The organism is Marinomonas sp. BSi20584 (genome assembly GCF_002792415.1).
In the GTDB taxonomy this organism is placed as follows: Bacteria; Pseudomonadota; Gammaproteobacteria; order Pseudomonadales; family Marinomonadaceae; genus Marinomonas; species Marinomonas polaris.
This window is the reverse complement of sequence record NZ_KZ454879.1, coordinates 115343-173013: the sequence shown is the minus strand read 5'-3', so window position 1 is coordinate 173013 and position 57671 is coordinate 115343. Positions and strand designations below refer to the sequence as shown.

51 protein-coding genes (1 of these 51 cut by a window edge) are annotated in these 57671 nt (G+C 43.5%); 34 read left to right on the top strand and 17 right to left on the bottom strand.

From position 1 onward, the window contains the following. The 3 genes from TY87_RS12275 to TY87_RS12265 all read right to left on the bottom strand — a co-directional run. Positions 1 to 463: the 5' end (the start) of a type II toxin-antitoxin system HipA family toxin gene (locus tag TY87_RS12275; protein WP_100187290.1), read on the bottom strand. The gene continues 827 nt to the left of window position 1, outside the view; only the first 463 of its 1290 coding nucleotides appear in the window; the start codon lies at positions 461 to 463; its stop codon lies off the left edge, out of view. Further along, positions 453 to 749 (bottom strand): helix-turn-helix domain-containing protein, encoded by a 297-nt coding sequence (locus TY87_RS12270; RefSeq protein WP_100187289.1) that lies wholly within the window; start codon positions 747 to 749, stop codon positions 453 to 455. Before TY87_RS12270 ends, TY87_RS12275 begins: the two co-directional genes overlap by 11 nt. 93 nt (positions 750 to 842) lie before the next feature. Then, a complete protein-coding gene (locus TY87_RS12265) occupies positions 843 to 1652 on the bottom strand; it encodes an AraC family transcriptional regulator (RefSeq protein ID WP_232617126.1) in 810 nt (269 codons plus the stop codon). Positions 1653 to 1749: 97 nt separating this feature from the next. Here TY87_RS12265 and TY87_RS12260 point away from each other — a divergent pair, with 97 nt between their 5' ends. Further along, positions 1750 to 2952: an MFS transporter gene (locus TY87_RS12260; protein ID WP_232617125.1), complete on the top strand. Its 1203-nt coding sequence runs from the start codon at positions 1750 to 1752 to the stop codon at positions 2950 to 2952. Positions 2953 to 2956: 4 nt separating this feature from the next. On the opposite strand, the gene TY87_RS12255 is transcribed toward TY87_RS12260, so the two are convergent. The 4 genes from TY87_RS12255 to TY87_RS12240 all read right to left on the bottom strand — a co-directional run bounded on the left by TY87_RS12255 (position 2957) and on the right by TY87_RS12240 (position 8557). Continuing rightward, a complete protein-coding gene (locus tag TY87_RS12255) occupies positions 2957 to 3463 on the bottom strand; it encodes a DUF6622 family protein (RefSeq protein WP_100187286.1) in 507 nt (168 codons plus the stop codon). Between the two features lie 22 nt (positions 3464 to 3485). Continuing rightward, positions 3486 to 4346 carry an AraC family transcriptional regulator gene (locus TY87_RS12250; protein ID WP_198432083.1) on the bottom strand — a complete coding sequence of 287 codons (861 nt, stop codon included), beginning with the start codon at positions 4344 to 4346 and terminating at the stop codon, positions 3486 to 3488. Between the two features lie 88 nt (positions 4347 to 4434). Continuing rightward, on the bottom strand, positions 4435 to 6333 hold the full coding sequence (locus TY87_RS12245) for a sensor histidine kinase (RefSeq protein ID WP_232617124.1): 1899 nt from the start codon (positions 6331 to 6333) through the stop codon (positions 4435 to 4437). A 22-nt stretch (positions 6334 to 6355) separates the two neighbouring features. Beyond that, positions 6356 to 8557 carry a bifunctional diguanylate cyclase/phosphodiesterase gene (locus tag TY87_RS12240; RefSeq protein WP_100187283.1) on the bottom strand — a complete coding sequence of 734 codons (2202 nt, stop codon included), beginning with the start codon at positions 8555 to 8557 and terminating at the stop codon, positions 6356 to 6358. Positions 8558 to 8849: 292 nt separating this feature from the next. Here TY87_RS12240 and gmk point away from each other — a divergent pair, with 292 nt between their 5' ends. From gmk to TY87_RS12220, 4 genes are all read left to right on the top strand, one after another. Next, positions 8850 to 9473 carry a guanylate kinase gene (gene gmk, locus TY87_RS12235; protein ID WP_072839393.1) on the top strand — a complete coding sequence of 208 codons (624 nt, stop codon included), beginning with the start codon at positions 8850 to 8852 and terminating at the stop codon, positions 9471 to 9473. Positions 9474 to 9530: 57 nt separating this feature from the next. After that, complete coding sequence (rpoZ, locus tag TY87_RS12230) at positions 9531 to 9755, top strand: DNA-directed RNA polymerase subunit omega (RefSeq protein ID WP_012072045.1); 225 nt, start codon at positions 9531 to 9533, stop codon at positions 9753 to 9755. A gap of 62 nt (positions 9756 to 9817) precedes the next feature. Then, on the top strand, positions 9818 to 11935 hold the full coding sequence (locus TY87_RS12225; protein WP_072839392.1) for a RelA/SpoT family protein: 2118 nt from the start codon (positions 9818 to 9820) through the stop codon (positions 11933 to 11935). A 54-nt stretch (positions 11936 to 11989) separates the two neighbouring features. After that, complete coding sequence (locus TY87_RS12220; RefSeq protein ID WP_100187282.1) at positions 11990 to 12376, top strand: RidA family protein; 387 nt, start codon at positions 11990 to 11992, stop codon at positions 12374 to 12376. Positions 12377 to 12468: 92 nt separating this feature from the next. Here TY87_RS12220 and TY87_RS12215 read toward each other — a convergent pair whose 3' ends face one another. After that, complete coding sequence (locus tag TY87_RS12215; protein ID WP_100187281.1) at positions 12469 to 13311, bottom strand: NAD-dependent epimerase/dehydratase family protein; 843 nt, start codon at positions 13309 to 13311, stop codon at positions 12469 to 12471. Between the two features lie 115 nt (positions 13312 to 13426). Here TY87_RS12215 and TY87_RS12210 point away from each other — a divergent pair, with 115 nt between their 5' ends. The 3 genes from TY87_RS12210 to TY87_RS12200 all read left to right on the top strand — a co-directional run bounded on the left by TY87_RS12210 (position 13427) and on the right by TY87_RS12200 (position 17222). Continuing rightward, positions 13427 to 14332 (top strand): hydrogen peroxide-inducible genes activator, encoded by a 906-nt coding sequence (locus TY87_RS12210; RefSeq protein WP_072839389.1) that lies wholly within the window; start codon positions 13427 to 13429, stop codon positions 14330 to 14332. A gap of 8 nt (positions 14333 to 14340) precedes the next feature. Then, positions 14341 to 16422 carry an ATP-dependent DNA helicase RecG gene (gene recG, locus TY87_RS12205; RefSeq protein ID WP_100187280.1) on the top strand — a complete coding sequence of 694 codons (2082 nt, stop codon included), beginning with the start codon at positions 14341 to 14343 and terminating at the stop codon, positions 16420 to 16422. A gap of 110 nt (positions 16423 to 16532) precedes the next feature. Then, positions 16533 to 17222 (top strand): ComEA family DNA-binding protein, encoded by a 690-nt coding sequence (locus TY87_RS12200; RefSeq protein WP_100187279.1) that lies wholly within the window; start codon positions 16533 to 16535, stop codon positions 17220 to 17222. A gap of 45 nt (positions 17223 to 17267) precedes the next feature. Here TY87_RS12200 and lrp read toward each other — a convergent pair whose 3' ends face one another. Continuing rightward, entirely contained in the window at positions 17268 to 17744 is a 477-nt protein-coding gene (gene lrp, locus TY87_RS12195) for a leucine-responsive transcriptional regulator Lrp (protein WP_012072052.1), read from the bottom strand. A gap of 554 nt (positions 17745 to 18298) precedes the next feature. Between lrp and TY87_RS12190 the strand changes: the two genes are divergently transcribed. The 9 genes from TY87_RS12190 to phoR all read left to right on the top strand — a co-directional run bounded on the left by TY87_RS12190 (position 18299) and on the right by phoR (position 27423). After that, complete coding sequence (locus TY87_RS12190; RefSeq protein WP_072839386.1) at positions 18299 to 19324, top strand: amino acid ABC transporter substrate-binding protein; 1026 nt, start codon at positions 18299 to 18301, stop codon at positions 19322 to 19324. Between the two features lie 108 nt (positions 19325 to 19432). Continuing rightward, positions 19433 to 20608: an amino acid ABC transporter permease gene (locus TY87_RS12185; protein ID WP_100187278.1), complete on the top strand. Its 1176-nt coding sequence runs from the start codon at positions 19433 to 19435 to the stop codon at positions 20606 to 20608. Between the two features lie 10 nt (positions 20609 to 20618). Then, positions 20619 to 21719, top strand: coding sequence for an amino acid ABC transporter permease (locus TY87_RS12180; protein WP_072839384.1), 1101 nt, complete (start codon positions 20619 to 20621; stop codon positions 21717 to 21719). 22 nt (positions 21720 to 21741) lie between these two features. Further along, on the top strand, positions 21742 to 22521 hold the full coding sequence (locus TY87_RS12175; protein ID WP_012072056.1) for an amino acid ABC transporter ATP-binding protein: 780 nt from the start codon (positions 21742 to 21744) through the stop codon (positions 22519 to 22521). A gap of 95 nt (positions 22522 to 22616) precedes the next feature. Next, on the top strand, positions 22617 to 23885 hold the full coding sequence (locus TY87_RS12170) for an HDOD domain-containing protein (RefSeq protein WP_072839383.1): 1269 nt from the start codon (positions 22617 to 22619) through the stop codon (positions 23883 to 23885). A 6-nt stretch (positions 23886 to 23891) separates the two neighbouring features. After that, positions 23892 to 24452 (top strand): chorismate--pyruvate lyase family protein, encoded by a 561-nt coding sequence (locus tag TY87_RS12165; RefSeq protein ID WP_072839382.1) that lies wholly within the window; start codon positions 23892 to 23894, stop codon positions 24450 to 24452. Beyond that, a complete protein-coding gene (gene ubiA / locus TY87_RS12160) occupies positions 24449 to 25303 on the top strand; it encodes a 4-hydroxybenzoate octaprenyltransferase (protein ID WP_100187277.1) in 855 nt (284 codons plus the stop codon). The genes TY87_RS12165 and ubiA overlap by 4 nt, the downstream gene beginning before the upstream one ends. Positions 25304 to 25387: 84 nt before the next feature. After that, positions 25388 to 26083, top strand: coding sequence for a phosphate regulon transcriptional regulator PhoB (phoB, locus tag TY87_RS12155; protein ID WP_048814168.1), 696 nt, complete (start codon positions 25388 to 25390; stop codon positions 26081 to 26083). Beyond that, entirely contained in the window at positions 26080 to 27423 is a 1344-nt protein-coding gene (gene phoR, locus TY87_RS12150) for a phosphate regulon sensor histidine kinase PhoR (RefSeq protein ID WP_072839380.1), read from the top strand. The genes phoB and phoR overlap by 4 nt, the downstream gene beginning before the upstream one ends. A gap of 65 nt (positions 27424 to 27488) precedes the next feature. Here phoR and TY87_RS12145 read toward each other — a convergent pair whose 3' ends face one another. Continuing rightward, the gene (locus tag TY87_RS12145; RefSeq protein ID WP_012072062.1) at positions 27489 to 28331 is read right to left on the bottom strand and encodes a response regulator; all 843 of its coding nucleotides are present in this window, start codon (positions 28329 to 28331) and stop codon (positions 27489 to 27491) included. Continuing rightward, positions 28331 to 29110: a sulfate transporter CysZ gene (gene cysZ / locus TY87_RS12140; RefSeq protein WP_100187276.1), complete on the bottom strand. Its 780-nt coding sequence runs from the start codon at positions 29108 to 29110 to the stop codon at positions 28331 to 28333. Before cysZ ends, TY87_RS12145 begins: the two co-directional genes overlap by 1 nt. Before the next feature lie 342 nt (positions 29111 to 29452). On the opposite strand from cysZ, the gene TY87_RS12135 reads away from it, so the two are divergent. The 8 genes from TY87_RS12135 to TY87_RS12100 all read left to right on the top strand — a co-directional run bounded on the left by TY87_RS12135 (position 29453) and on the right by TY87_RS12100 (position 37970). Continuing rightward, the gene (locus TY87_RS12135) at positions 29453 to 31063 is read left to right on the top strand and encodes a peptide ABC transporter substrate-binding protein (RefSeq protein WP_100187275.1); all 1611 of its coding nucleotides are present in this window, start codon (positions 29453 to 29455) and stop codon (positions 31061 to 31063) included. 148 nt (positions 31064 to 31211) lie between these two features. Further along, positions 31212 to 32132, top strand: coding sequence for an oligopeptide ABC transporter permease OppB (gene oppB / locus TY87_RS12130; protein WP_100187274.1), 921 nt, complete (start codon positions 31212 to 31214; stop codon positions 32130 to 32132). A gap of 11 nt (positions 32133 to 32143) precedes the next feature. Beyond that, on the top strand, positions 32144 to 33070 hold the full coding sequence (oppC, locus tag TY87_RS12125; RefSeq protein WP_072839377.1) for an oligopeptide ABC transporter permease OppC: 927 nt from the start codon (positions 32144 to 32146) through the stop codon (positions 33068 to 33070). 9 nt (positions 33071 to 33079) lie between these two features. Continuing rightward, the gene (locus TY87_RS12120; RefSeq protein ID WP_072839376.1) at positions 33080 to 34069 is read left to right on the top strand and encodes an ABC transporter ATP-binding protein; all 990 of its coding nucleotides are present in this window, start codon (positions 33080 to 33082) and stop codon (positions 34067 to 34069) included. Next, positions 34069 to 35070: a murein tripeptide/oligopeptide ABC transporter ATP binding protein OppF gene (oppF, locus tag TY87_RS12115; RefSeq protein WP_100187273.1), complete on the top strand. Its 1002-nt coding sequence runs from the start codon at positions 34069 to 34071 to the stop codon at positions 35068 to 35070. The genes TY87_RS12120 and oppF overlap by 1 nt, the downstream gene beginning before the upstream one ends. A 203-nt stretch (positions 35071 to 35273) precedes the next feature. Further along, the gene (locus TY87_RS12110) at positions 35274 to 35801 is read left to right on the top strand and encodes a putative pterin-binding protein (protein ID WP_100187272.1); all 528 of its coding nucleotides are present in this window, start codon (positions 35274 to 35276) and stop codon (positions 35799 to 35801) included. 2 nt (positions 35802 to 35803) lie between these two features. Next, positions 35804 to 37645: a sensor histidine kinase gene (locus TY87_RS12105; protein WP_100187271.1), complete on the top strand. Its 1842-nt coding sequence runs from the start codon at positions 35804 to 35806 to the stop codon at positions 37643 to 37645. Further along, entirely contained in the window at positions 37638 to 37970 is a 333-nt protein-coding gene (locus tag TY87_RS12100) for an Hpt domain-containing protein (RefSeq protein WP_100187270.1), read from the top strand. The genes TY87_RS12105 and TY87_RS12100 overlap by 8 nt, the downstream gene beginning before the upstream one ends. 16 nt (positions 37971 to 37986) lie before the next feature. Here the strand turns inward: TY87_RS12100 and TY87_RS12095 are convergent, their stop codons facing one another. The 6 genes from TY87_RS12095 to TY87_RS12070 form a co-directional block, all read right to left on the bottom strand. After that, positions 37987 to 38487, bottom strand: a complete 501-nt coding sequence (locus tag TY87_RS12095) for a GAF domain-containing protein (protein WP_100187269.1) — start codon at positions 38485 to 38487, stop codon at positions 37987 to 37989. Positions 38488 to 38634: 147 nt separating this feature from the next. Next, positions 38635 to 39348 carry a phosphate signaling complex protein PhoU gene (gene phoU / locus TY87_RS12090; protein WP_100187268.1) on the bottom strand — a complete coding sequence of 238 codons (714 nt, stop codon included), beginning with the start codon at positions 39346 to 39348 and terminating at the stop codon, positions 38635 to 38637. A 14-nt stretch (positions 39349 to 39362) separates the two neighbouring features. Next, the gene (pstB, locus tag TY87_RS12085) at positions 39363 to 40193 is read right to left on the bottom strand and encodes a phosphate ABC transporter ATP-binding protein PstB (protein ID WP_100187267.1); all 831 of its coding nucleotides are present in this window, start codon (positions 40191 to 40193) and stop codon (positions 39363 to 39365) included. A 20-nt stretch (positions 40194 to 40213) separates the two neighbouring features. Further along, the gene (gene pstA, locus TY87_RS12080; protein WP_100187266.1) at positions 40214 to 41914 is read right to left on the bottom strand and encodes a phosphate ABC transporter permease PstA; all 1701 of its coding nucleotides are present in this window, start codon (positions 41912 to 41914) and stop codon (positions 40214 to 40216) included. Between the two features lie 11 nt (positions 41915 to 41925). Continuing rightward, positions 41926 to 44187, bottom strand: a complete 2262-nt coding sequence (locus TY87_RS12075) for an ABC transporter permease subunit (protein ID WP_198432082.1) — start codon at positions 44185 to 44187, stop codon at positions 41926 to 41928. A gap of 132 nt (positions 44188 to 44319) precedes the next feature. Then, positions 44320 to 45288, bottom strand: coding sequence for a PstS family phosphate ABC transporter substrate-binding protein (locus tag TY87_RS12070; RefSeq protein ID WP_100187264.1), 969 nt, complete (start codon positions 45286 to 45288; stop codon positions 44320 to 44322). A 244-nt stretch (positions 45289 to 45532) separates the two neighbouring features. Here TY87_RS12070 and TY87_RS12065 point away from each other — a divergent pair, with 244 nt between their 5' ends. From TY87_RS12065 to TY87_RS12025, 9 genes are all read left to right on the top strand, one after another. Continuing rightward, complete coding sequence (locus tag TY87_RS12065) at positions 45533 to 47227, top strand: sensor histidine kinase (protein WP_100187263.1); 1695 nt, start codon at positions 45533 to 45535, stop codon at positions 47225 to 47227. Further along, positions 47220 to 48566 (top strand): sigma-54-dependent transcriptional regulator, encoded by a 1347-nt coding sequence (locus tag TY87_RS12060; RefSeq protein WP_100187262.1) that lies wholly within the window; start codon positions 47220 to 47222, stop codon positions 48564 to 48566. The genes TY87_RS12065 and TY87_RS12060 overlap by 8 nt, the downstream gene beginning before the upstream one ends. Positions 48567 to 48597: 31 nt before the next feature. Beyond that, entirely contained in the window at positions 48598 to 49833 is a 1236-nt protein-coding gene (locus TY87_RS12055; RefSeq protein ID WP_100187261.1) for an ABC transporter substrate-binding protein, read from the top strand. Between the two features lie 363 nt (positions 49834 to 50196). Then, positions 50197 to 51636 carry an NAD-dependent succinate-semialdehyde dehydrogenase gene (locus TY87_RS12050; protein ID WP_198432081.1) on the top strand — a complete coding sequence of 480 codons (1440 nt, stop codon included), beginning with the start codon at positions 50197 to 50199 and terminating at the stop codon, positions 51634 to 51636. A 52-nt stretch (positions 51637 to 51688) separates the two neighbouring features. Beyond that, positions 51689 to 52843: an iron-containing alcohol dehydrogenase gene (locus tag TY87_RS12045; RefSeq protein ID WP_442919211.1), complete on the top strand. Its 1155-nt coding sequence runs from the start codon at positions 51689 to 51691 to the stop codon at positions 52841 to 52843. Between the two features lie 62 nt (positions 52844 to 52905). After that, on the top strand, positions 52906 to 54273 hold the full coding sequence (locus TY87_RS12040; protein ID WP_072839361.1) for a hypothetical protein: 1368 nt from the start codon (positions 52906 to 52908) through the stop codon (positions 54271 to 54273). Between the two features lie 303 nt (positions 54274 to 54576). Continuing rightward, on the top strand, positions 54577 to 55113 hold the full coding sequence (locus tag TY87_RS12035; RefSeq protein WP_072839482.1) for a TRAP transporter small permease subunit: 537 nt from the start codon (positions 54577 to 54579) through the stop codon (positions 55111 to 55113). Then, entirely contained in the window at positions 55113 to 56501 is a 1389-nt protein-coding gene (locus tag TY87_RS12030; RefSeq protein ID WP_100187260.1) for a TRAP transporter large permease, read from the top strand. Before TY87_RS12035 ends, TY87_RS12030 begins: the two co-directional genes overlap by 1 nt. Before the next feature lie 10 nt (positions 56502 to 56511). Further along, entirely contained in the window at positions 56512 to 57471 is a 960-nt protein-coding gene (locus TY87_RS12025; protein ID WP_100187259.1) for an NADPH:quinone reductase, read from the top strand. Positions 57472 to 57671 lie beyond the last annotated feature (200 nt).

Genomic DNA, 57671 nt, shown 5'->3' with positions numbered 1-57671 from the left:
ACACATCTTCTGCTTGTCCATCAAACACACTCTGTGCTTCCAAGCCTAGCGTATGAATATCTATATCAGCGTCGTCATACTGTTTGAAATTCGATTCAGGGCTAAACGAGAGCGCACCCATTGCAGAGTCGCCGACAAACGCTAGCCGATCCATTGCGGTAATTTGCGCAGGTAAAATATCATTCTGACGGAATATTCTGTCTTGTAACAGCAACCCCCAACCATCGGGTAAGCTATCGCCAAATACTCCATGAATTCCGTGATGAGGTACTTTTGGTGCCCGTTGTAAGTCCGTATTAGGCTTAAGAGTAATCGGAGATAAGTTACCAAATTTCTGAAGATAATCCGCGTTGTACTGAAAAAAAACGCCTTGTTGATTTTGCGCTAACATACCAACATCCATACTTTCTCCAATTGAGAGTGTGCGCTGAACAAGCAGTTTTTGGATCGGTTTAAAAGCCATTTTTCAACACCTCTTCAATAGACGTTGGCATGCTAGATTTGTTGTTTGTTGTATGTTGGGTCAACGCAAAGAGCCGCGATAGATCATCGAGACTTTGCCAGAGCAGTAATAGCTGACGAAAGGAAATCTGCCCTGTCAGTTCGAACTTTTTGATGGTTGGAGCGGGGACACCACTGCGAGTGGCTAACGCATCGCGAGACAGTTTTTCTTGCTCTCGCAAGCGACGTAGATGAGCGGCAAAAGCTTGCTGTACATCGCTATCATCAAGCAATAGGAAATGACTCATAGAAACACCTCTTCGCATAAAAAAAGATACCATAGTATCCAATTTAGACTAAAATAGAAATTTTTGGATATTATTATATCTCTTTTATAAACATCACTCCCTCCCCCATCTCTCTATTCGATATTGTCTTGGAGATTTGCCCAGTGCTTTTTTAAAGAAGGTGATGAAGGCGCTGACAGAGTCGTAGCCGAGTTCTTCTGAGATGGTTTGGATCGGCAGGTTGATGGCGAGCTTTTGCAGGGCGAGGACGATGTGAAGTTGGCTGCGCCATTGGCCGAAGGTGAGCTGCACATGGCGTTTGATCATACGCGCTAAGGTGCGTTCGCTCATGGCGAAGTCGCTGGCCCATTGGCCTAATGTACGTTTTTCGTTGGGTCTGGAAATGAGCTCAAGAGCAAGGCGATTGAGTGTTGGTTCATCAGGAATGGGGAAATCGAATTCTTCACGCTCTAGTTGGATAAGCTGATCGAGCAAGACATCGACCAGTCGATCGGTTGCCTGATCGGTTTTTTCGTAATCTTGTTGCGTATGCAGGTGGAGTATTAGCTCGCGTACAAAGGGTGTGATCGTCAAGGTACAAGCGATCTCTGGCAAAGCTAAATCGGTGCTGTCGACAAAGAGCATACAGACATCGGCATGAGGCGAGATCTGGTTACGATGCATGACATTGCTGGGAATCCAAACCGCGCAACGCGGCGGCACGAGCCACATTTTGTCATCGATAAAACTGGTCACTACGCCAGTTAAAGGCAAGACAAGCTGGCCTTTTTGATGATGATGCCAAGGCGTTTCTTCACTGTGCGGTACCGATTGGGAACGCAATACCAAAACTCGATGCGGATAGTGATCAGCAAAGCAAAGGTCGGTCAGGGATTCAAAAATGGTTTTGTCTGTATTTCGCAATTTATTGTCCAAGTCTCTAAATTCAGCAAGCAGAGTAACTCATATAATAGCGAATCGACAATCTCTCCCGACATTACTCTTTTTCTGAATGGACACCATGAAACGATTACATAAACTAGCGCAACACGACGCAGCATTTTTACTTCTGTTTATTTTTTTGGTGGCATTGAGCTTACGCGGTCCAGTCACGGGCTTGCCGCCTTTATTGGATCGAATCAGTACCGATCTGAATTTAAGCAGCTCACAATCCGGTTTGCTCACCAGCTTGCCCTTGTTAGCATTTGGTTTTTTTGCGCCTGTGGCGTCTTGGCTGACTCGTCATTTTCGCATTGAGCGTATTTTGGCTTCGGGCGTAGGCTTGATCGCCATTGGGATGATCATCCGTACTTTTGGTTCGATCAGTACCTTGTATATCGGTGCAGTATTTATTGGCGCTGGAATTGCCATCGGTAATGTATTATTACCGAGTTTGCTGAAACGCGAGTTTCCTAATTACGTTGTTCAGCTAACGGCGATTTATGTACTAATGATGAGCATCGGCGGCTTTTTAATGTCGAGCCTTGCGGTGCCATTGAGCCTGTATGCGGAACAGCCCTCTTTTAACTTGCCGATGAGTGGTTGGTCGTTTGCTCTGGCTTGCCAAAGTGTGTTGATTTTGTTGCCTTTAGTAGTCTGGTTTAGCTGCAAAATAACTCAGCATCAACCGCCGCAAACCGGCAATGTCGAGATATCTACATCCGTTTGGCGTTCCATCACTGCATGGCAAGTAGCAGGATTTCTAGCAGTCAACTCGTTGATTAATTACATTGTGGTTGCTTGGGTGCCGGCCATTTTAATGAGCAATGGCTATACCGATTCAACAGCTGGTTTATACCAAGGATATTTGCAATTAGCTGGTGCGATGCCTTCATTGATTTTAGCGCCATTTATCAACCGTTTAGGAAGCCACAGACGATTATGTTTGTTTGCTACCGGACTAACTTCCTTGAGTTTAGCTGGCTTTTTGTTCATTCCAAGCTGGTCTGGGGTTTGGTCGGTGTCTTTTGGATTTGGTACGAGTATGGGGTTTATTTTAGGCTTGTCTTTCGTCAGCTTACGAACCCACAGTCCAAAGCAAGCAGCGGCACTATCTGGTATGGCTCAGTTAATCGGTTATACCCTTGCTGCTATTGGCCCTGTGTTGATTGGTGCCCTTTACGATTGGCAGCAATCATGGACGGCATCGCTCTACGTCATGTTAAGCATTGGCTTAATTTGGATGGGATTGGGCTGGATGGCGAGCCCAAAGCCAGACCGGTAACTGCTCAAGGTGAAGAGTAAGCTTGAGTCGGACGGCTCAAGCGCCATAGCCTAACACTACGAGCAGCAAACACTCCGCTGAATAAGCCATAAAGTAATGACAATCCATCAACAACGGATGACATAGTAAGAAAAGAGCTTTGCATTCCTTCCATCACGCCAACGGTGTATTTAATAGTAAAAATTCCCAAAATAAGAAACAGTGGTCGCCAGCTACCGTTTATAAAATAACATTGTATCGACTCATCAAAACGTGTCTGTTGCGATGGAAAAATTAATACGCCAATCAATAACGTCGCAATAAAGCTGACACTCCAAAACAGTAACGAATCAAAAGCGCCACCAAAGCTTGATATCACTCCATGCAATGAAAATACGATCATCACGATAGGCAGAATAAAGGCTTTGTTTTTCGATACTTGACGGTCTCGGCTTTGTGTCACACCCAAATATATAAGCAAGATTAACAACAACCAAACCCACACTGGAGTATGAGTAAAAATAGCTAACATCTTAGACTCCTATAGAAAAACCTTATTTAAGAGGTAAATAAACATCGGTAATCAATTTATACTCAGCCACTTCTGGGAAATGGTTGTGATATTGAAAAAAACATGGCGCATCCCTCGGCTCTTCTCCACTCTCTGGTAACCATTCCCCATAAAGGAAGTACAAACAGCGACTGATACTGTCATAAGGACCAAAGTGGCGAACTACGGCGTAGCGACCACCAGCTAAGGTACTGTTAATGACGCCGTACTCATTGTCATCCACTTCCTTCATCACTTCCGCTGCTAGGTCACAACGAAAGTCTTCTGCGACCACCACAGCTGGGTCTTCATAGATAATATTGAAGGTTCGACTTTTCGTTATGGGTGATAAGCCCGATGATTTGCGCCACTCTCTAAATCTTGAGACCGATTCCATAATCCGACTAGGCGAACCTCGATGCTTTAGCAGGGCTATCTTTGTCGTATCGAAGTGAACGATGTCTACCGTCATATAGGGTTCTAATTGCCTCTCAAGTTTATGAAAGTGCAGACCTAATTTTTCTAAATCTGGATGACGACGAAACTCGCTTGGGGATTGCAAATAGGCTTTTTTGAAAGCCCTTGAGAAAGATTCTGGGTGATCGAATTTCGCGCTCATTGCAATATCAATGATGCGTTTTTCTTTAGTAAACACCAATTCATAAGAAGCCCGTTTCAAGCGTAAGATCTGCACAAATTTAAATACGCCAACACCCATGAAATGTGTGAACTGCCGATGAAAATGGTATTTAGAAAAACAGGCAACATCACATAAAGCTTCGACTGTTAAGTCTTCATCCAAATGCTTATAAATGTAATCACATACTGCTAGCATGCGTTTTTCGTAGTACTTTATCGATGCCACGCTCTTTGCTCGTTCCGTCAATTCATTAAGTATCGACAGAATAACCTGTTTACAACAAACGATGCATGACAGAAGTTGCTAAAATTCGTCAGCTCGCTGACTCATCATCTTCATGTTGTTTTAGGGGAATCGTTAGGGTAAATGTCGTTCCAACGCCTAGCTCGGACACAACATCTATCCGTCCATTCATTAATTTATTAATCCACTGACTAACTAGGTGTAACCCTAATCCCGTATGTTGCTTAGTTCTACCTGTAGTAAAAAAGGGTTCAAAAATATGCGCTTTAATTTCTGGAGAGAGACCTCTGCCATTGTCACTAATAACAAGTATGAGGTTCTCTTGTTCTTTTTTAGCCGTAAGGGTAATAACGCCTTTATCCAATCGCTGGAAAGCATGATCTAGTGCATTATCGATAAGGTTCTGAATGATCTGAGACATGGCTCCAGGGTAGCCCAGCATATCAATGTCTTCTGGGCATTCAACGTCAATACAAATACTAGGACGTTTTTTTAATATAGGTTTATAGGTAAATAAGATGTCATTGACGACATTATGAAAGAAAAAGGCCTGAACCTCCTGAGCGGTCCTATCAGACACAATACGCTTAAAACTAGAAACTACATCTAAAGCACGAACCAAATTTTTTTCCGCTATTAACAAGGAGTTCTGCATTTTTTCAAGCCCTTCGGAAGGCTGTTGCTTGGCTTCTTTATCTAACAAAACCTTACATGAAGATAAAGCCATTCTGACGCCACCAAGCGGCGTATGCATTTCATGAGCTAAACCAGCCACCATAAGTCCTAGTGAAGATAATTTACTGGTTTCTACTAACTCATCCTGAAGATCCACTAATCGCTTATTCGTTAGATTCAGTTTACGGTTAACCTGCTCTGCTTGTGCTTTTTCTTGCTGAACCAGTTGCAGTAATCGATAGGTCTCAAATTGAGCTGTAATTTGCCGCCAAACTAGCCACGCAATCACAAAAAAACTAATAACAGCGATACTAGCAATGGACAAGATCAAATTGGTCCGCCATGCCATAAAAGCATCAGAATTTGAGCGCGCAACAAAATACAGAGATGGTGTTTGTGAATTCTGGATATCCGTTTCTTCATCTATATACAGCTTCAAGAGGCTCCATAAACGACTACCATCAAAGACTCGTTCTAATCCATCCGCAGCATCCATTTGTCGCCAAATAGCAGGGAAATGCGTTTTGATATTAAAATTCAAGTCATCAGAATGTAGAATCCCGCCCCATTCAAGACTTCTATCCGCAGCCAACAACCAACTCCCATTAGTATCTAATATTTCTAAATATACGCCGTCACTACTAAAAGTACGTACTAGTTCAAACAACTTGCTCAAATCGTAATTCACCACCAAAAACCCAGGCATCTCACCATCAACTCTGACGACACCACGCACTGTTGGCTGAAAAGGACGGACAATTTCTTTATTTTCTATGTTCAAATCTAAAGAGGAGATATATATATCATCGCTGTTAGTAGGTGCATTTTGTACATAAGGCCTATCCGATTTGTTTTGCAGTTGTTCCTCTGGTACACGAGTAATGACACCAGCCTGAGAATTGATTCGAATGTGCTCTTGGCCATCTGGCATAATCCAGCGAACTTGGGAAATAAGGCTAGATGTTCGAGCAAATTGATTGAATTCATCCACCACCTGAGCTTCCCAATCAGCGGGAATGTTTTTTCCGTTCTGAGGCGAAGCAGAGTGTTGAAAAGCGGTATTTTGGGAAGATAGGCGAGCGTTAATGCTGTTGCGTAGCAGCAAAGTTACTCGCTTAATATGTCCCATTTCACGACTAAAAACGCTGGCGCTACGAGACAATACTTCTGATTCATTCCATGCTAACTGACTAATTTTATTGTCTAAAAAGAATCGATAACTGCCCCAACTAAGCAAAGCTATAAAAATCAAAATACCCGACAAATAAATGCAAAATAATGATTTTTGTGACATCCGTTTACCAACAGCCATATTATTACAAACCTGCTTTAACCCAGCTGATCGTATCGTCTAATGACATAGGTTTGGCGAATAAATAACCTTGACCATCCTCACAGCCCAAAGCCAGCAAATGCGTTTTTTGTTGCTCAGTCTCAATACCTTCAGCAATAACACTTAACCCCAAGAAATTTCCTAGTTCGATGATCATCTTCAATATTTCCCAATCTTTCTCGGATTCTTCCATGCGCCACACAAAGCTGTGATCAATTTTAATGGTTGAAACCGATAAAGTAGATAAATACGCTAAGGAAGAATAGCCCGTCCCAAAATCATCAATATTGACTCGTATACCTAATGTTTTGAGGTTCGATAAATGCTTGTTAATATTAGTTTTTTCCTCAATGATTTGGGACTCAGTAATTTCTAACTCAATCATTTCATTCGAAACTCCTTCTTCTGCGAGCAGTCGTTTAAAGTTTTCGAAGTAGTTAGGGCGAATGATTTCATTGCCTGCAACGTTCACAGAAATAGGCACGTTAATACCTAAATTTTTAAGTGTATTAATCGCTTTACAAGACTGCCGCAACATCTGCTGATCCAATTTATCAATCAGACCACTGCTCTCAGCTAGCGCAATAAATTGATCTGGCGGAATAAACTGCCCATTTTTATGCACCCATCGCGCCAAGGCTTCAAATCCAATCAGCGTGTTATCTTTTAAGCTAAATTTAGGCTGGAAATAAGCGTGAATCTGATTATCCGAAATGGCCTCTCGTAGATCTTTTAATAACTCATAACGCCCAAACATCTCCGACGCAAGGGTTTCAGAAAAAGCCAAGTATGAAACACTTTCGTATTTTGCTCTTTCTAAAGTACTTTTTCCGACACTGACTAATTGCTCTGGTTCATAATTAGGAAAGTCTGAAAATTTCACCAAACTTACAGTCAAATCAAGAGAATGTAAGGAGTTTTCCACTTCAATGCTGGTGTGAATAATGTTCTCGAGTGATGCTTCGTTGTAATCCTGATCGTCATATACAATCAACACCAGAGTATCTCTCTCAAGCAAGGCTATATCGACCGTTTTGTCAAAAAAGTGGTTCAAATAATCGTACAGAGAAAGCGTTAGTTGATCGCAATACTTAGAACCTAAAACAGACTCGGTATAAGCCAAATCTTCCACGTAAAGCATCAACAAGGTAGCTTTTTCACGCTCCCACGAAAACATATTGCGTATTTCACGAACCAGCCAGTTTTTATTATGTATCCCTAAAGTAGGCTCAACATAAGCCAGTTCGGTTAGCTTATTATGTAAGGCGACATTGCGGAAACCGGCACTAATATTTTCACAAAATACCTGGAGTAAATTAATTTCATTGGCGGCAAGGTTTCGATCAAGCTTTACCACTACCATGTATTCTCGATCTTCCAACTCTTTATTCGAAAAATACAACACCGAAAAGCCATCCTGGAACACATGACTTTTCTGCGTATTAGCCAACTCTACAGCTTCTCTTAAAATACCGTCTTGAATTGCCGATAAAAAATATTGATGGATATGAGACGAGAACTCGCCACAAGCTGCCACAATTAAAGCTTTTTCTAGATGTTCTTCTTCTGGGTGAAAAAAGCACACAATTCCGCCACTGCTCATTTTTAGCAGCAACCCAATTTCTTCTAAAATAGAGTGTGTATAGTCAGTAATGTCGCTCTTTGAGGCGATTCGTTGACTTGAAGCCAACAACAGTTGCATACCATGACGGGCTTCTTTCATATCAGAAAGATGCTCCCAAGTACGCAAGTTACTTAGAACTATGGTTTGTAGGTGTGCCTGAGTAAGATCAGATTTACACCAATAGTCGTCGATATCGTATTGGCCAATAAGGTCATCCACTGGTGCCATACCCGGTTGACCAGTTAACAAGACAATACGCACCAAATCATTACCAATAACGTCACGAATAGTACGAATTAAGCGCAACCCTGCAACATCGGTTTCCATGACAACATCAAGAAAAATAACCGATATATCAGGATTGGCGGCGATAACTGTCGCCGCTTCACTAGCGGATGATGCAGTCAGAAACTCCACCTGTTTACCATCATAATTGAGCGCACTAAGGCCGTTCATTAGCGCTTCTTGGTAATCAGGGTCATCTTCAACGGATAAGACTTTGCAGTAGTTTCTTTTTTTGGAGATTGCTTTCAGTGATTTCTTTTCGTAGGGTAAATCCATTGCATTTCCCTTCCTTGTCTTCCATCATTTATCTGTTGAATGCTTATAATTAAAGCTTAGTCTTGTTTAAAAAAAATGCATCTAGAACAAAGAAAAACTTTGTAACGAATTATTACTATTCATCAAATCAATAGAATATTGTCAGTTAAATTCAAAACTCGGCTTGAACATTCAATAACATACCTGTCAAAAAACACTAATATCGACAATAATATCCAACTAATTAACAGGCATTTTGTTTGTGATATAGTAAAACGCAACAAAGTCAAAAAAGGCGGATTAAAAGAACCCCATGGACAAACATAAAGGCAATTTATTCATCTTATCAGCCCCTTCTGGTGCTGGTAAATCAACCTTATATAAGGCACTTCTAAGCCAAGACAATAACGTGCGGATTTCTATTTCTCATACCACACGTACGCCACGAACTGGCGAAGAACATGGCCGAGAATACTATTTTATCGATGATGAATCCTTCTTGGACATGATTGCTGAAGACGCTTTTTTCGAGCACGCTCAAGTTTTTGATAATTATTACGGCACATCAAAAGAGTCCATTTTTGGTATGCTAGAACAAGGCTTAGATGTGATTTTAGAAATAGACTGGCAAGGCGCTCGCCAAATACGTCAACTCTACCCTGAAGCTATCGGAATATTCATTTTACCGCCGTCATTACAAGCGCTAGAAGAACGTTTAAGAAAACGCGCCACAGACTCAGATGAAGTCATTCAGCGTCGTATGGCAAAGGCGGTTAATGAGATGTCGCATTATCACGAATATGATTTTGTTATTGTAAATGACGATTTTGATGAAGCACTTTCACAAATCTCGTCGGTTTTTACCGCAATGCGCTCCAAAACACCTGTTATGCAGGAAAAATATGGCAATCTTATAAATGATCTCTTGTCATTGTGAGAAGCCGTTAAGTAGAATTACCCTTGGAAAAATAGATAACCGAATACAGAGGTCAAAATGGCTCGAGTTACCGTAGAAGATTGTTTAGAAAACGTTGATAACCGCTTTGAATTAGTTATGGTCGCTTCAAAACGCGCCCGTCAACTTGCTACTGGTGGTGAAGACGCAAAAGTGCCTTTAGAAGGCGACAAAGTTACTGTAGTTGCACTACGTGAAATCGCGGAAAATTTGATCAACGCAAAAAATGTTGATCAGCAAAAACGCCCATTGCACGAGTTTTAATCTTTATGGTGTCGCTCATAGCACAGCTGTCGCGCTTCCTTTTTGCCTTAGTGAGGTGAGCGATGTATACCATTGAAGATTTAGCCCTGACCTTGAGTCAGTATTTACCTTATGAGCAAATTGCTAAGGTAAAACGCGCTTACTATTACGCCGAGCAAGCCCACGATGGGCAGCGACGTAAAAGTGGCGAGCCCTATGTCACCCATCCTCTCGCTGTCGCCGAAATTCTGTCGGAACTTCGAATGGATTGTGATGGATTGACAGCGGCACTTCTGCACGACGTTATTGAAGACACAGGCATTAGCCGTGAAGCGCTTACCGAACAATTTGGTGAAGGCGTTGCGGGACTTGTGGATGGTGTGAGTAAATTAACGCACCTTGAATTCAATAGCCAAATAGAAAAACAAGCCCATAATTTCCAAAAAATGGCCATGGCCATGGCCGATGATATTCGTGTCATCTTGGTTAAGTTAGCGGACAGATTGCATAACATGCGCACATTAGATGCCATGCCTGCCCACAAGAAACGCCGTATTGCCCGTGAAACATTAGACATTTATGCACCTATCGCAAACCGTCTAGGTATGTACAAGGTTCGGGTAGATTTAGAATCCCTCGCTTTTCAAGCTTATTACCCAATGCGCGCGCGTATGTTGCAACGAGCCATCCATAAAAAATATGGCCAGCAGCGCATTAAAGACACTCAAAAGCTTGAAGATACGATTCGATCGGAACTGGCCGCAGATTACATTGAAGCCAGCATCAGCGTTCGAGAAAAACACATTTACAGCATTTATCAAAAGATGGACAAAAAGCGCCGTTCTTTAGATGAAATCATGGACGTAATGGGCGTACGTATTGTTACTGATCGCCATGACAGCTGTTATCGAATTCTCGGCGTTATTCATGCTCTGTTCAAACCTATCGAAGGTCGTTTCAAAGATTACATCGCGGTTCCTAAATCCAATGGCTACCAATCTCTTCATACAACGGTATTAGGCACCAACGGTATTCCGATGGAAGTTCAAATACGTACTGAAGAAATGGATTTGGTTGCCAACAATGGCATTGCGGCTCATTGGGCTTACAAGGTCAGCGGCACTTCTAATATGCCAAGCAACCATGACCGCGCGACAAAATGGGTAAAAAGCTTATTAGAAATTCAACAAAAAGCACGCAACCCCGTGGAATTTGTTGATAACGTGAAAAGTGATTTGTTCCCTGATGAGGTGTATGTCTTTACGCCAAATGGCCAAATCATTGAATTGCCTTCTGGTGCGACGCCAGTCGATTTTGCTTATGGTGTTCACACAGAAATCGGCAACACCTGTATCTCTTGTCGAATTAACCGTCGTCTTGCACCACTAAGCACACAGCTAGAAAGCGGACAAACGGTTGAAATCATTACTGCGAAAAATGCACAACCAAATGTTGCTTGGTTAAGTTTTGCGATTACAGGTAAAGCACGTACCAACATTCGCCATTATTTAAAAGACAAACAACGCGAAAATGCGATATCTATCGGCCATCGTCTGTTAACTCGTTCATTAAATGCATTTAAAACCAACGTCGAAGAGCTGACTGCAGAGCAAATCGCACAAGTATTAGCAAACCACCAGCTCGAATCCATGGATGATTTATTAGAATCCATCGGCAAAGGCCGTCATGTTGGTTATCTGGTTGCTCGCGAGCTTTTCCCGAACATTGATGAAGATACCTTGGTTACGCCAAAATCCTTTAAGGTGAATGGCTCAGAAGGCATGCTTATTTCTTATGCTAAATGTTGTGCTCCAATTCCTGGCGACCCAATTGTTGGTTATGTTCAGGTTGATAAAGGAATCATCATTCATCACCTCAACTGCCCTAACGTTCAAGATCATTTATCAAACCCTGAACGCTTTATCCATATGGCATGGGGCAAAGAGATCGAAGAAGAGCTAAATATTAGCCTTATCGTCACCTACATCAACGAGCGTGGCGCTGTGGCGAAAATTGCCAGTTCTATCAGTGATACCGATTTCCAAGTGTCGAACCTCGATATCATTGAGCGAGGCCGAGTCAGTCGTTTACGGTTAAGCATTACTATTTCTAGTCGTATAGGGTTGGCTGATGTTATGCGCCGCATTAAAGCGGTTCGTTGTGTGGAAAAAGTCTCACGCGAAACCATTGTTGGGCGCTAATCAATTTTCACTTACCTATTTAACTTACTACTTCCAAGATAAAGGATACTTATTATGTCAAAGCAAGTGATTCACACTGAAAACGCACCAGCAGCGATTGGTCCATACTCACAAGCAGTACGCGCTGGCAACACTGTGTATTTGTCTGGTCAAATTCCTTTGGTTCCTGAAACCATGGAAGTTATCAGCGAAGACATCGTTGAACAAACAACACAAGTATTCAAAAACCTACAAGCAGTTTGCGAAGCGGCTGGCGGTTCTCTAGAGCACGTCGTTAAATTCAACATCTTCATGACTGACTTGGGCAACTTTGCCACAGTCAACGAAGTGATGATGCAATTCGTTAAACAGCCTTACCCAGCTCGTGCAGCAATGGGCGTTCGAGCATTGCCAAAAGGCGTTCAAGTAGAAATCGAAGGTATCATGGTACTAGAAGACTAATCTCTTCACTGTCATCTATACCCCATGAAAAAAGAGGCTGCGGCCTCTTTTTTCATGTCTATTTTTTATTTAGCGTTTATCGCTCAGCTGATTTATCGCAAAGCCTTAAACTCACGCAACAGCTCATGATAACCCGGCACATAACTTGGATACTGCAAACGCCAACCTTGTGACAACAAGTATTGTCCTTGAATGCGTTTCCCAGAAGTGGGAACAAAGCCTTCACCGCCACTCACAGCGACTTTGGCTTCAAGGCAAGTTGCCAGCCAAAGCTTTACTTCCCACATGGAAACAGGCGTTTGATCCGTCACGATCACATGTGCTGGTATGGCTTTCTTACTTAAAGCGCAGTTTGCCAGTAATACCAAAGCAGAAACAACGTCGTCTCGATGAATGCGATTAGTCCAGCTATTAGCTTCCCAATCTTTGCCACTTAAAACCGTTTCCAATAATCTATAACGCCCAGAGCCATAGATACCCGAGCAACGCACTGCCACACTGGAAAATGCAGCCGCTAATGATTGTTCTGTTTCCAGTAAAATATTGGCGGTGGCTGAGGTCGGTTGTGCTGGTGTGTTTTCATCAATCCACTCGCCTTGGCTTTGACCATAAACACTGGTGCTTGATACAAAAAATACTTTTGGCTGCTTAGCTATGTCTTTGTATCGACGAATTAACACCTGCGCCGTATCAAAGTATGCCGCGCGATACGCTTCTTCATTGCGGCCATTCGGCGTCATGATTAAAAACACCACATCTGCATCAGGCAAGGTGTCGTCGCTAATTTCAACAAGATCACCTGTTATGCCCATTACGCCATTCGGGAAATCATTTTTTGTGCGACGAATACCTGTGACCATATGGCCTTGCGCGACTAACTCGGTTGCCAAACCAGAACCCAAGTCACCACAACCAGCGATTAGAATCTTTGCCATTTATCCTCCCCAAATAACCTAAGACATTCTCAGTAACTAAAGAACGAGTATACTTTATCAAATTATGTATTATCATAGTTATTAACAATGAATCAGCCTAAGTAAAAGGTGTGCTATGACATTAACGGAATTGAAATACATTGTAATGCTAGCCGAAGAGAAACATTTTGGCCGAGCAGCAGATCGCTGCTATGTATCGCAACCAACGCTCAGTGTTGCTGTGAAGAAGCTGGAAGAAGAGCTTGGCACGGCCATTTTTGAGCGCAGCAAAAGCTCTGTTTATATCACACCACTAGGCGAGCAAATCATCACTCAGGCCAAGCGGGTGCTGGATCAAGCCAACATGATTAAAGAGCTGGCGACCTCTGGTAAAAATCAATTAAAAGGCCCTCTAAAGGTCGGTGCGATCTATACCATCGCCCCGTATTTGTTCCCTTTTATGATTCCTGCCTTGCATAGTGCAACATCTGGCATGCCATTGATCATTGAAGAAGATCTAACTGAAAACTTACGCCCTAAACTGCGTAACGGCGAGCTAGACGCCATCATTGTAGCGCTTCCGTTCCGTGAACCAGATGTGGTGACACAGCCGATTTACGAAGAAGAATTTGTGGTTCTTATGCCAAAGAATCATCCATGGACGAAGCTAACGCACATAGAAACCGACCAGCTTTCTACTGATAATCTGTTGTTACTTGGCAAAGGCCATTGCTTCAGTGAGCAAGTATTAGAAGCCTGCCCTCTGGTAACAGAAGGCGAATTTGGTGATGGTCGTACTATAGTCAATGGCAGTTCGTTAGAAACCATCCGTTATATGGTGGCATCTGGTTTAGGTGTGACAGTATTACCGAAATCCGCCGTGACCAATATTAATCACGATATGTTGGAAGTGCGCCCTTTCACCGAACCTGCACCCAAACGCACAGTGGCTTTAGCATGGCGAGCAAGCTTCCCGCGCCCAAAAGCCATTGAAGCCGTGAGCCAATCTATCCGTGATGCTTGCAAGCATCTGAATTTATAGAGAACAGTATGATCGACGGATTAGACACTCAGGATATTCGTGAGCTAAAAGGTGTTGGTGATGCGATGGCCGAAAAGCTGGCCAAGCTCCATTTAAATACAGTACAAGATTTGCTGTTTCATTTGCCGATTCGCTATCAAGACAGAACGCGCGTTGTTCCAATCGGAATGCTGCGCTTTGGTGACGAAGCCGTTATCGAAGGCCAAGTCACGGGTGCTGAAATCAAAATGGGCAAACGTCGTAGTTTACTGTGTCGTATCAAAGATCACACCGGCACCTTGTGTTTACGCTTCTTTCATTTTTCAGCTGCGCAAAAGAAGCAGCTGGAATCAGGTAAGCGCGTTCGCTGTTTTGGTGAAATCCGTCGTGGCAGTACTGGGTTTGAAATATATCACCCAGAATACAAAGTTATTGGTGAAGACGAAACACAAGAAGAAACAGCGCAACTTACGCCCATTTATCCGCTGACTGATGGATTAACGCAAACCAAGATTCGACAACTGTGCGAACAAGCATTAGAGCGTTTAACACCCTACAATCTGCAAGAGTGGCTACCGGATGAAATCCGCACCCAATTCAGTTTGCCACCGCTGAGCGATGCCATTCATTTTCTGCATCACCCATCGCGAGAGGCCAATCTCGAATTACTAAGATCAGGTACTCACCCGGCGCAATATCGTTTATCTTTTGAAGAGCTTATGGCGCATCAGCTTTCGCTAATTGGTAAACGCATGAAGGCCAAGCAGGATGCCGCGATCAAAGTTCAAGCCGCCGGCGAATTAAGCCAACGACTCTTACAACAATTACCATTTTCACCAACCAATGCGCAAAGTCGAGTGTTTCAGGAAATCCTTAACGATCTCGGCACAGGTCACCCTATGCTACGTTTAGTGCAAGGTGACGTAGGATCAGGAAAAACCTTGGTTGCGGCGTTATCTGCGGCGTCTGTCGTACAGGCTGGCTATCAAGTTGCCATCATGGCACCGACCGAAATCCTCGCCGAGCAGCATTATATTAACTTCACCCAATGGTTTGAGCCGCTTGGCTTAAAAGTCGCATGGATGATCGGCAAACTTAAAGGTAAAACCCGCGAGAAAGAGCTTGCTGATATAGCTTCTGGCGCCGCGAATATTGTCGTCGGCACCCATGCATTATTTCAGGACACTGTTGAGTTTGATCGTTTAGCGCTCGCCATTATCGACGAGCAACATCGCTTTGGTGTGCATCAGCGTATGGCGTTGCGTGAAAAAGGCATGAAGCACGGTTTCCAGCCCCATCAGCTCATTATGACTGCTACACCAATTCCCCGAACCTTAGCCATGTCTGCCTATGCAGATTTGGATTGCTCCGTCATTGACGAGCTACCACCAGGTCGAACGCCAGTTAATACTATTGTGGTATCGGATCAGCGCCGACAAGAAGTGATTGATCGAGTGAAAAGCGCCTGTGAAGAAGGCAAACAAGCCTACTGGGTCTGTACCTTGATTGAAGAGTCTGAGGCTTTACAGTGCCAAGCCGCAGAAGACACGGCAATATTACTACAAGAGCAATTGGGTAATTTATCCATTGGTTTAGTGCATGGTCGACTTAAAGCTCAAGAAAAAGCCGACATTATGGCCAGATTTAAAGCCGGTGAGATTCAGCTCTTGGTGGCCACAACCGTCATCGAAGTCGGTGTAGATGTGCCAAACTCCAGTTTAATGGTGATAGAAAACCCAGAGCGTCTTGGTCTTGCTCAGCTTCACCAGTTACGTGGTCGTGTCGGGCGAGGCCAAACCGCCAGTCATTGTGTGCTGCTTTATAAAGCACCATTAGGACAACAAGGCAAAGAACGACTTTCTACCATGCGAGAAACCAGCGATGGTTTTAAAATTGCTGAGAAAGATCTCGAATTACGGGGTCCTGGTGAGCTACTCGGCACCAGACAAACCGGCCTTTGGGAATTCAAAGTAGCAGATTTACAGCGCGATAAAAACTTGCTGGATGATGTTCAAAAAGCCGCTTCGCTGCTGCACAGTCGTTATCCTGATCGTGTCTCGCCTCTTTTATCTCGATGGCTGCCTAATCACGATCAATATTTAAACGTCTAAATACTCTTTTCATCTAAATAAACGGTATTTGCTTGCACATGTGCAAAATTTAATCAAAAATTCCATAAGCTAAAACGCCCTACTTAATCGATTCGCAAGAAGGAACTGACATGAATGCTTCCAATCAAGCACATCTAACGATCCAAGGCTGCGGCTACCGAATCGAAAATGACAGAGTCATCATTTCCATTCAGCGCATTGCTAATGATAGAGACGAAGGAAATCTAAGTGGCACGTTGCAACTACAGTTGTGTGCATTTCATCAAGGTATTGGGGATTTAGAAAAAATAGTCCTCGCGTCAACTATTATTGGTGAAATGAAAGGGCAGCATTTTCTTTCCGATTGCTACTACGATTTGTTTTTTCAACCACCACAGGTTGGCTCTTGGCAATTAGCATTGCAACTTAGCGAATGGAACGGAGTAGATTACACCTTGTGTGACTCAGCTTATTTCGACACGGCTTATCAAGTTGAAGCACCATCCAATCCCTCTGTCCCAGCGATGCAAGTTGACGAACTAGAGAACGAAAAAGCAGCATCTACGCCGAAAATAGCAACAGAGCACCCCACCGTAAAAAAGCCGAAAGAAGTAAAAAAAAACGCCACTGGTTACGCCGATGGCTATCTCGCCATTAATAAATCAAAAGTGGACAAGCTTCTAAAGGTGAAAGGCGTACCGAAAAAAGTACTAGAAAAGTTGATAGCAGAGCGTCCTTTTCAATCAGAAAAAGCCGTTCTTAATATCAAAGGGATGGGGCCGGTTATGATGGAAAAAATACTTGCTGAATTAACAAAATAAGTAGCATTAAGCCTGCGTAAGCAGGCCATTCACTAACCTTATTCTTTAAGGGATATTAACCACAGTAGTATTCTTCACCTCTTCCATAGCTACATAAGTACGAGATTCTCGAACATGTGGCAGCGTCAGTAGGGTTTCTCCAAGCAAAAGGCGGTAAGAGTCCATGTTGGATACGCGTGCTTTTAGCAGGTACTCAAAATCACCAGCTATCAAGTGACACTCCAAAATTTCAGGGATTTCAGTAACCGCTGTTTTGAATTCATTAAAACCTTCTGGAGACGTTGTCTTTAGACGAATCTCGACAAAAACAAGCAATCCTGCGTCCACTTTCTTTGGATTAACCAAAGCACAATAGCCCGTAATGTAACCATTACGTTCCAAGCGGCGCACTCGCTCCAAACAAGGAGTAGCACTTAGCCCTACTCGACTAGCCAACTCTACATTCGATAAACGGCCATTAATCTGCAGTTCTCGAAGAATTTTTTTGTCTAAGCGATCAAGCGGTTTTGCTGAGTTATCCATCTGATGTGGATCTCCTTACATGGCTTCAATTGATGCTTAAGTCTACCATGCAGATTACAAATTATGGAAAGCGCTTTATTCAATATATTGCGTATGGGTATTCAAATTAAGCACAACAAAGCACATGAAAGCACCAAAATGATGCAAAAAATTCATCTAGCACAAAATAGATCCATCACCTTTGTGTTATGCCCTATATTTGTGCAAAAAAAATAGACCCTATTATCTCACAGAGCCTTGTTTTCTCTAGCTTTAATAAAAGAGGATATTCAACTAAGCTGATTAGAAAGTATCTCGTTTCAAACTCAAAAAGCGCAAAAAACTAGCATTCCACACATCTTTCCTGACATTTTATCCTTGACTACTCCTCAAAAGAGTAATTCTATAGGGGTATGTGATGATCTTTTAGAGGAATCGTCTACATATACCTAACAACAAGAATAATTAAATGTTGGCACTAACTTTGCTAGTTTCAAAACACGGATTTTAAAATCTGAAATATAGAATCAAGCAAGATAACAACATATATAAAAACGCCTGGGAGGCTCAATATAATGAAATCGAATGTTTGTAAATTACTTTCGACCGCTGCAATCGCCGCAACTATCAGCGCTGGCGCTGCTGCGTCAACACTTGAAGATGTTAAAGCAAAAGGCTTCGTTCAATGTGGTGTCAGTACTGGTGTTCCAGGTTTCTCCAATGCTGATGATAAAGGCAACTGGACTGGCATAGACGTTGATGCTTGTCGCGCTGTTGCTTCCGCTATTTTTGGCGATGCTCAAAAAGTTAAATTCACTCCCCTTTCTGCGAAAGAACGTTTCACTGCTCTACAATCTGGTGAAATCGATATCCTTGCTCGTAACACAACTTGGACTTACACCCGTGACGCGTCTTTGGGTCTAGACTTCACTGCAGTTAACTTTTACGACGGTCAAGGCTTCATGGTTCGTAAAGACCTAGGCGTAAAATCTGCGATGGATCTTGATGGTGCAACGGTTTGTACTGAGCAAGGCACAACGACAGAATTGAACATGGCGGATTTCTTCCGTAAAAACAAACTGTCTTACGTTCCAGTTGTAGTACAAAAAGCAGACGAAGCGTTAGCAGCTTACGACTCAGGCCGTTGTGACGTATACACTACGGATAAATCAGGTCTAGCGGCTCACCGTACTAAACTAGCTGATCCATCTGCTCACGTTATTCTTCCAGAAACGATTTCTAAAGAACCACTAGGTCCAGTTGTTCGCCATGGCGACAACCAATGGAAAGATATCGTAACTTGGTCTATGTATGTTCAAGTTAACGCGGAAGAAATGGATATTTCATCTAAAAACGTTGCTAAGATCAAAAGTGAAACCAATGATCCAGGCATCAAACGTCTACTAGGTGTTGAAGGTGATATGGGTGCTCAACTAGAGCTTCCTGCTGATTGGGCTTACAACATCATCGCTAACGTAGGTAACTACGGTGAAGTGTTTGAGCGTAACGTTGGTCCATCTACTCCTGTTGATCTACCACGTGGTCTTAATGCTCTATGGACTGAAGCTGGCGGCATCATGTACGCGCCACCAGTTCGTTAATACCTAAAGCAAAAAAACTGCTTGGGTATTTACCCAGCGACTAGAGAGTCGCTGGGTTTCTCCCCCCTTTCTTACACATCTGACGAGCATTTCATTGCCTGAACCAAGATGAGCGATAAAACAACTCCGAGCAATAACAGCTTTTTGAACGACGCGGGTAATCGTGCCTTAATTTTTCAAATTTTGCTGCTAGCGATGGTGGTCTTTGCGGGTTATTACTTATTTAGTAACCTTCAAGCCAACCTCGATAACCGAGGGATTTCCACTGGTTTCTCATTTTTTAATGAGCCTGCTGGTTTTCCAATTCTTATTCACCTTATTGAATACACCGAAGCTAATACTTACGGACGAGCGTTTGTTGTTGCTTTAATCAACACCTTCGTAATCTCTCTATTAGGTATAATATTAGCCACTATTATTGGTGTAATAATGGGCCTAGCCCGTTTATCAAAAAACTGGTTAGTGGCACGTTTAGCAACTGTCTATATTGAAACATTGCGTAACATTCCATTATTGTTGCAGATGTTCTTTTGGTATTTTGCGGTACTTGCTGCGCTACCAGCACCTGCTCAAAGTTATGAGTTTGCCGATTTTTTACTTAACAAACGCGGCATCTACTCACCAAACCCAATAACCCAAGATGGCTTTGGATTGGTAATCGTCGGTTTCATCCTATCGATTGTCGCATCTATCGGCGTCATCGTTTGGGCCAAAAAACGCCAAACTAGAACAGGATTATGGTTTCCTGCTTATTGGGCTTCATTGGGTGTCATTTTTGGTATTACCTTTATCTTTCTTGCCATGGCAGGGTTTCCAATAGAGTTTGATTTACCAACAAAAAGTCGCTTTAACGTGACTGGTGGTATGGTGCTACCGCCTGAATTTGTTGCGGTATTAGTTGCCCTATCAACTTACACTGGCGCTTTTATTGCCGAGATCGTTCGCGCTGGTATTTTGTCCGTAAACTGGGGACAAACCGAGGCAGCTCGCTCTTTAGGCTTACGTGATAGCATGACACAGCGTCTAATTGTCTTGCCTCAAGCGTTGCGCGTTATTATTCCGCCACTAACAAGCCAATACCTTAACTTAGCGAAAAACTCTTCTTTAGGGGCTGCTATTGCATACCCTGAATTGGTAGCTGTCGTGATGGGTACAACGCTGAACCAAACAGGTCAAGCGATTGAAACCATTGGTCTTTGTATGTTGGTTTACGGTTCATTGAGTCTATCGATTTCGGTATTCATGAACTGGTACAACAACAAAATGTCATTAATTGAGCGCTAGGAGGCAGATCATGGCTATTATCTTTAAACCATCACCAAGCCTCCCACCACCGGTTACATCGGTTGGTGCCGTGGCATGGGTACGTCAGAATTTATTTTCGTCCCCGCTTAATATTTTTCTAACGTTCTTTAGTATCTACATATTGTATTTACTACTTCCACCCGTTGTTGAGTGGGCTTTAATTAATGCTACTTGGGAAGGTTCATCTAAAGCGGCCTGTACTGCTGGCGGTGCTTGTTGGGCTTTCATCGGTGTGTATTTTGATCAGTTCATGTACGGTTTGTATCCAGAAGCAGAAACATGGCGTATTAATTTAGCCGTGATTCTATTAGTGGTTATGGTTGGTGCTTTTGCCATTAAGACGATTAACAAACTGTATCTTTCTATCGCTATTATCGTTGCTTACCCCATTGTGGCTTACTTCTTGTTTGCTGGTGGTGTATTTGGTCTAGAAGTAGTAGAAACCTCTTTATGGGGTGGCCTTTTCCTTACTGTATTACTTGGTGTTATCGGTATTGTGGCATCTTTCCCATTAGGGATAGTGCTGGCTCTTGGTAGACGCTCAGAGATGCCAATTGCGAAGTCTGTTTGTGTGGTCTTTATCGAAACCATTCGGGCTGTACCACTAATCACTATCTTGTTCATGGCATCTGTAATGATTCCATTGTTCTTGCCGGAAGGTTTGAACTTCAACAAGTTATTACGTGTTCTGATTGGTATTACTTTATTCTCTGCAGCCTATATGGCCGAAGTGGTTCGTGGTGGTCTACAGGCAATTCCTAAAGGCCAATATGAAGCTGCTGACGCAATGGGTTTAACCTACTGGCAGTCAATGATTCTGGTTATTTTGCCACAGGCACTAAAACTAGTTATTCCAGGCATAGTGAACTCCTTTATAGCTTTGTTTAAAGACACAACCTTGGTGTATATCGTTGGTATGTTTGACTTCTTGGGTCGAATTCAGGCCGCTAACCATGATTCAAACTGGTTAGGAACTACCATTGAAGGTTATGCCTTCGCAGCCTTGATTTATTGGGTTATCTGCTTTGGTATGTCACGTTATAGTATGGCACTAGAGCGTAAGTTAGAAACTGGGCACAAGCGAAATTAGTTAGGAATTTGAGGTCTTTATCATGACAAATACAAATATGGCTCGTGCCCAACTTGCGCAGGGCGAAGAAGCAATCATCGAATTTAACGATGTAAACAAGTGGTACGGTGATTTTCACGTACTAAAAAATATAAACTTCAGTATCAAGAAAGGCGAGCGCATCGTTGTGTGTGGCCCTTCCGGTTCTGGTAAGTCAACCATGACGCGTTGCATCAATCGTCTAGAAGAACACCAGAAAGGAACGATTCTGGTTGATGGCGTTGAGATGAACAACAACCTAAAGAACATCGAAGCGATCCGTAAAGACGTGGGCATGGTGTTTCAACACTTTAACTTGTTCCCTCACTTAACCATTTTAGAAAACCTGACTTTGGCGCCAATCTGGGTTCGTAAAACGCCTAAGAAACAAGCAGAAGAAATGGCTATGCATTACTTGGAGCGAGTAAAAATCGCTAACCAAGCGCTGAAATATCCAGGTCAGTTATCTGGTGGTCAGCAACAACGTGTAGCGATTGCGCGTGGTTTATGTATGCAGCCTCGTATCATGCTTTTTGATGAGCCAACATCAGCACTTGATCCTGAAATGATCAAAGAAGTATTGGACGTAATGGTTCAGTTAGCAGAAGAAGGCATGACCATGGTGTGTGTAACACACGAAATGGGCTTTGCTAAAACCGTTGCTGACCGTGTTGTTTTCATGGATGCCGGCGAAATCGTAGAAGCTAACGAGCCTCACGAATTCTTCGACAATCCTCAACATGACCGTACGCAAATGTTCTTAAGTCAGATTTTGAATCACTAATCACTTACTATTCAGAACTAGTACTTAAAATCTGTTATATTGACAAAGCCCCTTATCGGGGCTTTTTTATGTCAGCCATTTTAGCAGGAAAATGTATGGAATCTTCCGTAGACCTTCAGCCAAACCAAAGATTACGGGTGGTACATTTAGCTGATCATACAGGCCGTCTTCAGGTTATTTTTCCTGACAGCAACATGCTGGATATTTCTGCGGTTTCCCGTATTACTAAGCGTCGTTTTGAACCCGTCAGCAATTTTCAAAGCTCAGGCGACCCGCTGATCAAGCCAAACAGTATAACGACCATTCTAGAAGCTAGCATGCTAAAGGATGCTATGTTTTCGATACGAACTAAAGTAGATGGCCAATATCATGATATTAGCTCTGTAGAGTTAGCCGAGATGTTCTCTGGCCCATTGAACCGTTTTGAAGCTATTTCCATCAATACACAGCTCATAAAGCGTCCTGTCGATAATCACGAAAACGACGAAGAACAGATTCTCCATGCACTTGGGCGATTTCAGTCCATTCGACTCAAGCAGCGTATCGAAGAGACATTAGAAATCCCGCCTCTGCCTGCGTCATCTCACCGCATTATTCGCCTGTCAGCAGATAAAACAGCGGGAACAGATGAACTGTGTGAGGTCATTGCACTAGACCCAAGTCTGGCAGCTCAAGTTATCAGTTGGGCGTCATCCGCCTATTATGGTGCACCGGGCACCATAGAATCGGTAGAGGATGCGATCATTCGAGTGTTAGGTTTTGATATGGTGATGAATTTGGCCCTTGGGCTGTCGATGGGCAATGCGTTTCAAGCCCCTCAAGACGGCCCGCGTCACTATGAAGACTTTTGGCTCGATTCCGTATCAAATGCCGTATTGATGGAATCCTTAGTAAAAACTATGCCAGTTCCGAACCGTCCAAAGCTAGGCCATGCCTACCTTGCTGGTTTGCTACACAACTTTGGTTACTTGGCGATTAGCACTATTTTACCACCGCATTTTTCGATTCTGTCACGTTATCAAGAAGCTAACGCTCACTTGTCTTCTGAATTAATAGAAATGCAAATACTGCACTTTACCAAGGAGCAATTAGGCTCTTGGCTATTGCGCTATTGGAGTTTGCCTGACAACATTTGGACGGCCATTCGCTATAGTAAAAAACCTCATTATTATGGTGAGCACGCCATTTTGGCAAGACTGCTGTATGTGTCATCTCAGCTGCGTAATAACGCAGCCATTGAGCCATCAGTGTTGTTAGAAATTGGATTGACTCAAGAAGAAGCCGAAAACTGTAGAGATAATATTTACCAAAAATCTACCGAGCTCCATAAAATGGTCGCTTTAATTAATAAAATGAATACCTAGTTAATTATGACGTTAATGAACTCTTCTGCCGCGCAGCAATTTGACTATCGTTGGTCACCTGTAGATCAGATTAATAAGGTAAAAGTACCTAAAAATCTATGGCCTTGGCTTATTACTGAAGATTCCTTGACGGCAAAACTTAAAAGCCTAGGAACATTAACAGTTGATGTACTTGAAGATACTTGGGGAACCCCAACTGCGAGAGAACGAAAACGCCTAAAGTTGCGGCCAAGAGAAGCCGCACGTATTCGTACCGTCTTGCTCAAAGTCGACAACGAAGCCGTGATTTATGCTCGCTCGATCATTCCTGCCAGGTCTTTAAAAGGCCATTGGCGACAAGTAAAACATTTAAAAGACAAGCCATTGGGCGGCTACTTATTTCAACATAAAGGGCTATCTAGGAGTTGTATTGAAGTCACTCAGCTGCCAAAACGTATGTTTCCAAACCAACCTAGTGCGTTATGGGCGAGGCGCTCTGTGTTCCACCAGTTTGGCCCTGGAATATTGGTCAATGAAGCTTTCTTTGATGAAATTAACCAACTAAAAACGCCGTTTGGATTGTTATGAACAAACTTAAAGACTACGCAGAATTAACTCGATTCAACCGCCCTATCGGCTCATTTTTGCTGATGTGGCCAACATTGTGGGCGCTATGGCTGGCAGCCGATGGCATGCCTCAATGGCATTTGGTGATTATCTTTATTTTAGGTGTTTTCAGCATGCGCTCAGCGGGCTGTGTCATTAACGACTACGCGGATAGAAAAATCGATGGTTTTGTTGATCGCACCAAAAATCGCCCTTTGCCTTCTGGTCGAGTATCCGAAAAAGAAGCGCTGATGCTATTTTGTGCTTTATCGATTTTAAGTTTTATCCTAGTGCTATTTACCGATCTGAGGACTATTTTACTGTCGTTTGCAGGTTTGGGCCTTGCTGCACTGTATCCATTTATGAAACGATATACCCATCTGCCTCAGCTTTTCCTTGGTGTGGCCTTTTCTTGGGCGATCCCTATGGCCTACAGCGCCCAAGGTGGGGACTTAACAGATCCCGAATTATGGATGTTGTTTGTCGCGAATTGCTTTTGGACCATTGCTTATGACACGTATTATGCAATGACAGACCGTCCAGATGATCTCAAAATAGGCGTCAAATCCACCGCAATCTTATTTGGGCAATACGATTTATTCGTCATTGTTTGCCTGCAAGGGCTAACCTTATCTTTATTGACGTGGATTGGCCTACTAGCAGGACTACATTGGCTATACTTTGTATCACTAATCGTTTGTGTCGGACTCTTTTATCAACAATTTAAACAAGCAAAAGAACGCGACCGCCAAGCTTGCTTCCGATCTTTTTTAGATAACAACCGCGTTGGTTATTGTGTCTTCATTGGTCTAGTCGCAAGCTATTTTATGTAATATATGGCAAAGTTGTGACAATGTAACCGAATTGTCACATTAGATCGCTTTAATGAAACCGTTCCTGAGATGAGGATAAATCCTGTGACCGGTAAAAAAGTATTAATTATTGACGACGAATCTTCCATACGCGAAATGATCGCCATCGCTCTTGAAATGGCAGGCTACGAGTATTTGGAAGCAGAAAACATTCAGCAAGCGCATGAAATCATTGTGGACCACCGTCCAGATCTAATTCTTGTAGATTGGATGATGCCCGGCGGTAGCGGTATTGAGCTTACTCGCAGATTGAAAAAAGACACTACGACGGCTGAAATTCCGGTCATTATGCTGACCGCGAAAAGTGAAGAAGACAATAAGATCCAAGGTTTAGAAGTCGGCGCGGATGATTACATCACCAAGCCTTTCTCTCCTCGTGAATTAGTTGCACGACTCAAAGCTGTCTTGCGCCGCGCGACACCTCAAGGGGTTGATGAGCCAATCGAAATCGAAGGCCTAACCCTTGATCCAATTAGTCAACGAGTTACCATAGGCAGCCGTCCTTTAGATATGGGGCCGACAGAATACCGTCTATTAAAGTTTCTCATGACCCATCAAGAGCGTGCCTATTCAAGAGCACAATTGTTGGATCAAGTATGGGGTGGAAATGTCTACGTTGAAGAACGTACCGTTGACGTCCATATACGTCGTTTACGCAAAGCCATTGGTAGTACTCATGATTTCTTGATACAAACTGTACGAGGAACAGGCTACCGCTTCTCAGCAAAAAGGTCCGTATGAAAACAGTTTGGCGAAACACCATTATTACTTGGCTCGCGGGGCTCGCAGCCTGCATTGTCATAGGCCTAGTCATTGGTCAGTTGTTGGGTGTTTTGCTGCTGTACGTTTTAGGCTCTTTGTACTGGCAACTTTATCAGCTATATCAATTCCATAATTGGCTGCGTCATTCTGGTCGTGCAGCACCGCCAGAAGCCAGTGGAATTTGGGGTGAAGTATTCGATGCAGTCTATCGATTGCATAAGAAACAGCGCAAATCCAAACGTCGCATGCGCCAAGCCCTAACAAGAATTGAAAGCTCTACAACCGCCTTAAAAGAAGGCGTTATCATGGCTGATAACCAAGGCAACTTGGAATGGTGGAATAACTCGGCAGCACATTTTCTTGGATTAATGCGTCCTGTCGATCGCGGCCAAGTGATTACCAATATTGTCCGTAGTCCTGAGTTTTTCCGATACTTCAGCCAAAAACGCTTCGGTGAACCTTTGGTCATCAAGTCTCCAGCCAAAGATGGCGTGTATTTAGAAATTCAAACCACGCTGTACGATAAAAACGATCACTTGATTTTCGTTCGTGATGTGACCCGCTTACACTTGCTAGAGCAGATGCGTAAAGACTTTGTCGCTAACGCATCACATGAGCTGAAAACGCCGCTAACGGTCATTAAAGGCTATTTAGAAACCCTAGACATGTTTAAGGACAGCCTGCCCAAAAGCATGCAAAAAGGCATTGTGAATATGTCAGAGCAGTCTGAGCGGATGGAACAACTTATCGAGGATCTGTTACTGCTGTCTCGATTAGAAAGTAATGACAAGCGTGAAGAAAACCAATGGCATAAGGTCTCAGACCTAGTAAAAACCATTACCAATGCGACCACGCCTATCTTGACTGACAAACATACTCTTGTCTTGGATATCCCTGTGGAAGCTCGACTGTACGGCTCTTATAAAGAGCTATACAGTGCTTTTTCGAATCTAATTTTTAACGCCATAAAATACTCACCAGATGGTGGCGAAATCGCTATTAAATGGGAATCCAGTGAGTTTAACGGTGTATTTTCGGTGAAAGATTCCGGACTGGGCATAGAACCAAGATACATTCCTCGACTCACAGAACGGTTTTTCCGCGTCGATAAAGGAAGAGGATCGAAAACTGGCGGTACAGGTCTTGGCTTAGCCATCGTAAAGCACGTGTTATTGCATCACGATGCCAAACTACAAATCCGTAGTCAGCCAGGTTTCGGCAGCACGTTTTCTTGCCACTTCCCAGCGAATCGCACCAGAAACGATACAATTCCGGCGATAGCATTTAATACCGACGACACACCGCCAACAGACCAATAATAAAAAAGGGACACATGGCATTCATGCGTCCCTTTTTACATCATTCAAATCAAACCCGAAAATACTTATAGGCTATCAAACAACTGGCTAATAAACGCCTCTTTCTCGCTATCCTGATCGATTAAACTCAAGATAACCGTCAAAAAAGTAGAGTCGTGTTTTTTCTCTGTGGTAGCGACGGATTGAACATAATAATTCAAACGATTCATCGCGCCCTTATGTTCCAGATCCAATACCGCTTGCCCCAAGACTTGTGGCACAACATCATCACTCTTTATAAACATCGTTGCTTCAGTTTTACTAAACTGAATAATCATGCAGCGAAATTGTTTTCCCTCAAAACGTACTTGAGTTGGAATTTTAACGTCTTTAACTGTCACAACTGGTGCGTCTGGATTCGTAAACTTGGTAGCCTTCACAGGAGTGCTTTTGCCTGCTCCCATTAATACATCCAGCGATGCCGAACTGACGCCACCAGGCGAGACAGATTCACGGGCTTTTTGAGACGTCAGCTTCTTTTCAAGTCCATGCTTTTTCGCAGCCGATATGACTTTGTTAGCGAGCTGTTCACTAGAAAATGGTTTGCCTAGATAATCCGTCACACCTGATTGAACAGCTTCCACCACATGGCTTTTATCACCACGGCTAGTAATCATCACAAATGGCACGTCTTCTTTTTTGTATTTCGGTTGTTCTCGGCACCACTTAAGCAGCTCAACGCCTGTCATTTCAGGCATTTCCCAATCGCACAACACCATATCAAACTGAATTTTATTTAACATTTGTTGTGCTTTACGTCCATTCACCGCCTCTTCAATTTCAACCGCAGGAAACTGCTTACGCAATGTGCGCCGAATCAAGTCACGTGTAAAAGAGGCATCATCTACTACCAAAATTTTTAACGACATCACAAAGTTCCATTAGTACGATCTAACAAGGCAGAAAAATCCCCATGTTGTGATCTGAAAACCGAAATCCACAATAATGTGGCAGCTACAACAGCAATCGGCATAACGAATAGGTTAAAGAAAGGAATCGTCAAACCAACCATTACTATGCCGCCAAATGTCCAACATAACAAAGGTTTGGAGCGTAATGCCATTCTCATGTCATGAAATTTAACCTTATTATTATCAAAAGCATAATCCATATATTGCAGGGATAACATCCAAGCCGAAAACAATAGTAATAATACTGGAGCAATAACATTAACAAGAGGGATAAAAGACAATAACAGTAACAAAATAAAACGAGGTAAAAAATACAATATTTTCTGGCATTCTCGCTGTAAACTGCGACCAACTATCGCGATAAGAACGCCAGCCGTCAGCGTTTCATCAAAAACCTTCCCTGTTTCCTTTTCTTCTACTTTTTCTGCTAGAAACGCCATAAAAGGCGCCGCCAAAATATTCACACCTACTGAAAAACTATAGAACAAAAGTACACTAATAATAGCGGCAAATATCAAATAAAACAGCCAATTTAAAAAGGAAACCCACTCAGGTAGATATCCCATTGCCGAGTCCATTAAGGTCTGAAAATAGCTAAAAGCGACCATATATAATAAGCCGACTAAAACAAAATTCGCCAACAAAGGAGCCAATATAAACAGTCTTAAGTCTTTCGAAAAAACCAAAGGAAACGCTTTTAAAAAAGCCCCAGCGGCTTTAAATGGGTGTGTGATCACGATGCTGTATTACTCCTGAATTTAAACCTTTTCATCAAACTTATCTAAGAACCACAGAATATCATGACGACTTTCGCGGCTCCACAAAGCCTTTCAAATTGAAGGTTCATAAACTGAAACAGCAACGCCTTCAAGCCTTATAGACACCAAACATGCAATTTTCACCGCTCTTTTATAAAGCTTACATTTATTAGACGCATGACCTGATACGCAATTTCGATTGTGACCTTTAGCGAATTGGTGAACTATGAAACCGTAAGACGAATACGAACCAGTGCAGGTATCGCGTCTGAATATAAAAAGCACATACACAAAAGCTAACTCACAAGGGACAATATAAAAATGAAAATGACATTACTCGCCAGTGCTATTATGGCTACATCTATCTTCACTCTAGAAGCTCAAGCTGCTGACGTACCAGCAGGCGTAGAATTAGCGGCCAAACAAGAACTTGTTCGTGGTGGTGGTGCAGAACCCGCAACCCTTGATCCACAAAAAATGGAAGGCACACCAGCTTCTATTCGTTCTAAAGATCTTTTTGAAGGTTTATACAACCAAGATGGTGACGGTAACCAAGTACCAGGTGTCGCAGAAAGCTATGACGTAAACGCCGACAACACTCAATACACCTTCCACCTCCGTAAAGATGCCAAATGGTCTAATGGCGACCCAGTCACAGCAGAGGATTTTGTTTACGCTTTTACTCGTGCTGTTGACCCTGCACTTGCTTCTCCATACGCATGGTTCATGGAAATTCCATCTATTGTTAATGCGACTAAGATCATCGCTGGTGAAGCCAAACCTTCAACTCTTGGTGTAAAAGCATTAGACGCCCACACATTCCAGGTCACACTTGAACGTCCAGTGCCTTACTTTGTAAAAATGACCTCTCATCAAACCATGTTCCCTGTACCGAAAAAAGTGGTCGAGAAATGGGGGGATAATTGGACAAAACCAGAGCATATGGTGTCTAACGGCGCGTATAAAATGGACGAATGGGTCGTGAACGAAAAAATGGTTTTCACCCGCAATACGAACTATTGGAATGATGCCAAAACAATCATCAACAAGGTTACCTATTTACCAATTGAATCACCTAATGCTGAGCTAAAACGCTTCCAAGCGGGTCAAATGGATCTTAGCTATGAGATACCAAATGACCACTTCAGACAGCTCATGCGAGACATTCCTGATGAAGTTGTCGTTACGCCAAAACTAGGCACCTATTACTACCAATTCAACGTAACAAAAGCACCATACAACGATGTTCGAGTACGTAAAGCTTTGTCCTATGCCATTGATCGTAACGTGATCACAAAGTTTGTAACGGGCACTGGTGAATTACCTGCGTATTCTTTCACACCAGAAGTAGTAAACGACTTCTCTCCAGCAACACCTGAGTACGCAACTTGGTCACAAAAAGAACGTGACGATAAAGCCAAGGCTCTATTAGAAGAAGCCGGATACACTCAAAGCAACCCTCTGTCTTTCAGCTTGCTTTACAACACCAACGAAAACCATAAGAAAATCGCCATTGCGATTGCTTCTATGTGGAAAAAAACCTTGGGCGTTAACGTTACCCTGGAAAACCAAGAGTGGAAAACTCACCTAGAAACGAAAAAGCATCAACAATTTGATATTGCACGTGCGGGTTGGATTGGTGACTACAACGAAGCCTCTACTATGTTAGATCTTCTAACAACAACTCACGGTAATAACGACGGTAAGTACAGCAACGCAGAATACGACAAGCTTTTGCACGATGCCCGTACCATGCAGCACCCTACCGAGAACTACAACAAAGCAGAAGAAATCGCCATTGAACAAGACATGGCAGTTGCTCCTATTTATCAATATACCGAAAAACGTTTAGTAAAAAGCTACTTAGGCGGTTACATGCCTAATCCAGAAGATAACGTTTACGTGCGAGATATGTACATCATCAAGCACTAAGGCGCTGTTTATAGATTGAATAGTACTTAAAAATTAAAAAGTACTTTGTGTTAAACCATGCCCAGTGCTTTAGCGCTGGGCATCTCTTGAATTCCCTACAGGTTCCTAGCATTAGCCGCCATTTATAGCGCCTAGTCCGGTAATTTTTATGCTGACATTTATTTCAAAACGCATTTTAGAAGCCATTCCAACATTATTAATTTTGATTACGGTTTCTTTTTTCTTAATGCATTCTGCTCCAGGCAGCCCATTCTCCAGCGAGCGTACTTTGCCGCCAGAAGTATTGGCAAACATTAACGCCAAATACCATTTAGATGAGCCGGTCATTAATCAATATTTTTATTACCTTGGTGGCTTACTTCAAGGCGATCTAGGACCTTCTTTTCGCTATAAAGATTTCACCATTAACGAACTGATTGCACAGAGTTTTCCTGTCTCTGCTGAAATCGGCATTTGGTCTTTTCTTATCGCTCTGCTCATTGGTGTGGGCTGTGGCATTATCGCAGCACTGCGCCAGAACTCTTGGTTAGACTATGGTGTCATGGGCTTTGCAAACCTTGGGATCGTGCTGCCGAATTTTGTTTTGGCTCCTTTGTGCATCCTGTTCTTCTCTATTTATAACCATTGGTTACCGCCCGGTGGCTGGAATGGAGGGGCTTGGCCTTATTTGGTGATGCCTGTTATTGCCATGTCCACTAGCTATATTGCGCAGATCGCACGTATTACTCGCGGTAGCATGATAGAAACCATGCACTCCAACTTTATCCGTACCGCACGAGCAAAAGGCCTACCGAAGTATCGCATAATCTTTCAGCATGCTTTGCGCCCCGCCATGCTGCCTGTTGTTTCCTATCTTGGGCCTGCGTTTGTCGGTATCGTGACAGGTTCTGTGATTGTAGATGTGTATTTTGGCACCGGCGGTATTGGTCAGCACTTTATTAATGGCGCACTGAATCGCGACTATTCCATGGTCATGGGTGTCACCATTTTGGTCGGTACATTAACGATTCTATTCAATGCCATCGTCGATATTTTATACGCTGTTATTGATCCGAAAATTCGCTACTAAGGCCTCCTATTATGATTACTACAAAAGACAAAATTCAGGCCGTCGAACAGTTCGCCGAAAAAGTGGTGGAAGTCGAAGGTCGCAGTTTATGGCAAGACGCTCGTCGTCGCTTTTTTTCTAACCATGCCGCTGTAACCAGCTTAATTGTACTGACTATTATTACGGCAATTGCTTTGCTAGGCCCGTTTTTCAGCCAATGGAATTACGACGATATCGACTGGGAAGCACTATCTGATATTTCTACTTTGGGCCGCCCAAACATTGAAAACGGTCATTATTTTGGTACCGACACTCTAGGCCGTGATATTTTTGTTCGTACCATGCAAGGCGGACAAATCTCGCTATTGGTCGGCATCATGGGCAGCGCGGTAGCTATTGTAATAGGTACGCTTTACGGCGCGGCATCGGGTTACATAGGCGGTCGCGTTGACAGTGTCATGATGCGTTTCTTGGAAATTCTTAACTCTTTCCCTTTCATGTTTTTCGTGATCATTTTGATGACCTTGTTTGGTCGCCATATCTTCTTGATCTTTGTCGCCATTGGCGCGATCTCTTGGCTCGACATGGCGCGGATTGTTCGCGGCCAAACATTGAGCCTAAAAAACAAAGAATACATCGAAGCGGCTTACGCTTGCGGCGTGTCTACACCAAAAATCATCTTGCGCCACATTGTGCCAAACGTACTCGGTATCGTGGTCGTTTACGCTACTTTATTAGTGCCGAATATGATCTTGCTTGAGTCTTTTATCAGCTTCTTAGGACTCGGTGTTCAAGAACCAATGACAAGCTGGGGCGCATTGATTTCTGAAGGTGCTCAGAATATGGAAATAGCTATATGGCAATTGGCTTGGCCGCTTAGTTTCCTTGTCGTTACTCTGTTTTGTTTTAACTTCCTCGGCGATGGCTTACGCGATGCGCTTGATCCAAAAGACCGCTAAGGAGACCTTATGAGCTTATCAAATACAAAAAATTTGCTAGAAGTTAATAATTTACGAGTTAACTTCAGAACCCCAGATGGTTTTGTTACCGCAGTGAATGATCTGAACTTCACACTGGCACAAGGGGAAACCCTCGGCATCGTGGGTGAATCTGGTTCTGGTAAAAGCCAAACCGCTTTCGCTCTTATGGGATTGCTAGCCGGCAATGGTGTCATTGAAGGGGAAGCGCGCTTTAACGAGCAAAATATTCTTACCCTGAATGAAAAAGCCATGAACCGCATCCGCTCCAAAGAAATTGCGATGATTTTCCAAGATCCAATGACTTCATTGAATCCTTATATGAAAGTCGGTAAGCAGCTAATGGAAGTCTTAATGCTACACAAAGGCATGAGCAAAGCCGAAGCCTTTGAAGCCTCGGTCAAAATGCTCGACGCGGTGAAAATGCCCGAAGCGCGCAAACGTATGAACATGTACCCGCACGAATTTTCTGGCGGCATGAGACAGCGCGTGATGATCGCTATGGCCTTGTTATGCCAACCTAAGCTGTTAATCGCTGATGAGCCAACCACCGCCCTAGACGTAACCGTACAAGCTCAGATTCTGACCTTGCTAAACGAATTAAAAGACGACTTCAACACCTCCATCATCATGATCACTCATGATTTGGGCGTGGTCGCTGGCTTATGCGACAAAGTGTTGGTGATGTACGCCGGACAAACGATGGAATATGGCACCGCAGAAGATGTGTTTTATCGCCCTACGCATCCGTATACGCAAGGTTTATTAAAAGCCATTCCACGCCTAGATGCCGATGACGAAAAACTATCGACCATTCCAGGCAATCCACCAAACTTATTGCATATGCCATCTGGCTGTCCGTTCCAAACGCGCTGTGAATTTGCTAAAGAGCGCTGTGGAGAAAGCATGCCTGAGCTAAAAGAGTTTGCACCGGGTCAACTACGAGCTTGTCATAAATCCGTTGATGGATGGATCGCCTAATGAACACTTCAAATAACGTATTAATGGAAGTGAATAACTTAAAAGTCCACTTCAACATAAAGTCAGACAATGCATGGCCATGGGAAAAAGGCCAATCACTAAAAGCAGTAGATGGCGTTAATTTAACTATTTATGCTGGGGAAACTCTCGGTGTGGTAGGCGAATCTGGTTGTGGTAAATCCACGCTCGCGCGAGCTTTACTGCGTCTTGTGCCAATCACCGAAGGTAATGTGGTTTGGCTAGGTCAAGACCTAACGGATCTGGACAAAAAACAAATGCGCAGCAAGCGCCAAGAACTGCAAATGATCTTTCAAGATCCATTGGCGTCTCTTGATCCTCGTATGACAGTGGGCGATATCATCGCCGAACCGCTTAGAACCTTTCGTCCAGAACTATCAAAAGAAGCAGTAAAAGCTGAAGTTCGTAACATAATGGATCGCGTGGGTTTATTACCTAACGTGATTAACCGTTATCCTCATGAGTTTTCCGGTGGCCAGTGCCAGCGTATCGGTATTGCTCGCGCTTTGATCCTCAAACCAAAATTAGTTGTATGTGACGAGCCTGTTTCAGCGTTGGACGTTTCCATCCAAGCTCAAGTGGTCAATCTGTTAAAAGAGTTGCAAGCGGAAATGGGCTTGTCTTTGGTGTTTATCGCTCACGATTTAAGTGTGGTAAAACACATTTCAGACCGTGTATTGGTGATGTACTTGGGCAATGCAGTTGAATTAGCCAGCAAACGAGCGCTTTATGAAAACCCTCAGCACCCATACACCAAAGCCTTGATGTCTGCTGTGCCTGTACCGGACCCAAAAGTAGAGCGTGGTAAGAAAATTCAGCTCTTGACGGGGGATTTACCCTCTCCGATAAGTCCGCCGTCTGGTTGTGTTTTCCGTACGCGTTGCCCCCATGCAAATGAAGGTTGCGCGCAACTAAAACCTATCTTGCAAGTGTTATCAAATGAGCACCAAGCCGCCTGCTCGCGTCTTGCTGACATAACTTAATACATCTATTAAGTACGAAGAAGATACAGGCAAAACCAATTAAGCCGTTTTGAGGTTTCTCAATTAAGAGTACCAAAAACGGCTTAATTGTCTCTAAAACCCGCTATTCTTTCATTTCAAAGCGAGTATTCATCACACAAGCTCGCTATTTTTGTCTATCATAGAGTAAAAATCAGTCAAGCAACTAAGTTAGGCTCTTATTCATGCGTTTATGCTCTTCTTATACAAATCTAAATCCTCTTGTATTACTGTTTTTAGGTGTTATTTCTATTGCGTCCTACGCAGCAGATAAACCGAAAGGTAGAGTAATACTGACTGTATCTGGGGCGATTAATACCTCAAATTCAGAACAAGAATCGGCTTTTGATTTAGCCATGTTAGAGACCTTGCCACAACATTTCATTACTACCCATAATCCATGGACAAAAGGCATTCACACTTACCAAGGTTTTTCTGCCGCGGACCTATTAAAACAGTTAGGTAGTACAGCTACATTTTTACAAGTCACAGCTCTTAATGAGTACATGACTGAAATCCCCCTTAGTGACTTTACGGAAAACGGCGCGATTTTAGCAACTCATCTAGACGGAAAGCCGATGAGTGTTAGAAATCTCGGTCCCATTATGGTGATCTATCCATTCGATGAGCGTGAAGAGCTCAAATCAGAAATATTTTATGGTCGCTCCATCTGGCAAATTGATCGCATCAAAGCAATTGTGGTAACGGAGTAAAAATGGAGCGCTTGTTTAAAGGGAATACTTGGCTATCCAAATTCAAGCTATGGGTACTGTATGGTTTTATAGCTTTTATTATTGCCATCACCATTGCTGTATTCGGCATTATCACTTACACCAGTGATAGCTCAAAAAACAACAGTCGGCGCGTTTTTGAAAGCTCTTTATGGAACACTCTACAACTACAAATACAATCATATCGTTTTCTTAATTACTTAATAGCATTAGAAGATAGCGATTACCCTCTGAACGGCAATGCCTTCTTTGAATATGACTTGCTAATGAGTCGAGTAGACTTGCTTAGACAAGGAGATGTTGGCTCTCTAATTCGCACTTTCGAAGGAGGACGTACAACGAGGCTATTGAATATTATTAACGGTGAGTTAGAGCTACTCAGTTTCAATTTATCTAAAATAGAAAATGGCGATACTTCCTATCTACCCGACTTAATTGAACGTATTCAACGTATCGAAGATCAAATCAACGAATTTGTCACTTTAGTAAACAAAGGCAGCAATGAGTTCATCAGTAACCAACATAGAACCTTGCAGAAAAACTTAGATGATATTCAACTGCTCTCAATGGCACTGTTAGCCTGTTTACTGTGTTTATGCTTTTTTACAGTAAAAGGATTAACTGAACTTAAAAATGTCATTAGGCGTAACAAAGATCTTAAGCTAGGCATCCAAACAATTAACGAAGATAAAGCCAATTTACTCTCCTTCGTGAATCAAGAAATACGCTCTCCTATAAATGCTATTCTAGGAACGGCTAAAACACTAAATTGTACGACGTCAAAAAATGACATAAAGGTGCTATCAAAGCATATTGACGAATCAGGTCATCAATTACTTCAAACCATAGAAATGCTCTCTGACTTAGCATTAATTGATGCCAAGCAGCTAACACTTAATCCAACGATCGAGTATCTCCAAAATAGTGTTGAAGATTGCCTTGCTATTTTTGAGCCTCAGATGGCGCGGAAAAACTTACAAAGCATCCTCTATATTGACCCTCTTTTGCCCAAAGATATCAGCCTAGATTTTATTAGGACGAAAGAAATCATTGTTGCGCTGCTGCAAAATGCCATCACACATACGCCATCAGGTAGCATTAGTTTGCAAATTAGACCCTCAGCACTAAGTGCGCCTCAAATGCCACTAGCTACAGACACAAAAGAAATCCGAGTACTACAAATTGCCCTTAGAGACACTGGGCTAGGCATGCCAAATGAGTTACAACAAAATTTAAGAGTAAACCCGTATTTACCTATGCAAAAAGAAGGACCTCTACCCAGTAAAGTCGGCTTGAGTCTGGCGTTATGCCACAAATTAGTTTATCTAATGCAAGGTGAGATGCATTTTTCCTGCGCACCGCAAAAAGGCTGTGAATTTTGGGTAGATATACCTTTTTATGTACCCAACGATTGCCCGTCGACAAAACAGCTAAACTTTCAATGCCCAGATCAAACGCAAGCATTGATCATTGAAACAGACATACACCTAGCTAAAATTATTAGTTTGCAGCTAGCAGCATTTAATATCGACGCAGTTATTTCAAAAGATGGTAGCCTGCAAGAATACAAAAACTACGATATGGTTATTCTGGGTAATACTCCTAGATTCGAACGCGATGGCTATGATGCACTACAACAATGGAAAACAAAGTCATGCCCTATTCTTGGCTATCACCCTCAAGCGGTTAACAACTCAGAATACCCAATCATGCCTTTACAATTTCCACTTACTCAGACCCAACTAGAGCCACTTATTGCGAGCCTCTTTTCATATCAAATAACAGCATCCCAAGAAACATCGTCAAAGGCCCATAAAAATGATTGATCACGCCCATCTAGATTCTCTTATTCAGCTACTAGGAAAGGACACAATTAACACAATACGCTTGGAGTTTGTTGACGACAGCAATGAGAAAATGGCCCAGCTCATGCAAGCTTGGGAAAAAAGAGACCATCAAGAATTGAAGCAAGTGAGTCATTCACTCAAGTCCGCCAGTTTAAATATGGCTATGCAGATATTTGCTAAACAATGCCAGTTAATAGAAACAGCAGCAACACAGCATATTGAGCAAGGAATGCAAACCATCATCGATGGCCTGCCCGCCATTCATCAAGCATCACTAGACGAGCTTGAAGCGTACTTTTTATAACAAAAAATTAACACAGTTAAATTGACCAGCTAAAATCTGTAGCTTCAATAAAAGTCGCTACAAAAGACTCTAGACCGGCTTGGTCAACATCAGAGAATCGACCTACTTTTGGGCTATCCATATCAAACACAGCCATTAGCTGACCTCCCACCACAACAGGAATGACGACCTCGCTCGCCGATGCTGCATCACAGGCAATATGGCCGTCAAATGCGTGAACATCTTCAATACGTTGAGTCTGCAAAGTAAGTGCTGCCTTACCGCATACTCCGCGACCGAATGGAATACGAGTACAAGCCACCTTACCCACATAAGGCCCGAGTACTAATTCCTCACCACGAGCAAAATAGAAACCCGACCAATTCAGATCCGTTACGGTTTGCATAACAAACGCTGAAAATTGCGCGGCATTACAGATAAAATCGCGCTCACCACTTAGCAAAGCAGCTAACTGAGCGTTGAGCTCTTGATAAAACTCTTCAGAAGAGCCAGTAGAATGAGTTTCTATGGTAAACATCGTATTTCACACCAGTTAAAACGAAAAACTGATGATAACAAAGTCAATGGAAAGAAGAAGGTAGGAAGGGCAATAATAAAAAATGAGAGAACCAGAAAAATTCGATCTCTTGGCTCATGAAGAGGACCAAGAGATCGACCATAACACTTATTTTTTATTCATATCGGCAGAAAGGTCATTCACATTCACATGACGAACATCAACACCTTTTACCATGAAGATCAAATGCTGACAGGTATGACGAGCATGATCACCAATACGCTCCAAAGAACGTAATACCCAAATCACGTTAATCACACGAGAAATACTGCGTGGATCTTCCATCATATAGGTCACCAAAGAACGCATTGCGGTATTGTATTCTTGATCCACAGTTCGATCTTGTTTCGCCACCTTAATAGCCGCTTCAATGTCTAAACGCGCATATGCATCTAAAGAATCATGAATCATGCGAGATACCATTTGACCGATACGATTGATCTCTACGTAACCACGAGGAGACTCGCCTTCATTGATCAGGTTTAATGTCAGATTAGCAATTTTCTTCGCTTCATCGCCAATACGCTCTAGCTCACTGACCGCTTTACTAATCGACAAAACCATACGCAAATCAGATGCTGCAGGTTGGCGCTTAGCCAAGATACGACGGCACTCTTCGTCAATCAAACCATCTAACTGATTTACCGTAGCATCTTGGTTTTTCACGTCTTCTGCCAAAGAACCATTCGCATCTAATAAAGCCTGTACTGCGTCTTGCACTTGGTTTTCAACAACACCGCCCATGGTCAAAAAGTGTTGGCGAAGCAATTCCAGCTCATTGTTAAACTGCTGGGAAATATGATCCGTTGTTAATTCTTTCATAATGCGTCCTCCGCCTAGCCGTAGCGGCCCGTGATGTAGTCTTCTGTTTGTTGTTTGCTTGGGTTAGTGAACAAAGTGTTCGTGTCGCCAAACTCAATCAAATCACCCATGTACATAAACGCTGTGTAATCAGATACGCGCGCTGCTTGCTGCATGTTGTGTGTCACAATCGCGATAGTGAACTCGTTTTTCAACTCATGAATCAACTCTTCGATCTTCAAGGTTGAAATAGGGTCCAACGCTGAAGCAGGCTCATCCAGCAATAACACTTCTGGTTTTACCGCAACCGTACGAGCGATAACCAAACGCTGTTGCTGACCACCTGACATACCCAAAGCGCTTTCATGTAGACGATCTTTTACTTCGTCCCATAACGCCGCAGAGCGAAGTGCCCATTCAACCGTTTCATCAAGCAGACGCTTTTTATTAATACCCTGAATACGAAGGCCATAAGCGACGTTTTCATAAATACTTTTGGGGAACGGGTTTGGCTTCTGGAACACCATGCCAACACGACGGCGTAGCTCAGCAACGTCTGTGCCCTTAGCGTAGATATTCTCATCACGTAAGTTGAGCTCACCTGTAATACGGCAACCATCTACCAAATCATTCATACGGTTAAAACAACGTAATAACGTCGATTTACCACAACCAGAAGGCCCGATAAACGCTGTTACCTTTTTTTCTGGAATGACCATGTTTACGCCTTTCAGCGCTTCTTTTTCACCGTAATACAGGTGCAAATCGTTTACAGATAGGCAAACGGTTTCATCTTCAATGCGCAACGCCTGTTGGCTACGCTGCATTGCTGAAATATCAATTGAGTGTGTTTTAACGTCGCTCATAATAATCTCTTCTCCGCCGCTTACATTTCCAGCGATTTGTATTTTTCACGTAAATGATTTCGGATCGTTACTGCTGACAAATTCAGCAAAGCAATAACCACCACAAGCAATAAGGCTGTTGCGTACACAAGAGGTCGTGCCGCTTCCACGTTAGGACTTTGGAAACCAACGTCATAAATATGGAAGCCTAGGTGCATGAATTTTTGATCTAAATGGATGTAAGGGTAATTACCATCCAATGGCAATGATGGCGCTAGTTTCACTACCCCAACCAACATCAATGGTGCCACTTCACCTGCCGCACGAGCGACCGCCAAAATAACCCCAGTCATAATAGCCGGACTCGCCATTGGCAACACCACCCGCCACAAGGTTTCAAACTTAGTTGCACCCAGAGCCAAGCTGCCTTCTCGCACGTTACGAGGAATACGTGATAAACCTTCTTCAGTAGCCACAATCACGACAGGTACCGTCAATAATGCTAACGTGATAGACGCCCACATCAAACCACCGGTACCAAAGGTTGGAGATGGCAAGGCTTCTGGGAAGAACGCTTGGTCAATACCGGAACCTAAAAAGTAAATAAAGAAACCTAAACCAAACACACCGTAAACGATAGAAGGTACACCTGCTAAATTGTTTACCGCGATACGAATAATACGAGTTACCCAACCTTGAGACGCGTATTCACGAAGATAAACCGCCGCAACCACACCAAATGGTGTCACCAGAACCGTCATCAGCAGAACCATCATGACAGTACCGAAAATGGCTGGGAACACACCACCTTCTGTGTTGGCTTCACGCGGCTCGTCTGACAAGAATTCCCACAATTTAGTGAAGTAAAAACTCATCTTCTGAGGCACGCCCATCGCATTAGCACGGTAAGCGTGAACAATCTTGGCTACCGGCATTTCATGCACAGAGCCGTCCATCACTTGCACAACAAAGGTATCGCGGTTGATTTTGGCATAAAGGTCGATCAGGCTTTGCTGAAGGCCTTTGTACTCTTCATCGTATTGACCACGTTCTGCTGCAAGATCTGCCGCTGCCGCTGGTGTTAGCTTGTTTTCTAGTTCTAAACGACGTTGCTCAAGACGAATACGCTCCAATGCGTAGTTGATCTTACCAATGTCTTTTTTCTCAATTTCATGGATCTCATCGAAAAGAACGGCTGCACGTTCAATGCTCTTCTCAAACGCATTCCATGTCGCCATAGCCGAATCAGTTGGCGTCAAGTCTGTGGTTTCAGAAACGATCTTGCCATCTTCTTTCACTGCTTTAAGGTAACCATATAAGTTACCCCATTCACGACGCTCAGCGGTGAATAACATTTCTGGACGTTTAGTGTCGGTTAGATATTCATCGATAACCCAACGAAAATCCGAACCGTACACATCACGGTTACCGGTTTTCATGAGAGTACGTTGCATCAACTGATGTTGATCTGGAATAGCAATTCCCGCTTCACGTAACTGGGCCGCAGGAACTTCCACGCTTTCAACTCGTTCTGCAACAAGATTGTATTCAGATTCACCTGGCAAAGCGTAATGTGTTTCTACCACATCCGCAGGCCAAAAATGCCCTAAACCACGCACTGCAATAAGCAGTAACAAACCTACAACCATGATGACTGAAATGGCTACTGCGCCTGCGTTTAGCCACACCCATGGATCACCAGACTTGACCCATTCAGATACGGATTTTTTCTTCATTTTCATTTGAGTACTCATTATAGCGACCCGTATTTTTTGCGTAGGTGCTGACGCACGGTTTCAGCGATTGTGTTCACCACAAAGGTGAAGATAAAGAGCACAAACGCCGCTAAGAACAAGATACGATAGTGAGAACTTCCCACCTCAGACTCTGGCACCTCTACCGCCAAGTTGGCTGCTAGAGTCCGCATACCTTCGAATATGTTGAAATCCATAATCGGCGTATTACCCGTTGCCATCAGTACAATCATGGTTTCACCCACGGCACGACCCATACCAATCATAACGGCAGAGAAAATACCAGGGCTCGCGGTCGGTAACACCACGCGAGTCATGGTTTGCCAGTAAGTAGCACCCAATGCTAATGAACCTTGAGTTAAGGCTTTTGGCACACTAAAGATGGCATCTTCAGTAATAGAGAAAATAGTCGGGATAACCGCAAAGCCCATGGCAAAACCAACCACCAGCGCGTTACGTTGGTCAAAGGTAATACCAAGATCATGAGTAATCCAGCCGCGAATGTTGCCACCAAAGAAGTTCAATTCAATGATTGGACTCATCGCCAAACAGAACCAAGCTAAAAATACGATAACTGGAATAAGCAACAATGGCTGCCAGCCATCAGGCACCAACCAGCGAATTTGCTGAGGTAAACGTGACCAAATATAAGCAAATAGTAGAATACCAACCGGCAGAACGACGAAAATACTGAACGTTGCTGCTAGGTTTTCTTCTAAGAAGGGCGCGAAGAACAAACCCGCTAAGAAGCCCAAAATTACCGTTGGTAGGGCTTCCATCAATTCGATCACAGGTTTGATCTTACGACGTAATGCAGGCGCCATGAAGTAAGCTGTATAGATAGCACCACAAATCGCCAAAGGCACCGCCATTAACATCGCATAGAATGCTGCTTTCAAGGTACCAAATGCTAATGGCATCAAGCTGTATTTAGGTTCGAAGTCATTGTTCGCCGCAGAAGACTGCCAAGTGTAAGTCGGCTCTTGGTAACCTTCGTACCACACCTTGCCCCACAAAGAGGACCAAGATACTTCTGGGTGTTCGTTGTCTACGTGGAAGAAATGCACACCTTTGCTGTCTTCTAACAACAAACCGTTTGCTCGTGGTGCAAAGCTGATTAGGCGAGCGGTTTTATCACTCAGTTTTTCATTCAAAACTTGGCGAGTAGATGTTGCATTATAGATAGCAACCAAGCCACGCTCATCCAAGGTAGCAAAACCTTTACGACGTTGCTCCATTGCCAAATCGACTAAGGCAACAGGTTGTTTAACATCGCGAATAAAAGTGAGTTTTTCTTCGTTGGTATCATCGTTACGAACGTTAAACCACTGGCTCACTCGACCAGAAGAGTCCGCTACCATGATAGAAGACTTACCCAATAGGTAGGTCATCGAAATAAGTTTGGTACTAGCGTCTTTGAACAGTGACATTTCATTTTTAAGCTCGATATTATCGAAATCTCGCAGATCAAACTCACTCATGGCACCAGAACGCGTCGCCACATATAGGTAACGCTGATCACCACTCAGTAGCATGCTGGCTACATCAGGAACGAAAGGTAATGGCTCGCTCTGCTCGCTCAATTCCACTTCATCAGTGATAAAGTTAACGTCTTTCGTTACTTTAGTGATGGCGCTGCTTGAATCACCAATCGCCGCCATGGTTAAACTGTCGCTGCCATCACGAAGCGCTAGCTTCTTGATCGCGAAATCCGCCACATCAACAGGTTCTTCACCATATGGGTATTCAACCACTGGCGTAATTTTACGCTCGCCACCAGGATAAGAAGTCTTGTAATCATGTTTTACAATCAGCGCTTTACCGTCTTCATAACCAAACGCCATTAAATGGCTAGTATCTGATTCAATAGCAAAGGCGGTGACTTTTTCAGTACGAAGATTTTTGACAATATTGATCACGCTGCCATCAGCAACAGAGAAGAAGACAATACTACCATTACTCGCCACTCGCATACCGATTTCAGCTTGCTCTTCGGTAGTTAAGTAAAGGCTTTCACCTTGATCCTGTGCAGGCAAGGTGTAGCTCGCCTTAGGATCAATACTAGCGCTAGAAAACAATGGCGCCACTTCATAAAGTAAATAGAAGCAAATCAGCAGCACAGCCAAAATAACACTGCTGCCACCCACGGCAATACCCATTCCAGCCATACGGTCTTTCAGGGCGCGAATTTTACGATGACGCTTTAAAGCTGGCGTATTGAAATCCAGCTCAGGCATCTGATGGTCAGTTGATTTAGTCATCCGCATTCATCTTTGTTGTGTGACATTTTTTTATGTGACAGTAGTGTGACAGCCTACTGCACAGAGAAAAGTAGGAGAGCGTTTCGGCCCTCCTACTTTAAGCATCTAATCCGTAGCTCACTACAGCGCTGCTTAGTTAATACCTAGATCTTTCAGATATTTACTAGCTACTTTCGCTGGAAGAGGTACATAACCGTCTTTTACGACAACCTCTTGGCCCATTTTAGAAAGAACCATTTTCACGAACTCACGTTGTAGTGGTTCAAGCGGCTTATTAGGCGCTTTGTTTACGTAAACGTAAAGGAAACGAGACAGTGGGTATTTGCCAGTCGCTGCATTTTCAATCGTTGCATCAACAAACTCGCCACCGTCTTTCTTAGTCAAAGGTACGGCACGTACAGAAGACGTTTTGTAACCGATGCCAGAGTAACCAATACCGTTAAGAGAAGTTGATACAGACTGAACAACAGAAGCAGAACCAGGTTGCTCATTTACACTGTTTTTGAAGTCACCTTTAAAAAGCGCGTGCTCTTTGAAGTAACCGTAAGTACCAGATACTGAGTTACGACCAAATAATTGAATGTCGCGTTTAGCCCAAGCACCGTCTAGGCCAGCTTTACCCCAGTTAGTGATGTCTTCGCTGTGGCCACCCTTACGAGTAGAAGAGAAAATCGCATCTACTTCAGGAAGAGACAAACCTTTGATTGGGTTATCTTTATGTACGAATACCGCTAGAGCATCGATAGCCACTGGGATAGCTGTTGGCTTGTAGCCGTACTTTTTCTCAAACGCTGCGATTTCTTTGTCTTTCATTGTACGAGACATAGGGCCGAAGTTTGAAGTACCTTCAGTCAAAGCTGGTGGCGCAGTAGAAGAACCAGCCGCTTGAATTTGGATGTTTACATTTGGGTATAGACGTTTAAAGTCTTCTGCCCACAATGTCATCAAGTTTGCTAGGGTGTCAGAGCCAACACTTGAAATATTGCCAGAAACGCCACTTGCTTTGCTGTAAGACATCAAATTTGAATCAACATCTGCAAAAGCGTTAACAGAAACGCTTACTGCCGCTGTCATCGCTAAACCTGCAACTAGTTTTTTCATCACATAAACCTCAGTGGTTGTAGTCAAATATTTATGAGCAACTGCCCATAGCTCGTTCGATGCTTTGTACTATAGGAAAGATATGTGACAGAAATGTTAAACAATGAAATATTTCAAAAATAAATTATGAGTCTTTACAAAACCAATAGGAAATCGTCACGAGCAAACAGCAAGTTTCTTTGTCCATACGATTTTAATCGCTGTAACATATTCCAACACTACGCCATTGAAAGGGCCCACTAAGTTGCTCAAACGTCAAAATAAACGCTTATCTAATCGTTACTTATTATTGTCCCTAGTAGTAGCGCTCGTGCCATTATTGGTTTTTTCCGGACTCTATGACACTTATCTGAATCAGCTAGTTATAAAAATATCGAGTGAACAATTAAGTACTCGCGTTGCGACTGTTCAGAATGAATTTCAGGCTAATCTTCGTGAGCGACTTTATCAGCTTGATGTCCTAGCCGATGAATTAGACAACCCCAAAATTTATACGCTTGATGGAGCTCAGTCGTTGTCGTCTGAATTGCAAACCTTGCTAAGAATTCAAACAGACTTACAAAATGTCTATGGCATTGCATTTTTTGATGAGCACAAACAATACTTGTGGAGCTTTCCTGAATACGCCTACTCGCAAAACCGCTACAATCAATCCTTGATCTATCCTGTTACACAATTTGAAGACGCTGGCATTTATGGTCCAGAAACCTATTCATTTGATCGACCCTCTTCCGTCTTATTATTAAAACAAATCAACACCAGCAGTTTTGCCATCGAACATGCGCCATACATCGGCATTATTCTGCGCTTTAATTCGCTCGCTTCTATACCCAAGATACTCGGTGTCGATGGTATTTATACACCATTATTAGATGTTCCTGGTGATCGTTTATTTGATATCGTCGGTCAGCCTGTGGACAAAGATACAAGCATTAACACCAGTTATGATTTGCTGCCCAACTGGTCACTAAAGCTGCGTCAAAACAAAGATCTTTCTAGCCCACCAAGTGCAGAAATGCGTTACTGGCTGATTCTCTTGGTACTATTTACCGCCGCAGGCCTATTACTGCTGCATTGGTATATTTCAAAACGCTTAAACCGACAACTGGATAAACTCATTGATCGCGTCGAAAGTATTGCTGCTGGCGATTTAGACTCACCAGTGCCATTGCAACCAGGAACAGAATTAAAACGGTTAACCTTAGCCATTGATCGCATGCGCTTACAACTACATCACGTAATTCAAGCATCAGTAGAAATGGAGAGACAAGCCTCATTAGGACAACTGGCGGCGGGATTAGCTCATGACATTCGAAATCCGCTGACCATTATCCGTATGACGATACAAACTTTAATTAAGCGAGAATCCAACCCGCAACATAATGAAATGCTGGTGATGGTTGAAGAAGAAATAGAGCGCGTTAATCGAGTCATTGAAAACTTGCTAAACTTCGCTCGACCGACACAACCAAAATTAGAGAAAATAAGCTTGCTAGAGCTACTAGAAGGTATTCGAGCACTGGTAAACGCGTCAGCCAGAAAACAAAATGTTGGGATTACGCTAGACTGCGACCCTTTACTTGAGATAACTGCCGATTTGTCTCATATTCGACAGATTTTAATGAACTTAATACTCAATGCGATTCAGGCAATGCCAACAGAAGGTGGGCAAATCACCTTGCTTGGATCAAAGAAAGATGGGCAAATTATTTTATCCGTAACCGACAATGGTAAAGGCATTCCAGCATCACTCATGCCACGAGTATCGGAACCTTTCTTTACTACTAAGTCTGCGGGCACAGGATTAGGATTAGCAATCTGTCATGTATTAGCCAAGTCCAACCATGCTGAACTTTCCATCGAAAGTCAGGAGAATACAGGCACTAAAGTTCAACTATGTTTTCAAAACGACCGAATAGAAGAAGATAAATATGAGTAGCCTAACTGTTTTGGTAATAGATGATGAACCCAACTTGGTTCGCAGCATCCAGTTCTCCCTTAATGACCAAAACATGGATCTCCACGCGGCGTATTCTGGAACCGAGGGTATAAAAACATTTACAACCTTAGTTCCAGACGTCGTGTTATTGGATTTAGGCCTACCAGATATGTCCGGCTTAGACGTATTAACTCAGTTAAAAAGCCTATCTGCTGACACGCCAGTCATCATGATTTCTGCACATGGTGATACTAGAACCGCAGTAAAAGCAGTAAAAGAAGGCGCGCTCGACTACATCACCAAACCGTTTGATATCGATGAGTTAGAACTTTTAATTCGTCGCTGTGGTGAACAGCAGAGGCTATCAAAAGAACTGCGCTTTTTGCGCTCTAAGCAAATCCATACGCATCGTATTATTGGCAATAGCCATAGCACCCAACAACTCCGTGACATGATAGAACAAGTAGGTAGTAGTGCTGCTAAAACCATTTTGATCTCAGGCCAATCTGGAACAGGGAAAGCCTTAATTGCACGCAGCTTGCACGATGTTCGTTTTGATGATGCCCCTTTTATCGAAATAAATTGTGCCGCACTACCTGAACAGCTTATCGAGGCAGAGCTATTTGGTGCAGAACGCGGTGCCTATACTGGCGCGGTACAAAAGCGAGATGGTCTTATTTCACTAGCAGATAATGGCACATTATTTTTAGATGAAATTGGCGAAATGCCATTAGCCATTCAAGCAAAATTACTGACGTTTCTAGAGAATCGCGTTTATCGCTCCATCGGTGGAGGAAAAGAACGCAAAGCCAATGTCGTGGTCATTGCTGCCACCAACAAAGACCTTAAAGAGGCCGTTGATGCCGGTACTTTCCGCACCGATTTGTATTACCGACTCAATGTGGTACCAATTAATGCCCCAGCGCTAAGTGAGAGAACGCAGGACATTGCTTTATTAGTAAGTTTCTTCAGTGAGCAGTTTGCAAAACAAGAAGGCTGTAATCCGCCAATTTGGAGCGATGACGTTATTTTCCAACTTAAAGCCTACTCGTGGCCGGGTAACATTCGGGAACTCAAAAACTTAGTCGAACGCATTACTATTTTGTATCCAGGCCAAGCAGCCATGCCAAAACATTTACCAAGCGAATATCGACAAGGCCCACTACAGCCTAAAATAGAGGACTCAAATTACTCTTCGTCAGTAGAAAACAAAGAACGAGAGCTAATCCTAAGTGCTTTAAGCAAATGTGGCGGCAGAAAAGGCCTTGCGGCTGAACAACTCGGCATATCTAGGCACGCGTTAAAACGCAGAATACAAAGACTTCATATAGATCTTTAAACTCAGAAAAAATAACAATAAGAATGCCCTTATGAAAAAATTAACCTGGTTACTCGCCCTATTAGGATGTTTCACAGCAACAAACAGCCAAGCCGAAATAGTGCTAGGCAATCAAGACAAAGCTGACATAAATGTTGGCTGCCTTTTTCCGCTTACTGGACGTGGCGGTTTATATGGCGAAGACAGTAAAATTGGCATTCAGCTAGCACTGGAACAGCTGGCGAACAAAACTGATCACTATCCTAGTTTAAAAATCATTATTGAGGACTCTAGATCGAAAGCCTCACGAGCCACACGTTTAGTAAAAGAATTGGTAAGAGATCATCAAACACGCTTCATTTGTGGCGTGGTGAACTCATCTATTGCGTGGCAAGTTGCCCAAGTTGCAGAGCAAGAAAACGCCTTTTTTATTGGCACTGATCACGCTTCATCTCGCATGACAGATACAGGCAAGCGCCCTTTATATTTTCGTGTCAGTAATAACACCCAACAAAGTATGCTGGCAGGAGCCAAATATATTCGTGAGCATTTTCCGTCTTCCGCCAGCAAACCCATTAAAATTTCCTATATTGGCCCAGACTACGAGTACGGCTACACCATGTGGGATGATTTAGAAGATGCCCTTAAACAGCAACAAGTCAACTATGAAGTCGTCACTACTTTATGGCCCAAACTTTATGAACCAAACTACTTTACCTTTATTCAGGCACTCCTAGAGAAGCCAACAGATTTGATCGTAAATGCCATGTGGGGTGGCGATCTTGTCACCTTTATTCAACAAGCCAATAGCGCTAATCTTTTCCAACATGCACGTTTTGCTAATTTCGACACTGGCGCCAACTTTGAAGTCCTTGCAGCATTAGGCGAAGACATGCCCGAAGGACTCATTTTGGCATCTCGTCATCACAATAACTGGCCAGACACAGCATTTAATCAATGGTTTGTATCACGCTTCCATGAATTAAGCGGACGCTATCCTTCTTATGCTGCCGAAGGTGCGTACTCAGGAATAATGGCCATTGCTGAAGCCGTTCACCTTGCGGGTGTCGATGCAACTAACGAAGAGTTGCAAACTGTACTCGAAAACTTAGTGATTAAACTACCAGAAGATCCCACAGGTTTTTCGTCCTACATGGATGCAAACACTCACCAACTTCAGCAAGTTATTTCCATCGGAACCTCGACTAAAGACACCTCCCTTCCCCCAGCAGCACGTTTGCTGCATAACTGGTCGGTTTACTACCCTGATCGTCGTCAATCGCACTAATTTTTTGAGCGGTTACCGATCATAAAATGGCGATCATCATGATCGGTAACCGCTCAAAACATCCATATAGACATACCTAAAAAAAACACTTTTTTATATTAATCAAATAGATAGATATTATTAAAAAACTGGCATCCTGCTTGCTCTTATCTAAGAAGCAACATTGTTCTTAGTAAAAAAATAAGAGCGCGCATTAATACAAATGCCATCCTATCTCATAAGACCTCCCAGCGACTTGAGTGGCTTCTTATTTATTATTTCTTTTGAGCAATGACGTGTTCGTCATCTGTTTATGGCTCCTTTGTGATCCTAGCAACGACAAAAACAGAGCGTCTTAAAATAACCAATATAAAGGTGATACTCATGTTAAAAGACATGTCACTTCTAAAAACTCGCTGCTTAGTCAATGGCGAGTGGGTCGAAGCCAAAGCAAAAACCACACACCCTGTCACGAATCCTGCTACAGGCGAAGTCATCGCAGAAATTCCTCATCTTTCACCAGAGGAAATCCCTGCTGTTATAGAAGCATCTCGCATTGCACAAAAAAAATGGGCGGCACTCACCGCCAAAGAGCGCTCTGTAATATTAAGACGCTGGTTTGAGCTAATGATCGAGAATACCGACGACCTAGCCCTATTGATGACTACAGAACAAGGCAAACCGTTAGCCGAAGCAAAAGGCGAAATTGGCTACGCTGCATCTTTCATTGAATGGTTTGCTGAAGAAGCAAAACGCATTTATGGCGACACGATTCCAGCACCTCGCGCAGATCAGAGACTGACCGTTATCCGTCAACCTATTGGTGTAACCGCCGCGATTACCCCATGGAATTTTCCAGCCGCGATGATTACCCGCAAAGCCGCGCCAGCACTGGCAGCAGGATGCTCAATGATCGTTCGTCCTGCGGACTTAACGCCGCTTACTGCGTTAGCCATTGGCGAATTAGCACAACGTGCCGGTATTCCTGCTGGCGTTTTTCAAGTCATCACGGGGTCTGCTAGCAAACTAGGCAAGGTTCTTACCGACAGCCAAGTCGTTAGCAAGCTGTCTTTCACAGGATCAACGGAAGTCGGTCGTTTATTAATGGCGCAATGCGCGCAAACCATCAAAAAAGTCTCTTTGGAACTTGGCGGCAACGCGCCCTTTATCGTCTTTGATGATGCGGATCTTGATAAAGCTGTTGAAGGCGCTATGGCTTCTAAATACCGTAACGCGGGACAAACCTGTGTTTGCGCAAACCGTATTTTGGTTCAGCGCGGTGTTTACGAAGAATTTACTGCGAAACTGACCGAAAAAGTCAAAGCTTTAAAAGTAGGTAGCGGTGTTGAAGCTGGCACCGACATTGGCCCAATGATCGAAGAAAAAGCCATCACTAAAGTAGAAGATCATATCCAAGACGCCGTCAGCAAGGGCGCCAAACTGGTCTTTGGTGGCGAACGTTTGGGAGGGCTCTTCTTACAGCCAGCGATTTTGACCGGTGTCACTGCTGACATGAAAGTCGCACAAGAAGAAACCTTTGGTCCGATGGCGCCGTTGTTTGCGTTTGATACCGAAGAAGAAGCCATCGCCATGGCAAACGATACGATTTTTGGACTCGCCGCGTATTTCTATACTCGCGATCACGGCCGCATGATCCGCGTATCAGAAGCGCTGGAATACGGCATGGTTGGTCACAACACAGGGTTGATTTCAAACGAAGTCGCGCCTTTCGGTGGCGTCAAACAGTCTGGTCTCGGACGCGAAGGCTCTAAGTATGGCATCGAAGAATATCTCGAAATGAAATACGTATGCAGCGCTCTATAAGCCAACAACAGTAGCCAACAACAATAAATTGGAGATCATTATGACTGACGGCATCAAACCTTTTTCTTTTAATACGCCCGGTTCCATGCACCTTGAATGGGGTGGCGCAAAGCGTCTTGGTGAACTGCTTGGTGAGTGGTTCAAAGAACGTAACTTATTAATCGTCACTGACAAATTTTTGAATGAAAGCGGCCTATTGGAACAAACCAAAGACTCGCTAAAAAAACACGGTTTCACGGTAACTGTATTTGACGATGTGGTCGCTGATCCACCAGAACACGTGCTAATGGAATGTGTCGAGCAAGGTAAACAAAGCCATGCCGATATCGTCCTAGGCTTGGGTGGTGGGTCTTCTATGGACATAGCCAAATTAGTTGCTGTCATGCTTACATCTGAACAACCACTATCTGAGCTATACGGCATTGGTAAAATCACTGGCACCAGAACGCCATTGATACAAGTTCCTACCACGGCAGGCACAGGTTCGGAAGTGACCAACATCACAATTCTTACCACTGGCGAAACCACAAAAATGGGCGTGGTATCGCAGCAGTTGTACGCAGATCGCGTCTTGTTGGATGCAGAGTTAACTGTTGGTCTTCCAGCGTTACCAACTGCAGCAACAGGCATTGATGCCATGGTTCATGCTATTGAAGCCTACACGTCGGTTCATCTTAAGAATCCGTTGTCAGATGCATTGGCAAAAGAAGCCTTGCGTCTCTTGAGCCAAAACCTAGTTACTGCGTGCCAAGATGGACAAAACCGCGCGGCCCGTGAAGCTATGTTGTTAGGTGCAAATTTAGCGGGCCAAGCCTTCTCTAATAGCCCAGTGGCAGCGGTACACGCCCTTGCTTATCCATTGGGCGGTCATTATCACCTACCTCATGGCTTAACGAACGCTCTCATGCTTGGTCCAGTCTTACGCTACAACATGGCAGTTGCTGCGCCATTGTATGCGGAACTTGCCGATGTCGTTCTGGGTTATTCAGATGAAGAGATGGAAATACGCTCAGCGAAATTCGTCGATTTCATGCAAAAACTGATGAACGAATCTGGCGCACCGCAGCGCCTACAAGATGTTGGTGTCACCGAAGAAAGCCTACCAACACTTGCCAAAGACGCCATGCTACAAACTCGCCTGTTAGGCAACAACCCTGTTCCAGTAACTGAAGAAGATGCATTGGCTTTGTATCAAGCTGCTTTCTGATTCTAAGCAACCTCGCCCCATGAAGGTGGGGCTAATAACTAAAAAAATAAAAGGAAATAACCATGAGAGAAGAACGCATTGATGGCCAAGAAACACCCTATTGGAAAATGGGGCCTTTTAAAGTCAGGCTGCCTTTTGTCCATTATCGTTTCGAATGGCCGGATTACTTTCAGGGCCTACTAATGTGTGCGGTCGACTTAGCCGCCATTCCGTTAATGACAGAACTACTCGGGATGCCATTTGAAGTCGCATTGGCAGTCGTCATGCTTAATGGCTTGTTCTATTTGTTACACCATTTGTTAGGCGACCCTGTCGTACCTGGTTGGATCACGCCAGCGATTCCACTACTTATGGCATATTGCTCAACCTTCCCTGAAGGGCCTGAACGAATACATGCTCTCGTATCATTCCAGTTACTCTTAGGGGTATTTGCGATTTTCATTGGTGCCTCGGGATTAGCTCAGAGGGTCGTTTCTCTCATACCACAGGCAATAAAATCTGGCATTATCATAGGTGCCGGTATTGCTGCTGTCATGGCGGTATTTAAAGTAGACGGACGTTTTGATACTTATCCTGTGACCATTACGCTTGCGGTTGGCGTGGCGTTCTATGTGATATTTTCGCGTCATTTTGCAGAACTAAAGCAAAACAATGCCTTGTTTAATCTTATTGGTAAGCTGGGCATCTTCCCTATCATAGTTTTAGCAATTCTCATTGCACCAACTGTTGGTGAAACCTCTTGGCCGACAATTCAGTGGGGATTCTCATCTCCAGACTTTGTTACTCTTTGGAAAGAGTACACAGTATTCGGTCTCGGTATGCCGCCAATTATGATGTTTATTACCGCAATACCAACCGTCCTTGCAGCCTACATTGTGTTGTTTGGCGACGTATTACAAAGTAAAGCGATTTTAGATGAAGCCGATCTAATTCGTACCGACGAAAAAATTGATTACAGTCCAGACCGTGCACACTTGATTTTTGGCGCAAGAAACTCAGCAATGTCGATTCTTGGCCCAGATGTAACAATGTGTGGACCATTGTGGGCTGCTATGCACGTAGTAATAACAGAGCGTTTCAGCCAAGGTAAAAAAGCCATGAACTCCATCTTTGGGGGCGCGGGCTCTTTCCGCTGGGGAACCAATACTGGTTTGCTATTCATGCCTATCGTCACACTGGTTCAACCTATTCTGGGTGTAGCTTTGGCACTTACTTTGCTGATTCAAGGCTATGTATCAGTGAAAATCGGTATCATGGAAGCCAGATCTCAACGTGACCTTGGTATCGCAGGTATCGTTGCCGCTGTGCTGGCGACTCGTGGTGCAACATGGGCATTCGCTGTTGGCGTAGTGTTATGCCTTTTAGTCTACGGTCGTGATTTCTTCAAGGGTGAAAAAGACACCACTTTTGTAAAAGATCAAACGAAGTAAAGATCCAATCAACAGACACGGCTCCGTCGTGTCTGTTTTCGAAAAACCAGAACCGTTTCCTCCTCGTTATTGACTAACTCAACAACAAAAGTACTTACTTAAAAAAACAGGCACTCTCTCGTTCTCAATATTTTATTATCAATAAACCAGCTAATTTCCGTTATATGCCTTCTAACTTGCCTTTCACGCCGTCTGAAATATTCCCAAGCGTGGCGTTATCCAATAGACTAACCGTCCGGATTTTCTGGGCTTTAAGGCCTTACTAAACTTCCGATAATAATGATTAAAACTGTGGGTATTTTAATGTTAAACAAACTGGTCAGTTCGGCTGAGGCGATTTCCCATTACATGGGAAGATGCGTTGCTTGGCTTACGTTAGCGATGATGCTGCTTACCTGCCTCATCGTGCTGTTGCGTTATGGCTTTGATATTGGTGCGATAGCGCTGCAAGAGTCCGTGCTTTATATGCATGCCATGGTCTTTATGTTGGGTGCGGCGTACACCTTTAAAGACGATGAACATGTTCGCGTTGATGTTTTTTATCGTGACTTTTCTGTCACTAAAAAAGCGTGGGTAAATATCATTGGCGGTCTTTTCTTTCTTTTGCCATTCACACTTTACACCGCATATTTGAGCTTTGATTACGTGAGTGCTTCTTGGCGAGTATTAGAAACCTCCCCTGAACCTGGCGGTTTGCCTTTCGTGTATCTGCTAAAAACACTTATTCCCATCATGATGATTAGCCTGATCATTCAAGGTACGGCTGATATTTTGAAGAATATTGGCGTTGTGACTGCGGCTCGCTCTCTCATTAATAGACAGGCTAAAGGACAAAACTAATGGCTGAATTTATTCCTTTATGGCTGTTTGCCGGCGTTTGTGTCTGCTTGCTTTTTGGTTACCCTGTGGCGTTTTCTTTGGGCGGCACCGCGTTGATTTTTGCCGCGGTTGGCTCTATATTCGGCACCTTTGATAGTGTTTTCTTAGAAGCCTTGCCAAACCGTTTATTTGGTATCGTCGGCAATGAAACCTTGATCGCAGTACCACTGTTTGTCTTGATGGGCGTTTTGCTCGAAAAATCCAAACTAGCTGAAAAACTACTCGACTCCATGGCCATGCTGTTTGGCACCTTACGTGGTGGTTTAGGCATTTCAGTTATTTTGGTGGGTATGTTGTTAGCCGCAAGTACCGGTATTGTGGGCGCAACCGTGGTGACCATGGGTATGATCTCGTTACCAACTATGTTGCGTCGTGGCTACGATCCAGCGTTAGCGGCCGGCACTATTTGTGCGACAGGTACTTTGGGACAAATCATACCACCCTCCATCGCTTTGGTTCTATTGGGCGATGTTATGTCCAATGCTTATCAAAAAGCACAATTGGAAATGGGGATCTTCTCGCCTAAAACCATCTCTGTGGGAGATTTGTTTGTTGGTGCGCTGATTCCTGGCTTAATCTTGGTTGGGCTTTATATCCTTTACGTCATCATGGTAGCTTGGTTGCAGCCGCACAAAGCACCTGCTGTGCCTCGTGAAGAATTACGTAATGGCTCAAACGAATCCCTAGCCGTTCAGCTATTTAAAGGATTGGTGCCGCCTTTAGTACTTATCTTCGCCGTATTGGGTTCTATTCTTAGCGGGATTGCGACACCAACCGAAGCTGCGGGCGTTGGTGCACTAGGCGCTGCGCTATTGGCGTTAGGCAGCGGTAAACTGAACTTGCCCACCTTAAAAGACGCGGTATATTCGACTGCAAAAGTCACCTGCATGGTGTTTATGATCTTAATCGGCGCCTCTTTATTTTCGTTGGTGTTCCGTGGCTTTGGTGGCGAAGAGTTGATTCAAGACTTCTTCTCGCAACTTCCTGGTGGCGTTGTTGGCGCAATGATCGTCGTGATGCTGCTAATGTTTTTCCTTGGCTTCATCCTAGACTTCATTGAAATCACCTTTGTGGTTGTGCCAATTGTTGCACCTGTATTGTTAGCAATGGGCTTAGATCCAGTGTGGTTGGGTATTATGATGGCAATCAATTTACAGACATCATTCCTCACTCCACCATTCGGATTCGCGCTGTTTTACTTGCGTGGCGTAGCGCCTCCAGAGCTTAAAACTCAGTCTATTTATAAAGGCGTAATACCTTTTATTCTTATTCAGGTTTCTGTGTTGATCATGTTATCTATCTGGCCAGATCTAGCAACTTGGCTACCTGAACAAGTCTATGCCGACTAGGGACCTCAATATGAAAGCAATGCAAATAAAAGACTACGGCCCAGCCAGCGATTTATCGCTGGTTGATGCTCAAAAGCCAAGCATCAATGAGGACCAAATTTTGGTTCAAGTTGGTGCTGCTGGTGTGAATCCTGTGGACACTTACATTCGCTCAGGCACCAATAATTATTCAGCTAATTTTCCACACACTCCTGGCTCTGATGGCGCTGGGACGATTGCTGAACTAGGCGCTAACGTTGTTGGCTTCGAGGTTGGCCAACGTGTTTATTTTAGTCGTAACTTAAGCGGATCTTCTGCTGAGTTCGCCGCCTGCGCAGCAACCCACACCTATCCGCTGGCTGATGCTTTGTCTTTCGAAGAAGGTGCTTGTGTTGGTATTCCTTACACAACTGCTCATCGTGCCTTGTTTGGTCGCGCTAACGGCAAAGCCGGCGATAAGGTATTGGTACATGGTGCAACAGGCGCAGTCGGCATTGCCACGGTGCAATTAGCCTTAGCAGCGGGAATGGAAGTAGTTGCCAGTTCTGGCACCGCAGCTGGCGCCGATTTATTACGCCAGCAAGGTGTGACTAACATCATTATGCACAATGAAGCAGACCATCTTGCGCCTTATCAGTCGTTAGAGACGGGTTTTGATATCGTTATCGAGATGCTTGCCAATCACAACTTAGATCAAGACTTAAAAGCATTAGCCTTTGGTGGTTGCGTTGCGGTCGTGGGGAACCGCGGCACGATAGAAATTAATCCTCGTGACTTAATGGCTCGAGATGCTTCTGTCGTCGGTGTAGCATTGGCTAATGTGAAACCCACCGAACTGACTTTGATTTCGAAATCCTTACGCCCGCTGTTTGAAAAAGGCGTACTTAAGCCCGTTATTCGTCATAGCTACCCGCTTACAGAATTAGCGCAAGCACACGAAGATGTCTTAAAATCTGGTGCGCTAGGCAACCTTGTTATTCGTATAAACTAGAATAAATCAATACAACTCAAACATGGCGCTTCATAAGCTCTTTTATAGGCTTTTTATAAGCTCTCTAAAAAAGGAAAGCGTCGTGTTTTTTCACCTTCAATCTGCCTCTATATGCACTCCAAGCCTCCATTTATGCAGTAAAATACGACATCTTCAAAAAAATACGCTACTAAAGCCGCCTTAAGGTCGCTATACTTTCT

Coding starts and splice junctions, on each gene's coding strand:
- TY87_RS12215 (WP_100187281.1), bottom strand. CDS start 13,311: ATGGCAAAGATTCTAATCGCTGGTTGTGGTGACTTGGGTTCTGGTTTG.
- TY87_RS12180 (WP_072839384.1), top strand. CDS start 20,619: ATGGCTATTATCTTTAAACCATCACCAAGCCTCCCACCACCGGTTACA.
- TY87_RS12240 (WP_100187283.1), bottom strand. CDS start 8,557: ATGGATTTACCCTACGAAAAGAAATCACTGAAAGCAATCTCCAAAAAA.
- TY87_RS12225 (WP_072839392.1), top strand. CDS start 9,818: ATGTATACCATTGAAGATTTAGCCCTGACCTTGAGTCAGTATTTACCT.
- TY87_RS12245 (WP_232617124.1), bottom strand. CDS start 6,333: ATGTCACAAAAATCATTATTTTGCATTTATTTGTCGGGTATTTTGATT.
- TY87_RS12145 (WP_012072062.1), bottom strand. CDS start 28,331: ATGTCGTTAAAAATTTTGGTAGTAGATGATGCCTCTTTTACACGTGAC.
- TY87_RS12095 (WP_100187269.1), bottom strand. CDS start 38,487: ATGTTTACCATAGAAACTCATTCTACTGGCTCTTCTGAAGAGTTTTAT.
- TY87_RS12135 (WP_100187275.1), top strand. CDS start 29,453: ATGAAAATGACATTACTCGCCAGTGCTATTATGGCTACATCTATCTTC.
- TY87_RS12175 (WP_012072056.1), top strand. CDS start 21,742: ATGACAAATACAAATATGGCTCGTGCCCAACTTGCGCAGGGCGAAGAA.
- TY87_RS12070 (WP_100187264.1), bottom strand. CDS start 45,288: ATGAAAAAACTAGTTGCAGGTTTAGCGATGACAGCGGCAGTAAGCGTT.
- TY87_RS12110 (WP_100187272.1), top strand. CDS start 35,274: ATGCGTTTATGCTCTTCTTATACAAATCTAAATCCTCTTGTATTACTG.
- TY87_RS12170 (WP_072839383.1), top strand. CDS start 22,617: ATGGAATCTTCCGTAGACCTTCAGCCAAACCAAAGATTACGGGTGGTA.
- TY87_RS12105 (WP_100187271.1), top strand. CDS start 35,804: ATGGAGCGCTTGTTTAAAGGGAATACTTGGCTATCCAAATTCAAGCTA.
- TY87_RS12075 (WP_198432082.1), bottom strand. CDS start 44,187: ATGACTAAATCAACTGACCATCAGATGCCTGAGCTGGATTTCAATACG.
- pstA (WP_100187266.1), bottom strand. CDS start 41,914: ATGAAAATGAAGAAAAAATCCGTATCTGAATGGGTCAAGTCTGGTGAT.
- TY87_RS12040 (WP_072839361.1), top strand. CDS start 52,906: ATGAGAGAAGAACGCATTGATGGCCAAGAAACACCCTATTGGAAAATG.
- TY87_RS12030 (WP_100187260.1), top strand. CDS start 55,113: ATGGCTGAATTTATTCCTTTATGGCTGTTTGCCGGCGTTTGTGTCTGC.
- TY87_RS12185 (WP_100187278.1), top strand. CDS start 19,433: ATGAGCGATAAAACAACTCCGAGCAATAACAGCTTTTTGAACGACGCG.
- rpoZ (WP_012072045.1), top strand. CDS start 9,531: ATGGCTCGAGTTACCGTAGAAGATTGTTTAGAAAACGTTGATAACCGC.
- oppC (WP_072839377.1), top strand. CDS start 32,144: ATGATTACTACAAAAGACAAAATTCAGGCCGTCGAACAGTTCGCCGAA.
- lrp (WP_012072052.1), bottom strand. CDS start 17,744: ATGGATAACTCAGCAAAACCGCTTGATCGCTTAGACAAAAAAATTCTT.
- TY87_RS12025 (WP_100187259.1), top strand. CDS start 56,512: ATGAAAGCAATGCAAATAAAAGACTACGGCCCAGCCAGCGATTTATCG.
- TY87_RS12035 (WP_072839482.1), top strand. CDS start 54,577: ATGTTAAACAAACTGGTCAGTTCGGCTGAGGCGATTTCCCATTACATG.
- pstB (WP_100187267.1), bottom strand. CDS start 40,193: ATGAGCGACGTTAAAACACACTCAATTGATATTTCAGCAATGCAGCGT.
- TY87_RS12060 (WP_100187262.1), top strand. CDS start 47,220: ATGAGTAGCCTAACTGTTTTGGTAATAGATGATGAACCCAACTTGGTT.
- gmk (WP_072839393.1), top strand. CDS start 8,850: ATGGACAAACATAAAGGCAATTTATTCATCTTATCAGCCCCTTCTGGT.
- TY87_RS12270 (WP_100187289.1), bottom strand. CDS start 749: ATGAGTCATTTCCTATTGCTTGATGATAGCGATGTACAGCAAGCTTTT.
- TY87_RS12210 (WP_072839389.1), top strand. CDS start 13,427: ATGACATTAACGGAATTGAAATACATTGTAATGCTAGCCGAAGAGAAA.
- TY87_RS12050 (WP_198432081.1), top strand. CDS start 50,197: ATGTTAAAAGACATGTCACTTCTAAAAACTCGCTGCTTAGTCAATGGC.
- recG (WP_100187280.1), top strand. CDS start 14,341: ATGATCGACGGATTAGACACTCAGGATATTCGTGAGCTAAAAGGTGTT.
- TY87_RS12200 (WP_100187279.1), top strand. CDS start 16,533: ATGAATGCTTCCAATCAAGCACATCTAACGATCCAAGGCTGCGGCTAC.
- TY87_RS12260 (WP_232617125.1), top strand. CDS start 1,750: ATGAAACGATTACATAAACTAGCGCAACACGACGCAGCATTTTTACTT.
- phoR (WP_072839380.1), top strand. CDS start 26,080: ATGAAAACAGTTTGGCGAAACACCATTATTACTTGGCTCGCGGGGCTC.
- ubiA (WP_100187277.1), top strand. CDS start 24,449: ATGAACAAACTTAAAGACTACGCAGAATTAACTCGATTCAACCGCCCT.
- TY87_RS12255 (WP_100187286.1), bottom strand. CDS start 3,463: ATGTTAGCTATTTTTACTCATACTCCAGTGTGGGTTTGGTTGTTGTTA.
- TY87_RS12055 (WP_100187261.1), top strand. CDS start 48,598: ATGAAAAAATTAACCTGGTTACTCGCCCTATTAGGATGTTTCACAGCA.
- TY87_RS12100 (WP_100187270.1), top strand. CDS start 37,638: ATGATTGATCACGCCCATCTAGATTCTCTTATTCAGCTACTAGGAAAG.
- oppB (WP_100187274.1), top strand. CDS start 31,212: ATGCTGACATTTATTTCAAAACGCATTTTAGAAGCCATTCCAACATTA.
- phoU (WP_100187268.1), bottom strand. CDS start 39,348: ATGAAAGAATTAACAACGGATCATATTTCCCAGCAGTTTAACAATGAG.
- TY87_RS12220 (WP_100187282.1), top strand. CDS start 11,990: ATGTCAAAGCAAGTGATTCACACTGAAAACGCACCAGCAGCGATTGGT.
- TY87_RS12190 (WP_072839386.1), top strand. CDS start 18,299: ATGAAATCGAATGTTTGTAAATTACTTTCGACCGCTGCAATCGCCGCA.
- TY87_RS12165 (WP_072839382.1), top strand. CDS start 23,892: ATGACGTTAATGAACTCTTCTGCCGCGCAGCAATTTGACTATCGTTGG.
- oppF (WP_100187273.1), top strand. CDS start 34,069: ATGAACACTTCAAATAACGTATTAATGGAAGTGAATAACTTAAAAGTC.
- TY87_RS12120 (WP_072839376.1), top strand. CDS start 33,080: ATGAGCTTATCAAATACAAAAAATTTGCTAGAAGTTAATAATTTACGA.